The sequence below is a fragment of the Nocardia testacea NBRC 100365 genome (assembly GCF_000308775.1).
GTDB lineage: Bacteria > Actinomycetota > Actinomycetes > Mycobacteriales > Mycobacteriaceae > Nocardia > Nocardia testacea.
Map to the genome: position 1 here is coordinate 1 of NZ_BAGJ01000059.1, position 48025 is coordinate 48025.

Here is a 48025-nt window from a genome sequence, read left to right on the forward strand (position 1 = left end):
CGCCCGGTCGGGAAGTCGCGGGTCGGGCGGGGTGCGCAGCAGTGTGAGCTGGTGGTAGACCGGCGCGGTGGCCGCGATCAGGACGGCCCGGGCGTCGACGCCGGGGGCGAGTTCGCCGCGGCGCACGGCTCGCTCGACCACGATCTCGGACTGGGCGTATCGGTTCTCCCACAACTGCCGGAGGGCGCGGGCGGCCTCCTCGGAACGGAACGACACCGCGATCAGCGCGGCCGCGATCGAGGGTTCCTCGGTGAGCGAGTCCTGGATCTCGCGATTGAGTGCGGCCAGATCTTCCTGGAGGGAGCCGGTGTCGCGGGGGTGCCAGTCGATATCGGCCGCCGCGGCGAAGACATCGGTGAGCAGGCCGCCGACATCGCGCCAGCGCCGGTAGACGGTGGTGCGGTGGACGCCGGCGCGGGCGGCGACGGTGTCCACGGTGAGTGCGTCGTAACCGTGCTCGGTCAGTTCCGCGTGCACGGCGTCCAGGACTTGGGCGCGGATACGGGCGGTCCGTCCGCCCGGGCGTACTGCCGGGCGAGGGGTCTCGTCGGCCGGGGGTGGAGAAGTCATGGGGATCATCCGGTTGCTCATGGGGAAGGGCTGTGGCACCATGCTAATGCAACAGTCGTCGCACTAGTGAGGTAGCCGATGCTCATTCGAAGCATTCCCCCCGTCCTGCGGTCCCCGGGGACCGCGTCGTACTCGAATGCTTCGGAGAGTGTCCATGCCCACCCAGATCACCGCGCTCGCGGTCACCAAGTCCTTCCACGGCCGGCGCGTTCTCGATGAGGTGACGTGCTCGCTCACCGCGGGCGAGCGCACCGGCATCATCGGCGAGAACGGATCCGGTAAATCCACCCTGCTGCGCCTGTTCGCCGGGCGGGAGCGGCCCGACGCCGGGGAGATCGTCGTCCGGGCCGACGGCGGTGTCGGCTATCTCGCCCAGGACGAGCAACTGCCACCGGAGACGACCGTCCAGCAGGTCATCGACCGGGCGCTGCGCGAGCTCCGCGCCCTCGAGGTGCGCATGCGTGCCCTGGAGGCCGCCATGGCATCCGGCGACGAGTCCGGATTGGCCGAATACGGCGAACTGACCACCGTTTTCGAACTACGCGGCGGCTACGACGCCGACGCACGGGTGGAGCGTGCCCTGCACGGTCTCGGCCTGGGACTGGTCGCCCGCGACCGCCGGGTCGGCGGGCTCTCGGGCGGAGAACAGGTCCGGCTGCGCCTGGCGGCGGTGCTGGCGGCCGGGTCGGAGGTGCTGCTGCTGGACGAGCCCACCAATCACCTCGACGACGACGCCCTGACCTGGTTGGAGGACCATCTGCGTACCCGCCGGGGCACCACGGTGACCGTCTCCCACGATCGGGTCTTCCTGGAGCGGGTCGCGACCACTCTGCTCGAGGTCGACGCGGATCGCCGCCGGGTGGTCCGATACGGCAACGGCTACGCGGGCTTCCGTGCCGAGAAGGCCGCGGCGCGGCAGCGGTGGGTCCAGGCCCACGAGCAGTGGCAGGCCGATATCGATCGGCTCCGGGAAACCGCCGCCACCACGGCGCGCCGGGTCGCTCCGGGCCGGGCGATGAAGGACAACAACAAGATGGCCTACGACCGCGCGGGCGGCCGGGTGCAGCAGTCGCTCGCCGGGCGGGTCCGCAATGCCGAGGAACGACTGCGCCGCCTGCTAGCCGACCCGGTGCCGCCGCCACCGCGGCCGTTGCGCTTCACCCCCGCCTTGCGGTCCGGCGGCGCGCCCGGCACCGTGATCGACGCCACCGGAATCGCGGTCACCGGCCGGCTGCTACCGACGAGCCTTACTCTCGCCGCCGGAGACCGCCTGCTGATCACCGGCCCGAACGGGGCGGGCAAGTCCACGCTGTTGCGGGTGCTGGCCGGGGGCCTCGCCCTGGACGCGGGCACCGTCGTCCGCCGCGGCCGCATCGGGTTTCTGGCACAGGAACCGCCGCCGGCCGAACCCGGGGAGACCCTGCTGGCGGCCTTCGCCCGCGGCCGCGCCGGGGACGCCGAAGAGCACGCCGAACGGCTCCTGGCGCTGGGCCTGTTCGACCGGACCCAGCTCACCGCCCGCGTCGCGGAGATGTCCACCGGGCAGCGGCAGCGGCTGGCCCTGGCGCGACTGGTGGTGGAACCATGCGATGCGCTGCTGCTCGACGAGCCCACCAACCACCTCTCGCCGGGTCTGGTCGACGAACTGGACACCGCGCTGGCCGAATACCGGGGCGCGCTGGTGATCGTCAGCCACGATCGCCGGCTGCGCGCGCGCTGGCACGGTGACCGGCTCCCCTTGCGGGCGACAGTGTCTGTCTGACCCTCGCCGAAATCCGAACACTCACGTCCCGAAGGAGTTCCGCCGTGCCCGCCGACCCCTTACCCACCGACCCCACCGTGCTGCACCCGATGCCCGGACAGCCGCGCGTGGTCCTGCTGAAACCGCTGATCACCTCACCGCTGATCGAGGCCGGGGAGTTCTCCTACTACGACGACCCCCACGATCCGACCGGGTTCGAAACCCGCAATGTGCTCTACCACTACGGGCCGGAGAAGCTGATCATCGGGAAGTTCTGCGCGCTGGCCACGGGCGTGCGGTTCATCATGAACGGCGCCAACCATCGAATGGACGGTCCGTCGACCTTCCCCTTTCCCACCATGGGTGGTTCGTGGGCGTCCCATATCGATCTGCTGACCGATCTGCCGAACCGGGGCGACACCGTCGTCGGCAACGACGTCTGGATCGGCAACGGCGCGACGATCCTGCCCGGCGTGCGGATCGGCCACGGCGCGATCGTCGGCGCCGGTGCAGTGGTCACCGGCGATGTACCCGACTACGGCATTGTCGGCGGTAACCCGGCCCGCCTCATCCGCAGCCGCTACGAGAAACCCGATATCGCCCGGCTGCTGGCGGTGGCCTGGTGGGACTGGCCGATCGAACACATCACCCGGCACGTGCGGACGATCATGTCGGGCAGTATCGCCGACCTCGAAGCCGCCGCCCGGCATCGACCCGGACCTGATATCCGGTGACGCCACCACCCGCCGACCGGCCCGCGCCGCCGCGTACTTCCGCTGACACGGCGGCGGTGCGGACCGCCTCGGGCGGGTGGATGTCGAGGGCGCGCGAATGCGCCTCCGCCAGGACGGAACCGAGCTCGGTCCGGCCGAGTCGCGCGCGGTCATCGAGGCGGACGCCCGTGACCGGGATCGAGCCGGCCGAGACGCCGCGGAACTGAACGCGGTGCGGCGCGTCAGCCGATCACGGCGTTCATGATGGTGCCCGCGCTGGTGGCGATGACACCGCCGATCATGGCCCCGGCCACCATCTTCGGCGACTCCAGGCCACCGCCGGACCATTTCTCCCAGGCGAACTTGCCGCCGGCGTAGATGATCGCGCAGATCCCGGCGAGCAGCACGAACCAGGTCAGATACCTGACGAGTTGCAGGAATTTGTCCGAGATGGGGGGTGCTTCGGGTGTGGGGTTACCGATTTGCGCCAGCGTATCGGTCACGGCGGCCAGTATCATCTCGCAGCTCACTCTGGTTTCGGGGTGGGCGGGAACGCTAACGCATCGTAACCGCTCGCCGGGTGGTACGCAGTAATCCCAGGTCCGGGTAGGTGTTCGGGTCACCAGCGGTTATAGCGTGAAAGCCGCTGCGCGGCAAGAACTTGCGCCGCACCGGTATCGGTCTGGATGATGGAGGAGGGGCCGTGCGCCCCGGACGGTATCGGCGAGGGAGCAGACGGTGAGCAGCATCGCGGCGTCGGTTGTGGACGCAGTATCGGTATACGCACAGGTCAGCGATCCCACTCCGGAACCGCCGCCGCTGGCGGACAAGATCGATCAGTTCGTCCGCTACGGCACCTGGCTGGCCATTCTGTCGGGCACCGTCAGCATCATCTTCGCGGGTGCCAAGTTCGCCTGGGAGAAATGGTCGGGTAGCGGTATGGAGTCGCCGAAGATGGTGGCCGGAGCCATGATCGGCGGGGTCGTCGCCACCAGCGCGGGCACCATCATGAATACGGTTCTCGCCATCTGAGAGCGGCCGCGCCGAGCGCATCCGCTACGTTCCAGTTATCTCCGCGTATCCTGCTCGCAGTCCGTCGACAGCGATGAGCAGGGAGAGTGCGAATGCGCGAAGTGCCCGCCGCGGCAGCCGGAGGCATGACGCAGCCGGCGGCAGACCGGTTCCGGATGACCCGGCGGTCGATGCTGGGCCTCGTCGCGGTCACCGGCCTGGCGGCCTGCGGCGGTGAGGACTCCGGCACTCCGATCGAGCCGTCGGGTACCCCCGCCACCCGGCGGGAGGTGGCGGCCGACGCCTATATCTTCGGCTACCCCATGATCCTGATCGACACATTACGCAGACGGGCACTGGACTACGTATCCACCAATCGGTTCCAGCACACCTCCTCCCTGCCACCCGCGAGCCAGCGCACGGTGGTCCGGATCGACCTGGACAACCTGTATTCGGTGGCATGGCTGGATCTACGCAAGGAACCGGTGCTCTTCGAGGTACCGGAGATCCGGGATCGGTACTGGGTGATGCAGGTTCTCGACGCCTGGTCCAATACGGTGTCCACGCCGAGCAGCGTGCGACCGGAGGTCGAACCGGGCACGTCCCCGCCCTATACCTACGCGGTCACGGGGCCGGGCTGGGACGGGAAGCTGCCGGCCGGTGTCGTGCACCTTCCGGTGCCGACCGCGGATGCCTGGCTCTACGGGCGGGTCGAGGTGCGCGGCAGCGCCGATGTGCCCGCCGTTCGCGCCGTCCAGGCCCAGCTCCGGCTGGCGCCGCTCAGCGCGTGGAATACGCGGGCGGCCACCGAATCGGAGTCGATACCGGGTAATCAGGACTGGTCGGAACCGGTGGGCCGCGATTCGGTCGAGGCGATGTCGACGCGCGAATACTTCGACCGCCTGTGCGAGTTGATGGAGGACAATCCACCGGCGCCGGAGGACGAACCGGCGATGCGGCGGTTCGCCACCATCGGAATCCGCCCGGGCGGATCCCCGGAAGGGGTGAGCACCGGCGAACTCGACGCGGGCGTCGACGCGGCGCAGCAGAAGATCAAGGCCTACGTCGACCCGGCCTCCCGGATGCGCGACGGCTGGCTGGTGGCCTTGAACGTCGGTCGGTACGGCACCAATTATCTGCTGCGTGCCACCACAGCCAGAAGGGGTGTCGGCGCCAATATCGCCGAGGCCGCTCTCTATCCGGCGTTGTTCGACGAGGCCGACGAGGACGGCGACCCGCGGGAGTTCACCCTGCGGTTCGAACCCGGTCAAGCACCCCCGGCGGCCGCGTTCTGGTCGATCACCGCCTACGGGGCCGACGGCTACCTGGTGCCGAACGCGGCGGACCTGCACACCATCGGGCATCCGGTGGCACCGCATGTAGCGCCCGACGGTGCGCTGGAATTCGCGGTGCAGGCCGCCGATCCCGGGCCCGGGGTGCCGCGGTCCAACTGGTTGCCGATCCCCGAGCAGGGCCAGTTCTCCCTCATCATGCGGTTGTACGAGCCCGAACAGCGGGTGCTGGAGGGCAACTGGTCGCCGCCGCCGCTGGTGTCCTGACCCGCGGCCGTACCGCGATCAGATATTGGCCCCTTTGGTGCGATTGCAGCCGCGGCACAGGATCTGCAGATTGGCCGCGCTGGTGGCGCCACCGCGGCTGAGCGGGATCACGTGATCGAACTCCAGATAGTGGCTCTCGCCGCATTCCACGCAGCGTCCGCCGTCGCGCTGCCACACCTCCGCTTTCACCTCTTGTGGAATACTGCGCGAATCCCGTTGTCCCGGGGCCAGGACCAGTCGTTTCGCAATGCGCAGCGCCCCCTCCAGCGCGGCCGCGAGATATTCCGGATCGGTGACGGCGAAGGTGGCGCCGCCGCGCGCCGATGTGGCCGCGACCACCACGGTGTCGTATTCGGCGGCCACCGAGACGATCCGCGACCACGGCAGTTCCACGCCCGCGCCCGTGCCCACGAAGCGCAGCTTCTTGGTGCTCACGATCAACCGGCCCTCGGTGTGCTTGGGGCCGCGGGCCAGCTCCCGGATATGGGTCGCATCGATATCGAGGTACACCAGTTCCTCGGCGTCCAGATGCAGGTCCGGTGTGGCGATCGCGGGCAGATCACCCTCCCGTAGTCGCGACAGCGCGCGGCCCCGGGCCAGCCGCGACCGCAGTTCATCGATCAGGGGACCGCTCAGACCGAGTTCGGTGACGGCGGATTCGACATCGTCGTATTCCTCGGCGGTGATCTGCCCGTCGGCGAACGCGAAGGCGACCCGCCGTTCCACGTAATGCAGCGCCGCCGGTTGCAGTGCGGCGCGCGCCGCGGCCGCATCGATGCGCTGATAGCGCAGGGAAGCCCACAGCGCCTCCCACTCCGGCCCGCGCGGCCCGGTGGCGGCGAGCGACCGGGCCGCGCGGGTGTGCCAGTGGATGAGGAAATCCTCGGTCTCCGCGGCGCAGGACGCACACGGGTGATGGCCGCCGAAGACCCGGCGCCGCCGCCGCGCGCCGCAGCGCTCGCAGTCGTGGGCGTGCGGTCGCACCGCCGGGCGCCGGTCGGTGGTCCAGCGTTCCCCGTCCCACCAGCGCAGCCGGGCCGGATCCTCGGGGTCGCGGTACCAGTCGGCGCGGGCGGGTTCGGGGGGCGGGGGCAGGCGCACCGGCTCGGTGGCGAGCCGGCGCAGCGTCACTGTTCCGGGGAGTTGCCGGGTGGGCTGCGGTTCGGCGAAACGGTCCCAGGGCGGGGCGGGAGCCGCGGTGGGCGGGGACTCGTCGAGGCGGTAGTGGGCGTTGCCCGGATGCGCTCCGCGGGAGGCGCCGCGGGCGCCGTTCGCGGCGGTGGTCGTCGGTTCGGGACCGCGGTGGGGATTCGCCCGATCACCGGCGCGGGGCGGCTCCTCGGCGGCGATTCCGGTGCGGCGGCGGCCGGGATCGGCGGGGCGGTCGAGGACCGCGGTACTGCGGTCCCCGGCCGGGGACGCGGCCGGTCGCAGATGTTCCGTGGGCTCCTCGGAGGCCGTCCGGGCCGGCGCCTCGGCGCGGGGCGGCGGCGGGGCGGACTGCCGTGCCGCGGGCTCCTCGTCGACCTGGATACCGAACTCGGTGATCAGACCCGCCATCCCGGCGGCCCAGCCCTGTCCGACGGCGCGGAACCGCCAGCCGCCGTCGCGGCGGTAGAACTCGCCGAACATCATGGCCGACACCGATTCCGCGTCGTCGACGGTGAACACCGCCACCGGTCCGTCGACCGCGAACACCGTGAGCGTCACCTCGCCGAGGTCGGTGAAGGTCGCCTCCTCCAGTGAGCCCGACACCACGATGCGATCGACCTCGGCCTCGGTGCGCGGTAGCGAAACACTGAGCCGCGCCGTGCCCGGATCGGGGTCCTGATCGAGGGTGACGGCCTGGGAGATGTGGCGGGGCGCGTTGTAGAAGACCAGATCCCGGTCGCCGCGCACCGTCCCGTCGCTGCCCAGCAGCAGGGCGTGCGCGTCCATCGTATGGTCCGACCGCCAGGAAATCACCACGGCCAGAAGCGATGTCGGTATCGGCGTATTGGCGCCCTTGCTCAGTTCCATCGTCGTCGAACTATGCCATGCGATGCCGACACGCCCGCAGGTGTGCAGGTCGTAGCGGTTTTCGGGATCCATGCGGCAGAGTTGTGGCATGACCGATCCGGGGCAGCCGGGGGACAAGAGACCGGGCGCCCGGCGGGTCCCCACACCCGCCGATGTGCTCGCCGCCGCCCAGACCGCGGTGGATGCCGCGCAGTCCGCGGCCGGTCAAGCACTGGAGGCCGCCCAGCTGACCGCCGGCCAGGCATTCGACGCCGCGGTACGGCTGCCGCCGGCGTCGGCGCAGCTGGCGGCGCAACTGCCCGATGTGCTGGAGAACCTGTCCAGTGCCATCGACCGGCTCAATGCCACGATCGACCGGCTCGACCGCACCCTGGCGCTCGCCGACCCCGCGTTCGCGGCCTACGACCGGCTGCTGCCGCGGCTGGAGGCGATGATCGCGCTGGGTGAGGATCTGTTCGGCGCGCTGGCCCGATTGCCCGGGGTGGGCCGGCTCGGCCGGATGGCCGGCTTCACCGCGGGCGAACCCGCGGAACCGGAACCCGAACCGAAGAAGCGTCCTCGGCGTCGTTCCTGAGCGCCTCAGGCCGAGTCGAGCGTCCGGCCGTTGTAGGGGGTGTCGTGGGCGGTGCGATCGTGTACGGGACGTACCTGCACCTCTTCGTCGTCAAAGGTGATCTGCGCGTTCTTGTTCGCACTGAGCAGGATCAGCACCAGCTGGTCGGCGATCCGGTCGGCGGTCTCCCCGCTGGGGTAGCGGCCCAGTATCCGGACACTCGGCTCGACGGTGCCGCTGCCCCGGTCGTAGTCCCATTGCCCGCTGCCGGTCGCCACCGCCAGCCGGGCCACGACTTCGACGGCGCCCGGACCATCGTGTGGGCCGCGTTCACGTACCGGTTCCGTGCCGATCTCGATGATCTGGTCGGCGCGAAGCCAGTCCCCACCATGTGTTCTCACCCAGAGCTGTGCCATCGCTCCATTGTCGCGCTGTTCGCGGGATCGGGCCGCTCGTTTGCGATGGCCCGCAATACTTCTCGCCGGCGCCGCGGTGCTCACCCGGCCGCGGTCACCTCGCCGGCCGGTGCGACGGCGCCGGCCGTGGCCCGGTACACCGCCGCGGCCTTGAGCAGCATCTCCTCGTATTCCGCCTCGGCCACCGAGTCCAGCACGATGGCGCCACCGGCCCCGATCTGCCAGGTCCCGGCGTAGCGCACCGCGGTGCGGATGACGATATTGAGGTCGGCCGTACCGCCCAGCCCCAGAAACCCGATCGTCCCCGAATACACTCCACGCGCCCGGGTTTCGAGGGTGTCGATGATCTGCAGCGTGCGGAGCTTGGGCGCCCCGGTCATGGAGCCGCCGGGGAAACAGGCGCGCAGGCAGTCGACGACCCCGGTATCGGCACGCAGGGTGCCGCGGACGGTGGAAACCAGCTGGTGCAGCGTCGAGTAGGTCTCGGTGGCCAGCAGGTCGCGCACCCGCACACTGCCGATCTCGCAGACCCGTCCCAGATCGTTGCGCAGCAGGTCCACGATCATCACGTTCTCCGCCCGGGTCTTCGGGTCCTCGACGAGCGCACGACGCAGCTGTTCGTCCACCACCGGGTCGGGGTCGCGGCGGGCGGTGCCCTTGATCGGTTTCGTCTCGACGACCCGGTCGCGGTCGATCTTCAGGAAGCGTTCGGGGGAGGAACAGGCGATTTCCAGGTCGCCGAACCGCAGGTAGGCCGAATAGGGCGCCGGATTGGCCCGGCGCAGCGTGCGATAGGCATCGAGTCCGCCGGAGGTGGCGGGAAAGACGAGCTGATCGGTCAACGTGATCTCGTAGGATTCACCGGCCCGCAGCGCGGCCCGGCAGTCGGCGATATCGCGCAGGTAGCGCGCCCGGCCGCGGACCAGGTGGGCCTCGAGGCCGGTGGTGTCGCCTCCGGTGTCGATCGGCGGTGGATTCGACCAGGTCGGCAGCGTGTCCAGTATCGCCGCCGTGGTGCGCAGCCAGGCCCGTGCCGCGGCGCCGCCGGAATCGTCGGCCAGTGCCAGCAGATATGTGCGCCCGGCGAGATGGTCGACGACGACCACCCGGTCGGCGAAGATCCACTGGGCGTCGGGTGCCGGGGCGCGGTGCGCCGCCGACCCGCCGCAATCGGCCTTGACCTCATAGCCGAGGTACCCGACGTAACCTCCCGCGAAATCGAACGGGAAGTCCGCCGGCAGCGGGACCGGCCGTGCCCGCAGTGCTTCGGCCAGATGGTCGAGAACGGTGCCCGGCTCCTCGCGGACGGCGCCGTCGGCGGTGCGGACGGTGACCCTGCCGCTGCCCACCCGGTAGCCGATCACCTCGGCCAGCGGGCCGGTGGCGTCGCCGAGGAACGAGAAGCGGGCCGATCCCCGTTCCACGTGCTCGCTGTCGAGCCAGAACGCGGTCGTCGAAGTGCCGTACAACCGCAGGAAGACCGCCTCGGTATCGACGGCCCGCTCGAGTACACGGTGCTGGAGGGTCACGGAGAAAGACATCGTGGACCGAACCCTACGCCGCGAGCGGGTAGCGAACTGTTGTCGGTTGCCCGCAGTTTGTCCGAGCGGTTGGGGCACAATGTCAGGCATGTCTGTTGCGCAGCCGGAAGGCGTGGATCCCCAGCACGTCGACTTCACCGTGGTCGGGAACTGGATGGACGAGCGGGGGCTCGCCGGCGGTGAGTTCCAGGAGGTGAAGGCGCTCGGCGGCGGCACGCAGAACATCATGCTTCGTTTCACCCGGGGCGGGCGCGAGTACGTGCTGCGCCGCGGTCCGGCGCATCTGCGCCCGAAGAGCAACGAGGTCATCCGCCGGGAGGCGCGGCTGCTGGGCGCGCTGGCCGATACCGATGTCCGCGCGCCGCGGGTGATCGCCGCCGAACCCGATGAGTCGGTGCTGGGCGCGGTCTTCTATCTGATGGAACCGATCGAGGGTTTCAACCCACAGACCGAGCTGCCCGCCCGCTTCGCCGAGGACGCGGAGGCCCGCCGGCAGATGGGCCTGTCGGCGGTGGAGGCCATCGCCCGGCTGGGTGCGCTGGACTACCGGGCGCTGGGCCTGGACGATTACGGCAAACCCGAGGGGTTCCTGGAGCGGCAGGTCGGCCGCTGGACCCACGAGCTGGAGTCGTACTCGGCGCACGAGGGGTACCCGGGCCCACGGATTCCGGGCCTGGAGGCGGTGGCCGACTGGCTGGAACGTCACCGCCCGGCCGAATGGACCCCGGGCATCCTGCACGGTGACTGCCATCTGGCCAACATCATGTTCTCCTACGAGCGGCCCGAGGTCGCGGCCCTGGTCGACTGGGAGATGTCGACCATCGGCGATCCGCTGCTGGACCTCGGCTGGCAGATCGCGACCCGGCCCGAGCCGGGGACCTCGGGGGCGGCGCTGATCGGCAAGCTCGGCGAGGCCGGTTCACTGCCGACGAGCGCGGAGATGATCGAACACTACGGCAAGTTCTCCGAGCGTGATCTGGGCGCGGTCACCTGGTACACGGTGCTGGCCTGCTTCAAACTCGGCATCGTGCTCGAAGGCACCTACGCGCGGTCCTTCGCCGGTAAGGCGCCCAAGCGGGTCGGTGAGTTCCTGCACGCGAATACCCTCGAACTCTTCGCGCGGGCGCGCGGACTCATGGAGTGAGAACAGGTTTCATTAATCCGGCGCGTCCGGTGTGTGCGGGCGCTTCTCCCCGCCCGGGCCGGGCGGAATGGCGGCATACCTGTCCGTAGGTGCCGCCGCCGGGGTATAGGTGGTGGAAGCGGCCGATTCGGAAGTTGTCCGGCAGGCGGCCGGCGGTGGGTGCCCACCGCCGGCCGCGGTGCAATGGTCGGCCGACCAGTTCTCTCCGGAAAATCTTCGCCAAACCACTAGAACGTGTTCCAGTTCGTATCGTAGTGTGGAGGCCGTCACATGAAAGCCCGCGCATGCGAGAGGTCGGACACGAATGAAGACGAAGGGCGCGATCCTGTGGGGGATCGACGAACCGTGGTCGGTCGAGGAAATCGAACTCGGTGACCCCCGCGCCGGTGAGGTGCAGATCCAGCTGGAAACCGCCGGAATGTGCCATTCGGACCACCATATGGTCACCGGAGCCACCCCGATGCCGTCGTTCCCGGCCATGGGTGGCCACGAAGGCGCGGGCGTCATCACCAAACTGGGCCCCGGCACCCCGCCCGACCTCGCCGTCGGCGATCACGTGGTGCTGTCGTTCATCCCGGCCTGCGGCCGCTGTCCGGCGTGCGTATCGGGCAATATGGCCCTGTGCGATCTCGGCATGGGTCTGCTCTCCGGGCAGTCCATCAGCGACGGCAGCTACCGCATCCAGGCGCGCGGTAAGGACGTCATTCCGATGTGCCTGCTCGGCACCTTCTCGCCGTATATGACGGTGCACTACAGCTCGGTGGTCAAGATCGACCCGGAGATCCCGTTCGAGGTCGCGTGCCTGGTCGGCTGCGGTGTGCCCACCGGATTCGGCTCCTCCACCCACGTCGCCAACGTGATGCCCGGCGATACCGCGGCCATCGTCGGCATCGGCGGTGTCGGGATGAGCGCGCTGCAGGGCGCGGTGCTCTCCGGGGCGCAGAAGGTCGTCGCCATCGACCCGAACCCGTGGAAGCTGGAGCAGGCCAAGAAGTTCGGCGCCACCCACACCTACGCCAGCATGGCCGAGGCGATCATGCCGCTGATGGAGGCCACCGAGGGCCGGATGGCCGACAAGGTCATCCTCACCATGGGTGAGATGCAGGGCGAATACATCGAAGAGGGTCTGATCCTCACCGCGAAGGCGGGCACCCTGGTCGTCACCTCCATGGGCCGGATGGACGCCGCCGACGTGAAGATGAACAACTTCCTGCTCTGCATGCTCCAGAAGACGGTCAAGGGCTGCATCTTCGGTGGCGGAAACGCCCGCCAGGACATTCCGCGCCTGCTGTCCATGTACAAGGCCGGGCAGCTGAACCTGGACGATATGGTCACCCGCAGCTACTCACTGGAGGACGTGAACCAGGGTTACAAGGACATGCTGGACGGCAAGAACATCCGCGGCATCATCAAGTACACCGACGCCGACCGCTGAGCGGCGGGCATCCGGGTGGGCCGACCCCTCACCGGCCCACCCGATGCCGGTAGCGGTCCGGGGCCGATATCGCCGGCTCGGATTTCCGGCAGCCGGGCGTCCACCTGCGCCGGGTGGCCCGAGTCGCCCGCCGCGGCGGGCGTAGCGTTCCGCGGGTCGGCCCCTGGGTGAGCCGGTCGCGGTACGGGTGGGGAAATGACGTCTCCACCGGCGTGACCGCGCCGGCCGGCGCCGCGGCCGACCGCTCCACCTGGGCTACCGCCCGGTGGATCCACTCTGCGGCATAGTGTTTGCGAGCATGGGCCCGTCATCGGCGTGACGGCGGCATTCCAACGCTCTGCGGTAACTGCTCGGCCGGGTTCCGCGGCCCCGGTTCCGTCTCGTAACCTCGGGGTGTGCGCGCACTCGAGCAGATCCAGGAATGGCCGGTCCGGCATGCCGCGGCGGGTGTGATCACCCGGGAAGGCCGCTGGTCGGCCGGTGAACCGGACCGGGTCTACCGCTTGGCGTCGGTCACCAAACCCCTGGCCGCCTACGCGGTGCTGGTCGCCGTGGAGGAGGGGGCGATCGAACTCGATCAGCCCGCCGGGCCGCCCGGCGCGACCGTCCGTCATCTGCTGGCCCACACCTCCGGCGTGGCCTTCGACACCACCGATATCCTGGCCCGGCCCGGTGCCAAACGCATCTATTCGAGTGCCGGTTTCGAACTGCTGGCCGACGCGGTCACCGAACACACCGGTATCCCTTTCCCGGAGTACCTGCGGCAGGGCGTCTTCGAGCCGCTGGGTATGGTCGATTCGGAATTGACGGGCTCGGCCGGGCACGGCGCGAGTTCCACCCTCGCCGACCTGTTGCGTTTCGCGGCCGAACTTCTCGAACCGCGCCTGATCTCGGCGCACACTCTGGCGGAGGCCACCAGCGTGCAGTTCCCGGGTAGCGACGGTGTCCTGCCGGGTTTCGGCTCGCAACGGCCCAATGATTGGGGCCTGGGCTTCGAGATCAAGGACGGTAAGTCACCGCACTGGACGGGGTCCGCCAATTCGGCCGAAACCTTCGGTCATTTCGGGCAGTCCGGGACGTTCCTGTGGGTCGATCCGCGCCCGGGCGTGGCGTGTGTGGCCTTGAGCGACGAGAATTTCGGTGATTGGTCGCGCGAAGTATGGCCTCCGTTCAGTGATTCGGTCATTGCGGAGGCAACACTCGCGCGCAACACGGCAGTGAAGTAACACGTGTAACACCGGGCACTCGAGTACACTCGGGCAACGCCTTGTCGACGGACCGTTGGGGAAGACGAGCATCGTCGAAACCGGAGGTGTACGTGGTGCGCGGATCGTCCCGATATGCGGAGGCAACGGCGGGTGTGGTGTACATCCACTCGTCGCCCGCCGCGCTGTGCCCGCATATCGAATGGGCGCTGGCGGCCGCTCTCGGTGTCCCCGCCTCGCTGCGCTGGACTGCGCAGCCCGCCGCCCCCGGGCAACTCCGCGCCACGACCGAATGGGTGGGCCCGGCCGGTACCGCGTCCCGTATCGCGCAGTCACTGCGCTCCTGGCCGGTCCTGCGTTTCGAGGTGACCGAGGATCCCAGCGACGGCGTCGACGGGGAGCGCTACAGTTTCGTGCCGTCGCTGGGTCTGTGGCATGGCTCGACCAGTGCCAACGGGGACGTGATGGTGGGCGAGATGCGGCTGCGTGTCCTGTTGCAGGCCGACCGTGAGCTGGGCCGGCACACCGGATTCGATCTGCCCACGGAACTGGATCGGGCGCTGGGGACGGCCTGGGACGAGGATCTGGAGGTCTACCGGACCGGCAGCGAGGGCGCCGAGGTGACCTGGCTGCGCCGCGACGTCGGCTGAGTACCGAATCCGGACGGGAGCGGTCGGCTCGGTTCGTGGCGGTGGCCGTCCTCCGGCTCGGTTCGCGGCAGGGGCTGTCGCGGACGGGATTATGGACAGTGCGTTACAAAACAAGCTAGGGTAACCGCATGGCACGTCCGCGCAGTTTCGATCACGAGCGGGTCATCGATGCCGCCACCCGGCAGTTCGGCCGGGCCGGCCTGCATGCCACCAGTGCCGAGGATCTCTGCCGGGAAACGGGTCTGGGTCGTAGCAGCCTGTACAACACCTTCGGGAGCAAGGACGAGCTGTTCGCGCAGTGCCTCGAGGCCTATCTGGGGCGGACCCTGGCACGTACCGAGAAGATCATCGGTGATCCCACGCGCCCGACGGTGGAACGTATCGGGGAATTGCTCCGCGCGGTCGCGGCCGAGGAGGCCGAGCGGGCGGCCTCCGGGGCGCCCCGGGGATGCCTGGCGGTGAACACGGTGACCGAACTGGCAGACGATCCCGAGCACGAGGCGAGTATCGAGCGGATCGGCCGGGATACGGCCGCGCGGCTGACCATGCTGACCGCGGTGCTGCGGGCGGGGCAGGCGGCGGGGGAGGTGACGACGAGTGTTTCTGCCGAAGGGCTCGCCGCGTTCGTGAATTCCGCGGTCGCGGGGCTGCGGGTGTCATCCCAGGGCCGGGTGGCCGCGCCCTGGTGTGACGAGATCGTCGAGGCGGCGCTACGGGCGCTACGGCCGGACCGACTGGACGGCTGAACGGGATGAACCGACGGGCTCGTCCGCACGGCCGAATTTTGGACTATTCGATACAAAACGACGGAGTCGCGCCCAGGGGAAATGCCCTGGCCGGCTGTGGCGGCGGCCGCCGTGCGGCGCGGAGTGGCCCGCGCGATTCCGGGTTCGCTTCCGCTCCGGTCCGGGCCGGTGCATTCGCCGATTCCGCGGAGGTGCGCGGACCTCCGGTCGCTGCCCGCGGAATCGCCTGATCCGAACCGCCCGATCCGAAAAGTCCGTTGTCGCGGCATTCGCTGCTCGATAGCGGGCCCGGCCGCGTCGCCGGAATTTTAGAATAATCATTACAAAACTGGGAGCTCCTGTGACACCGACCTCGCCGCCCGCCCGCGCCACCACGGTGCCGGCCGCGGTCTATATCCTCGCCGTGGGTATTTTCGCCATGGTCACCAGCGAATTCGCTGTCGCCGGTCTCATGCCCCAACTGGCCGAGAGTCTGCACACCGGAATAGCGCAGATCGGGTATCTCGTCACCGTCTTCGCCGCCGCCATGGCACTGGGCGGGCCGCTGCTGATCCTGGCTCTGTTGCGGGTACCGCCGAAGCCCGCGATCATGCTCGTCTTCGCGCTCTTCTTCGCCGGGAATCTGCTGGCCGCACTGGCTACGTCGTATCCGGTGATGGTCGTCGCCCGCGTTGTGACCGGTATCGCCGCCCAGGCGTTCTTCGGTCTGGCCGTCTCCCTGGCCCTGCGGCTGGTGGACGAACGGATCCGTGGCCGTGCCGTGTCTGTCGCGATGAGCGGGCTCATGCTCGGGACACTGCTGGGCCTGCCGCTGGCCACCTTCGTCGGCGGCCGGCTGGGCTGGCAGGCCGCGTTCTGGACCGTGGCCGTCCTGACCGCGCTCGCGGCGGCGCTCACGCTGGCCTTCGTCCAAGAGCCCGCCCGGCCCACCGGCGACGAGCATGCCGCGGGCCCCTCCGCGGCCGGCGAACTGCGGGCCCTTCGTCGCCCGCAGCTGCTGCTCGCATTGGTCTCCAGCACCCTGATCATCGGCGCGACCTTCTCCGTCTTCAGCTTTCTCGCCCCGGTCCTCACCCGAGTCACCGGATTCGGCGAGGGGGAGGTACCGCTGCTGCTGCTCGGCTACGGCGCCGCGACCGTGGTGGGCAATATGGTGGTGGGCCGCCTCGCGGATCGGCACACCGTCCCCACGCTCCTGATCGGCACCTTGCTCAATATCGTGTTCCTCACCGGCTTCGCCGTGTGCACCGGCTCCCGGCCGCTGGCGGTGCTGTTCATGCTCGGTATCGGTTTGGTGGGGGTGACGATGAATCCGGCCATGGCGGTACGGGTTCAGCGGTCGGGCGGTACCGGTGTGGTGGTGAACACGGTGCACACCTCCTTCATCACGCTGGGAGTCATCGTCGGCTCGGCCGTCGGCTCGAGTCTCGTACCCGCTTTCGGGCTGCGGGCGCCGCTGGTACTCGGTGTCGTGCTGGCCGTTCTGGCGGTGGCCGCCATCGCGCCGGCGCTGAAAGCGCGGACTCCGCGGCCCGGCGGCGAGCACGTCCCCGGCGGCGAGCGGCCCGAGCCGAGCTACCTGGGCGCGTAGCGGCGCGTCGGTGAACCGGCCCGATGCTCTCCCGGGCGGTCGGTTCACCACTCGGTCGTATCGGTGGGAAAGATATTGCGCGCGGTCGGTTCTCGGGCCGGGATGCGATACTGAGCCTCGCTGCGGTGGGGCGGGGCCCGCGCTCCCGCGGGCGGTGGCGACCGGCCGAGCCCGCGTGGTACGGGTCCGGCGGCGATGTAGTGCGGGCAGTGTCGGTCTCGGCGGCGTAGGGCGGCCGAGCGGGGGAAGGGCCGTGATGACGACCTCGGAATCTGTTGTCACCGAACTCGGTGTGGTGGGCGGAACACGGTTCTCGTCCGCGTTGACCGATCGTCCGTGGGAGCTGGATATCGATACCATCGCGGTGTCGGTCGGCTCCGGCGTCGGTTCGCTGGGAGCGGCACTGCGCAGGGCGTATCCGGACGCGGCGTGGAATCTGATCGAGTACGAACTGATCGATGCCCGCCACCCCCGCTTCTTCGCCCTAGGACCCGACCGGCCGGAACAGGCGCTACTGGTCCGGCCCCGCGATACCGCCGACGACGGGGGCGCGCTGTCGGACAACACCCTCCGGCTCGCCACCGCGGAAGCTCTCCGGGCCGCTGCCGAGGGTGGTACGCGGATCCTCGGTCTGCCACTGTTCACCTCCGGAGACCTGAACCGGCCCGCGGCGGCGGTGGCGGCGGTGATGGTCGCCGCGGCAGTGGATCTCGCGAGGGAGCCGGACGGCCTCCGGCTGGACGGTCTCGTCTTCTTCTGCCGGGAGGAGGACGACGCGGCCGCGGTCACGGCGGAATTCGCCCGGGCGGTACCCGATCTGTCGGGTGGACTGGCCGGGAACCTGTCCGCCGATCTGGTCGACCCGAATATCGGCATCCCGCTCGACCGGGACCAGCTCGGCGTCGCGCCCTATGTCTCCATGCTGGCCACCGTCATCGCCGATCGCGAAACACCGCTGCCGTTGTCGATCGGGGTCTTCGGGGCATGGGGTTCGGGCAAGAGCTACTTCATGGCGATGCTGCGCGACCGTATCGAGGGACTCGCCGGGACCGAGGAACAGTACTGCACCGAGATCGTGCAGATCGGTTTCAACGCCTGGCATTACACCGACAGCAACCTGTGGGCCAGTCTCGGCGACGAGATCTTCCGCCAGCTCGCCGGTTCCGAACCGGACACCCGGGAACGGGCCGAGCAGATCCGCCGGGAACTCGCCCAGCGAGTCGACCAGCGCAGGCAACTGGAACTCGCCACCCGTGACGCCGGCGAAACGGCTGCGGCGCTGCGCGCGGAGATCGAAGCGGCCACGGCGGCCCGCGAAACGACCGCCGGCGATCTCCTCGTCGCCTTGCGCGGCTCCGCGGAGTTCCGGCGGCGCGTCGACGGTTTGTGGCACCGGCTGGGGGTCGCGGACGAAGCCGCCCGGGCCCGATTGCTGGCCGAGGAGATGCACGGCACGCTCACCGAGGCCGAGGCGCTGCGGCGGGTGCCGGCCGACCGGCGCGGCCGGATCGCGCTGGCGGCAGCCGTCGTCGTCCTGCTCACCGGACTCCTGGGCGCGGTCCTGGCACCGGCGCTGCGGGACTGGCTGTCCGCGACCATCGTGCTCTTCGGTGCGTGCGCCGGCACCGGGGTCACGCTGCTGGTCCGTGCGCGGACCGGGCTGCAGACGCTGCGGGAGATGGCCGCCGAACTGCACACCGGTATGCGCGGAGCCGCCGATGCGGCGGTGGCGGAGCAGATGTCGGAAACCCTGGACCGGCTGCGGGACGCCGAAGCGCGGCAGAGTGTGGCGCAGGCGCAATTGGACGAAGTCGTCACCCATGTGGGCGAACTCGGCCGCCGGCTGGCCCAGCTGGCGCCGGGACGCCGCCTGCACGACTTCATCGCCGACCGGGCGGGCAGCGCGGACTACTCGGGCAACCTCGGGCTGGTGTCCACCGTCCGCAAGGATTTCGAGCAGCTCGTCGCACTGATGGTGGAATGGCGGACGAGTGACCAGGAGTGGGACCGCTCCCGGCGCCCGGTCGACCGTATCGTTCTCTATATCGACGATCTGGACCGCTGCCGCCCGGCGCAGGTGGTCGAGGTGTTGCAGGCCGTGCATCTGTTGCTGGCCTTCGAACTGTTCGTGGTGGTGGTCGGGGTGGACCCGCGGTGGCTGCTGCGTTCGCTGCGCACCGGCTACGCCGATCTGCTGTCGATGGGTACCGACGACGATCCGGACGCGTTCGGGCGCACCCCGGAGGACTATCTGGAGAAGATCCTCAATATCCCGCTGGTACTGCCGGCGATGTCGTCGGACGGTCTGGGCCGGCTGCTTCGGTCGATGACCGGATCCCATTCCGTATCGGGCCCGCCGGCCGCATCGCCACCGCGACCGCTCACATCACTGCCACCGGCAGCGGACCCAGGGCCGCTCTTCTCGGCGCGAGGCGAGCGGGGAGAGGGTCCGGTTGCGCTCGAATCGGAGCCGCCGGCGCTCGCGCCCGTAGCCGGCGGCGTGATCACGGTCGAGCCCGGTTCCGAAGTCGACCGGCAGCAGCGGGAAGGCCCCCGGACACCGCCGCCACGACCGATGACCGAGGCCGAGATCGCCGCCCTCGCGGCCCTGGACACGTTGATCGAGACGCCGCGCGAGGCGAAACGTCTGGTGAACCTCTACCGGATGGTCCGAGCCACCCGTGACCTCTCCGAAGCGTCCCGTTTCCTCGGGTTCGACGGCCGGCCGGGTGAGTACCAGGCCGTGGTCGTTCTGCTGGGCCTGCTCACCGCCGGTACGCATCTGCTCGGGGTCGTGCTGGACGGGCCGCCGATGGCGGCGGAGCAGATCGACGGCGGTCTGGCGCACCGTGCACCCGGTACCGCGCTGGAACGATTCGTCGCCGATCTGGAACCGCGTCCGAGCGAGAACGGGTGGCGGAACCGTGTGGCCGGGCCGCTGCCGCCGGACCGGATCGACCAGTGGCGCCGCCTGCACCGCGGCCTGGCCCGGGTGGCCGGCAGCACCGATCTGACCGGCCTCACCGAGTTGCAGCTGTGGCTACCGCGGGTCCGGCGGTTCTCCTATGTGCTTCCCGCCGCGGACGCCCGGGGAGCGCCGATGTAGCGAGGACCGCTGGTCCGACCGGCGGCGTCTCGGGCACCGGCGGAACGATGCGGTGGGCGCGGTCCTGCCCGCGCGCACCGCGGTGCCCGCGCTGACGGTCGGCTATCTCTTCGGCTCCGGCGTGATCACCATCGCCGCGCTCGACCGTCTCCAGCAGGGCGAGACCGGCCTGGGGTTGCTCGACTTCGCGATCGCCGGAATATATCCGGCCGTGGCCTTCCTGCTGATAACGCGGAGCGCGCGTACTCACGCCGGGCCGCGCCTGAACCGGTTCGTCCGAGGACGCTCTTGCGCGTAATCGGCGGGGATACGGAACCGTCCAGGCCCCGCCGCCGTGCGGGTCCTGACCCGCTGGGGTCGACCCTCGAAAGCCCACACAAATCCACGTGGGCAGCACTTTCTCGCATCAGGCGAAACCACCTGGCCGTTCTCGGTGGGCGCAGAGGGGTTCGAACCCCCGACCGCTGGTGTGTAAAACCAGAGCTCTACCGCTGAGCTATACGCCCGGGTCCCCCGGAGCGTGTCCGGGGGAACGGTCTATGAATCTAGCGCGGCGAGCGCTTTCTCCCAAGCCGCCTGGTCACGGGGCTCTCCGGGACCGTTCATCTCCGCGAAACGGATGGTTCCCTCGCGGTCCACCACGAAGGTGCCGCGGTTGGCGAAACCTGTCACGTCGTTGAAGACGCCGTACTGCTGGGCCACCGCGCCGTGCGGCCAGAAGTCCGACAGCAGCGGGAAGGTGTAGCCCTGTTCGGCCGCCCAGATCTTGTGGGTGGGCGGGGGGCCCACCGAGATCGCGAGGATCTCGGTGTTGTCGTTCTGGAATCGCGGCAGTTCGTCGCGAACCTTGCACAGCTCGCCCTGGCAGATGCCGGTGAAGGCGAGCGGGTAGAACACGATCAGGACGTTCTTCTCGCCGCGGTAGTCCGACAGCGAGACTTCCTGATTGTTCTGGTCCTTGAGGGTGAACTCCGGCGCCTGGGTGCCGACCTCGAGGGGCATGAGGATCCTCCAAATCTCGGGTGCGCGCACCCCGGCCCGTGGGGTGCGCGAAACTGGGTGGCTCAGCGCTGCTTGGTGGGGGCCTTGGGCTGCACCAGCCGGCTGGCCGACCATTCACCGAGTTTGATGGCCGAGGTCTGGGTGAGACCGGCGGTGGGGGCGGCCTCGGCGATCTCACTGGGATCGACATGGCCCTGGTTACCGGTCTTGGGGGTGAGCACCCAGATGAAGCCGTCGTCGGCGAGTGGGCCGATCGCCTCCATCAATTCGTCGACCAGGTCCCCGTCACCGTCCCGCCACCAGAGCAGGACGACATCGATGACCTCGTCGGAGTCCTCGTCCAGCAGTTCACTGCCGGAGGTCTCCTCGACGTCGGCCCGGAGGTCGTCGTTGGTGTCCTCGTCCCAACCCAGCTCCTGGACAACCATGCCGTGGGTGATGCCAAGCTTCTGAGCGAAATTCTGATCGTCCGCCGCGGCGACCACGGTGGCGTCCTCCTCAACTCCCGACTACAGATATCTGCAAGCGAACATGGTTATCGGCCCTAACGCAAGCCGATCGGGTGGATCGAATTTTATATGTCGTCCGAAACCGCTGGTGACGGGCGATCCGGGTTACTTGGGGCAGGCATCGCGTACCGCGTTGCGCGCGTCGTTGACGCGCTTGCTGGCGTCGTTGAGCGGTCCGACGGGGGAGGCGTAGGTCATCTCCCGGGTGGCCTGGGCGAGGGCCCGGGCCGAGTCGACATAGGCGACGAACTTGATCCGCAACTCCTCGGGCAGCTGTGCGCCCGCGGTGTTCACTCCGCCCTCGACCTGTTTGGCGGCGTCTTCGAGCGCCGTGACGGCACCGTCGCGTTTGGCGTCGTAGTCGGGGGCGTTGTTGTCGTGCGCGTCGACGAACTCGTTGTACTTGCTCACCCCGACGCCGGTGGTGCCGGGGAAGAGAGTGCAGTTGTCGGAGATGGCCTTGTCCCGGGCGGCGGCGATCTGGGACGAGGTGGCGGCGGCGGACGAGGACGAGGCGTATTCGCGATAGGAGGTCGCCTCGGCGGCGTTGGGCGTCGCGATACCTTCGACCTGCTGCGCGCAACCGGCCACGGCGGCGCCTGCGACCAGGGCCGTCGCGGCGCACACCAGTCCGAACCGGCGCGGGTCCAGCCCTTCCATCGTCCTCCCGACTCCTCGGTAACCGCAGTGAGACGTGCCTGTCGAACGGTACTGGATGGGCGGCTGACATGATGATGTGGGACGTGCCACGCCAGTGCGCGGGTACGCCCGGAAAAGTCGTCACGAGTGATCCGCACACCAGCGGGCCATTCGGGGTCACCGCAGCCATCAGCTCGACCACCCCCTGTACGAGGAGCAGTTTTGACCGATCTGATCCACTCTGGCGTCCCGGCGGAATCCGCTGTGCCGGGTTCCGCTCCCACCCCTCGCGACGCCAACGGTGCGCCCGCCGGTGGCCGAGTCCGCGTGATTCGTGAAGGAGTGGCGTCTTACCTACCGGATATAGATCCGGAGGAAACCAGCGAATGGCTCGAGTCGTTCGACGAGATGCTCGAGCGCGAAGGTCCCGGCCGGGCCCGCTACCTGATGCTCCGGATGCTCGAACGCGCCGGTGAGCGGCGGGTCTCCATTCCTTCGCTGACGTCCACCGATTACGTCAACACCATCCCGACCGAGAACGAGCCCTGGTTCCCCGGCGACGAGGAGACCGAGCGGCGCTTCCGGGCCTGGATCCGCTGGAACGCGGCGATCATGGTGCATCGTGCGCAGCGCCCGGGTATCGGCGTCGGCGGGCACATCTCGACCTACGCGTCCTCGGCGGCGCTCTACGAGGTCGGGTTCAACCATTTCTTCCGCGGCAAGGACCATCCCGGCGGCGGCGATTCGATCTTCATCCAGGGTCACGCCTCGCCCGGTATCTATGCTCGCGCCTTCCTCGAGGGCCGGCTGAGCACCGATCAGCTCGACGGTTTCCGCCAGGAGTACAGCCACGGCGGCCTGGGCAAGGGTCTGCCGTCGTATCCGCATCCGCGGCTGCTGAGCGATTTCTGGGAATTCCCGACGGTGTCGATGGGCTTGGGCCCGATGAACGCCATCTACCAGGCGCGGTTCAACCACTACCTGCACGATCGCGGGATCAAGGACACCTCCGAGCAGCACGTGTGGGCGTTCCTCGGCGACGGCGAGATGGACGAACCCGAATCGCGCGGCCTCGCCCACGTGGCGGCCATGGAGGGTCTGGACAACCTGACCTTCGTGGTGAACTGCAACCTGCAGCGCCTCGACGGCCCGGTGCGCGGTAACGGCAAGATCATCCAGGAACTGGAGTCGTTCTTCCGCGGCGCCGGCTGGAACGTCATCAAGGTGATCTGGGGTCGTGAGTGGGACGCCCTGCTGGGCGCCGACCGCGACGGTGCGCTGGTGAACCTGATGAACTCCACGCCCGACGGCGATTACCAGACCTACAAGGCCAACGACGGCGCCTATGTCCGCGACCACTTCTTCGGCCGTGACCCGCGCACCAAAGCGCTGGTGCAGGATCTGTCCGATCAGGAGATCTGGAACCTCAAGCGCGGCGGGCACGACTACCGCAAGGTGTACGCGGCCTACGCGGCGGCGCTGGCGCACAAGGGTCAGCCGACGGTGATCCTGGCCAAGACCATCAAGGGCTACACGCTCGGCAAGCACTTCGAGGGCCGCAACGCGACCCACCAGATGAAGAAGCTGACCCTGCAGGACCTCAAGGACTTCCGCGATCTGCAGCGGATCCCGATCAGCGATGCCGAGCTGGAGAAGGATCCGTACCTGCCCCCGTACTACCACCCCGGCCCGGAGACCAAGGAGATCCAGTACATGCTGGATCGTCGCAAAGCCCTGGGCGGATTCCTGCCGGAGCGGCGTACGAATATCGCACCGCTGAAACTGCCCGGCGACGAGGCGTACAAGTCGGTGCGCAAGGGTTCGGGCAAGCAGAACGTGGCGACCACGATGGCGCTGGTGCGGCTCATGAAGGAACTGCTGCGCGACCCCGAGATCGGTAAGCGCATCGTGCCGATCATCCCGGACGAGGCCCGCACCTTCGGTATGGACTCGTGGTTCCCCTCGCTGAAGATCTACAACCGCAACGGCCAGCTCTACACCTCGGTCGACGCGGAACTGATGCTCGCCTACAAGGAGAGCACGGTCGGGCAGATCCTGCACGAGGGCATCAACGAGGCCGGTTCCACCGCGTCGTTCACCGCGGTCGGCACCTCCTACGCCACCCACGGCGAGCCGATGATCCCGCTCTACATCTTCTATTCGATGTTCGGGTTCCAGCGCACCGGTGACGGGCTGTGGGCCGCGGCCGATCAGCTCGCGCGCGGTTTCGTCCTCGGCGCGACGGCCGGCCGGACCACGCTGACCGGTGAGGGCCTGCAGCACAACGACGGCCATTCGCTGCTGTTGGCGGCCACGAACCCCGCGGTCGTGTCCTACGATCCGGCGTTCTCCTTCGAGATCGCCCATATCGTGCGCGACGGCCTGCGCCGGATGTACGGCGGTACGCCGGGTGTGGACGGGTTCGGTGGGGAGAACATCTTCTACTACCTCACCCTGTACAACGAGCCCTACCAGCAGCCGGCCGAGCCCGAGGACCTCGACGTGGACGGTCTGCTGAAGGGGATCTACCTGTACAAGAAGGGTGGCGCCGGTGATGTCCGGGCCCAGATCATGGTCTCCGGTGTCACCGTGCCCGACGGTCTGCGGGCCCAGCAGTTGCTGGCCGACCACTGGGGTGTGGCCGCCGACGTGTGGTCGGTGACCTCCTGGGGTCAGCTGCGCCGGGAGGCCCTCGAACTCGAGATCGAGGCGCTGCACCATCCGGGCGAGGATCCGGGACAGCCCTACGTGGCCCGGGCGCTGGCCGGTGCCGAGGGACCGTTCGTGGCCGCCACCGACTGGATGCGTGCGGTGCCGGACCAGATCCGCAAGTGGGTGCCGGGCGATTTCACCACCCTGGGCACCGACGGGTTCGGGTTCTCCGACACCCGGCCCGCCGCGCGCCGGGTCTTCAATGTCGACGCGGAATCCATCGTGGTCGCCGCGCTGGCGGGACTGGGCCGGATCGGCAAACTGGACCCCGCGAAGGCCGCCGAGGCCGCCGCCCGGTACCGCATCGACGATGTATCGGCCGCGCCGGAGTTCACCGCCGGCGGCGCCGGAGACGCGGAGTGACGGCGGTTCGATGATCGAACGCAGACCACCGCGGCCGCGCCGGGTCTCCGAGGGCTCCAGCGAGCACGAGGTGTACCTGCCGACCGGCGCGCTGTCGCCGAATCGGCAGACCCGCGACCCGCTACCGGACACGCTGCTCAAACGCGTCAAGCAGTTCTCCGGGCGGCTGTCCACCGAAGCCGTGGGGTCGATGCAGGACCGGTTGCCGTTCTTCGCCGACCTGGACGCCGCGCAGCGCGCCGGCGTGCAGATGCTGGTGCAGACCGCGGTGGTCAACTTCCTGGAATGGCTCCAGGACCCGGATAGCGATATCCGGTTCAGCCTGGACGCCTTCCAGGTCATTCCGCAGGATCTGGCGCGGCGGCTGACGCTGCGCCAGACCGTGGACATGGTGCGGGTGGCCATGGAGTTCTTCGAACAGTGGCTGCCCGCACTGGCGCGTAACGACCGGCAACTGGTCGCGCTCACCGAGGCGGTGCTGCGATACGGGCGCGAGCTCGGTTTCGCGGCCGCCTCGGTGTACGCCAGCGCGGCCGAATCCCGGGGTGCCTGGGATACCCGGCTCGAAGCATTGGTGGTGGACGCGGTGGTGCGCGGCGACACCGGCCCCGACATGCTCTCCCGGGCGGCCACCCTGAACTGGGACGCGACCGCCCCGGCGACGGTCCTGGTGGGCACGCCGCCGCGGGATCAGGGCGTGTCGGTGGTCGGCGCGGTGCACACCATCGCGGCGCGGCACGGCCGGGCGGCGCTGGCGGTGGTGCAGGGCGCCCGTCTGGTGATGGTGGTGAGCGGCCCCCTGGGGGATGCGCTGCACAGCTCGCCGTTCATGGCCGATCTGCTCACCGAGGCGTTCTCGGACGGTCCGGTGGTGATCGGGCCGACCACGCGCACGCTGGGAGCCGCGCACAGCAGCGCCCTGGAGGCGCTGGCCGGGATGGAGGCGGTGATCGGCTGGCGGGAGGCTCCGCGCCCGGTCCACGCCATGGAACTCCTGCCCGAACGAGCGCTGCTCGGTGATCGAGCTGCGGTCGACGCACTTGTCGAGTACCTTGTCCTTCCGTTGGCTTCTGCCGGTTCCGCCCTGGCGGACACCCTGGATGCCTACCTGGAATGCGGCGGTGCGGTCGAGATGTGCGCGCGTCAACTGTACGTTCATCCAAATACTGTCCGGTATCGCCTGAAGCGGATCGGGGAAGTAACCGGTCGTGATCCGCTCAATCCGCGGGATGCGTATGTGTTACGAATCGCCGCCACAGTGGGTCGTTTGACACGAACTCGTAACGAATCGTCATCACAAACCTCAGATGACTCTTTTGTCCCATTGGACAAAGACGGGCTGTAACGCGGACCCCGATTCGGTCGATCCGGACACACCACGCGGGCTTTTGTGGGGACCATACAAAAGCCGTCCGCAAGCTTCATTCACGTCGACATCTCGCAAATGCGGTCTCACAGTGTTTTCTTAGGTACGTGATCGCGTTGTTCGCCCCTGGACAGGGCTCTCAGACACCCGGCATGCTCGCGCCCTGGCTCGACCTGCCAGGCGCTCGTGACCGCCTCGCACTGTGGTCGAAGGAATCCGGTCTGGATCTGATCCGGCTCGGAACCGAAGCGACCGCCGAAGAGATCACCGACACCGCCGTGACCCAGCCGCTCGTGGTCGCGGCCGCGCTGCTCGCCTTCGCCGAGATCGGCGATCGGCGGGTGCCGGCCGACACCATCGTGGCCGGCCACTCGGTGGGCGAACTCGCCGCCGCGGCGGTCGCCGGCGTGATCTCCGCCGACCAAGCGGTTACGCTGGCAGCCATCCGCGGTGCCGAAATGGCGAAGGCGTGCGCGCTGGAGCCGACCGGTATGTCCGCGGTGCTCGGCGGCGACGAGGCCGCTGTGCTGGCACGGCTCGAAGAACTGGAACTGGTCCCGGCCAACCGCAACGCCACCGGTCAGATCGTGGCGGCGGGACGTCTGGACGCACTGGCCGAACTGGCCGCGAATCCGCCGGAGAAGGCCCGGGTGCGGGCGCTTCCCGTGGCGGGCGCGTTCCACACCGAGTTCATGGCTCCCGCCCAACAGGCGGTAGCGGCGGCGATCGCCGAGATCACCCCGCACGAGCCGACTCGTCCCTTGCTGTCGAACGCCGACGGCAAGCCGGTCGAGTCCGGCGCGGACGCGGTGGCTAAGCTCGCCGCGCAGGTCACCCGGCCCGTCCGGTGGGACCTGTGCACCGAAACCGTCCGGAAGGCCGGTGTTTCGGCGGTGGCGGAGTTGCCACCGGCGGGAACCCTCGTCGGCATTGCCAAACGGGAGCTCAAAGGCACGCCGAATCTGGCACTGAAGACCCCGGAGGACATCCCCGCTCTGGCCGAGCTCACGAGCTCCGGCTAGCTTGCCTACGGCCGTGTTTCCGACGAACCCTCGACGGGAGCACGGCACCGAGCGACGTAACCGTGCGTCGTCTCGGCCCGAAGAAATATGTAGAGCCCTACCGAGAAAATTAGAAGGGAGCCACGAAGTGGCCGCTCTGACCCAGGAACAAATCGTCGAGGAACTCGGCAAGATCATCGAAGAGGTTACGGGTATCGAACCCTCCGAGGTGACCGTCGAGAAGTCCTTCGTCGATGACCTGGACATCGACTCGCTGTCCATGGTCGAGATCGCGGTTCAGACCGAGGACAAGTACGGGGTCAAGATCCCGGACGAGGATCTGGCCAGCCTGAAGACCGTCGGCGACGCCGTCGCCTACATCCAGAAGCTCGAGGCGGAGAACGCGGACACCGCCGCCGAGCTCAAGGCCAAGTTCGACAACGCCGAGTAGGGCCGACACCGTGACCACTCCTTCCACCTTGAACGGGAACTTCCCGAACGTCGTCGTCACGAGCCTGGCGGCGTCCACGTCGATCGCGGGTGACGTCGATGCGACGTGGAAGGGTCTCCTCAACGGCGAGAGCGGCATCGACGTTCTCGACGATGACTTCATCGAGGAATACGACCTACCGGTCCGCATCGGCGGCCACCTGAAGGTTCGTCCCGACAGCCTGCTGAGCCGGGTCGAAATCCGCCGGATGGCCTATGTCGAGCAGCTCGCGACCGTGCTCGGCCGCGAGGTCTGGCGCAATGCGGGCAGCCCGGAAGTCGATCCGGATCGGCTGGGTGTGGCCATCGGCACTGGGCTGGGTGGCGGTGACGCGCTCATCGATTCGGTCGACAAGCTGAAGAACGGCGGATATCGCAAGATCTCGCCGCTCGCTGTTCAGATGGTCATGCCGAACGGGCCGTCCGCCGTCGTCGGTCTCGAACTGAAGGCCCGGGCAGGAGTGGTCACTCCGGTCTCGGCGTGCTCGTCGGGCTCGGAAGGTATCGCCAACGCGTGGCGCATGATCGTCATGGGCGATGCCGATATGGTCGTCACCGGTGGCGTCGAAGGTTTCATCGACGCCGTGCCGATCGCCGCGTTCACCATGATGCGTGCGATGAGCACCCGTAACGACGACCCGAAGGGCGCTTCGCGTCCCTTCGACAAGGACCGCGACGGCTTCGTCTTCGGCGAGGCCGGCGCGCTCATGGTCCTCGAAACCGAGGAGCACGCCAAGGCGCGCGGTGCCACCATCCACGCCCGGCTGCTGGGCGCCGGTATCACCTCCGACGGTTTCCACCTGGTCGCGCCGGACCCCGAGGGCACGGGCGCCGCCCGCGCCATGACCCGGGCCATGCAGACCGCGGGTCTGTCCAAGCAGGACATCACCCATATCAACGCCCACGCCACCGCCACCCCCATCGGTGACACCGCCGAGGCGAAGGCGATCAACAAGGCCGTCGGCAATCACGCCTCGGTCTACGCGCCCAAATCGGCGCTCGGTCATTCCATCGGCGCCGTCGGCGCGCTGGAATCCGTGCTCACCGTGCTGGCCATCCGGGACGGTATCGTGCCGCCCACCCTGAACCTGGAGAACCAGGATCCTGAGATCGACCTCGATGTGGTGAAGGGCGAAGCCCGGCGCCAGGAGATCGAGTACGCGATCAACAATTCGTTCGGTTTCGGTGGGCACAATGTCGCGCTCGCCTTCGGCCGGGCCTGACGGTCCGACCGAACTGTTCGACGACCCATAGACGGGGCCGCCGGGTTTCTTCCGGGCGGCCCCGTCCGGGCTTCGACACCCAGTGGCCCGCGTTTCGGGCGCACATTCTCGAGGAGACAACGCGATGACGACTATCGCTCCGGCCCGCCATCAGGAAACTGCGACCGATCCGCGTGATCCCCTCGGGCGGCTCCAACGCTTCTTCGACCCCGGCACGGTCCTGCCGCTGCATGCGCGCGACAAGTCGGGTGTGCTGGCGGCCGTCGGTGAGGTCGACGGCGTCCGCACCGTCGCCTACTGCTCCGATGCCACCGTCATGGGCGGTGCCATGGGTGTGGAGGGCTGCCGCCATATCGTCGACGCCATCGACACCGCGATCGATTCCGGCGCGCCGGTGGTCGGTCTGTGGCATTCCGGTGGCGCCCGGCTCGCCGAAGGTGTGGAAGCCCTGCACGCGGTCGGCCTGGTCTTCGAGGCCATGGTCCGCGCCTCCGGCCGGGTTCCCCAGATCTCGGTGGTCCTCGGCTTCGCGGCCGGCGGCGCCGCCTACGGCCCCGCGCTCACCGATATCGTGATCATGGCCCCCGAAGGTCGCGTCTTCGTCACCGGCCCCGATGTGGTGCGCAGCGTCACCGGCGAACAGGTCGATATGGCCACCCTCGGCGGCCCGGAAACCCACGGTAAAAAGTCCGGCGTCACCCATATCGTCGCCGACGACGAAGCCGACGCCGTGCACCGTGCCCGCCGCCTGGTCTCGATGTTCGCCGAACAGGGCGAATTCGACCTCGTCGCCGCCGAGCACGGCAATGTCGACCTGCAGGCCATGCTGCCGGACTCGGCCAAACGCGCCTACGATGTCAAACCGCTGGTCCACGAACTGCTCGACAATGTCGACGGCGAATCCAGCTTCGAAGAACTGCAGGGCGGCTACGCCCGCTCCATGGTGACCGGCCTCGGCCGTCTGGCCGGCCGCACCGTCGGCGTCCTGGCCAACAACCCGCTGCGCCTGGGCGGCTGCCTGGACTCCAAGAGTGCCGAGAAGGCCGCCCGCTTCGTCCGCCTCTGTGACGCCTTCGGTATCCCCCTCGTCGTCATCACCGACGTCCCCGGCTATCTGCCCGGCGTCGGTCAGGAATGGGACGGCGTGGTGCGTCGCGGAGCCAAACTGCTGCACGCCTTCGCCGAAGCCCGCGTCCCGCGGGTCACGCTGGTCACCCGCAAGATCTACGGCGGCGCATACATCGCCATGAACGCCCGCTCCCTGGGCGCCACCGCGGTCTACGCCTGGCCGGGGTCGGAGGTCGCGGTCATGGGCGCCAAGGCCGCGGTCGGCATCCTGCACAAGAAAGCCCTGGCCGCCGCACCGGAGGCAGAGCGCGAAGCGCTGCACGAACGGCTCACCGCCGAACACGAAGCCATCGCCGGCGGGGTGGAGCGGGCGGTGTCGATCGGGGTGGTCGACGAGGTCATCGACCCGGCGCACACGCGTAGCAAGATCGCCGCGGCGCTGGCGGCAGCGCCGTGCCGGGCCAGCCACCACAAGAACATCCCGCTGTGATTTTGGCGGCGCCTGCGGCGCCGCGGGGTTGAGGCCGTGTTTTTGGCGCGCTGGCGCGCGCGGGGTTGAGGCCCCCTTGTGTCTCGCCGTTTCGGCCTCGAGACTTGCGCCTTCGGCGCGGGCGCTTTCGAGGCCGAAACGGCGAGACGGGCCTCAACCCTTTGAGGTGTCTCGCAGAACTCGACGCATGCTGGTTACGTCGGCGTTCGACGTCTAGTGGGAACCCTTTCGGGGCGGGCCGGGACTCTGCAAGTTACCCTCCGCCCACAGGGCACACTTCCTCCGAAAGTGTCTGGTCGGGGGGCTCGGTCGACGACAATGCGCAGATGGGACGCGATGGAGCGGGGGCTCGCGAGCGCAAACGTCATGGTCGGCACTACACGCCCGCGGCGCTTGCGGGGTTCCTGGCGGGGCGGGTGGCCGCGCGGATCGACTCGACCGGGCCGGTGCGGGTGCTGGATCCGGCCTGTGGGTCCGGGGAGCTGTTGTTCGCGATCAGGGACGCGCTGGCCGGGCGGCTGCCCGGGGCGCCGGTCGAGCTGGTGGGGTACGACCTGGATCCGGCGGGGTTGGCGTTGGCGCGGCGACGGGCGGTGGGGGTTGGGGTGGATGTGGAATGGCGGCAAACCGATTTCCTGGCCGACTGTGCGGGGTTGCCGGCCGAATCGTTCGACGCGGTGATCGCCAATCCGCCGTACGTCCGGACCCAGCAGCTGGGTGGGGCGGCGGCGCGGGCGCTGCGGGGGCAGTTCGGGTTGCGGGGGCGGATCGATCTGACACATCCCTTCGTCGCCGCGCTGCCGCGGTTGATGGTTCCGGGTGGGGTCCTGGGCCTGCTGTGCGCGAATCGGTTCCTGACCACTAAGGCGGGGGCGAATCTGCGGGCGTTGCTGCTGGCGGATCTGACGCCGGTGGAGTTGTACGACCTGGGCGATACCAAGCTGTTCGAGGCAGCGGTCCTGCCGGCGGTGACGATCGCCGTGCGCGGCGCGGCGCGCGGGGAGTGCCGGTACGTCTCGGTGTACGAGGAGGAGGCCGGGGCGGCGCCGATTCCGGTATCCGGGGGCGAGGCAATGGCGGACCCAAGCGGTCCCGCCCGTCCGGATGCGCAGCAACGGGGAGCGGGAGAGAGCCCGGCCGGCAGCGGGGAAGCTGTGGGGGAGGGCATGCGTGCCCGTGGCCCGGACTTCTGCGCGGGGACCGTGAACGAGGAGCGGGAACTGTTCGCGGCCCTGGGCGGAACCGGTGATGCGACGGTGTGGCGGCAGGGGCGCCGGTTCGCGGTGACGGTGGGGGAGCTGGCCACCGAGTCCGGTGCGGCGGCGGCATCGGTGGGGTGGCGGATGTCCCGAGTGGAGCACGACGACTGGTTGCGAGGGGTCGCCGCGCGGATGTGGCGCACGTTCGGGGACCTGGGGCGGATCAGGGTGGGGATCAAGACCAATGCGGACAAGGTCTTCATCGCGGCGCACTGGGGCGATCCGGCGGCCGAACCGGAGCTGTTGCGCGATCTCATCACCCATCACGATCTGCGGCCGTGGCGGATCGATCGGTCCCGCCGGACCCGGGTGCTGTATCCGTACGACCTCACTCGTACGCACCGGGTTCCGGTGGATCTGGCGCGGTATCCGCGGACCGCGGCCTACCTGGAGCAGCACCGGGAGGTGCTGACGGCGCGGAGCTATCTCACCGGGGCGGGCCGGGAATGGTTCGAGCACTGGGTGCCGCAGCGGCCGCATCTGTGGCAGACCCCCAAGGTGGTGTTCCCGGATATCAGCGACCGGCCGCGCTTCGCGCTGGACCGGTCCGGTGCGGTGGTCAACGGTGACTGTTACTGGATTTCGCTGGCGGATCTGGGCGGAGACGCCGGGGCCGAGGATATGGCCTGTCTGATGATGGGTGTCGCGAACTCGGCGCTGGGATTGCGCTACTACGACGCGGTCTGCGGTAACCGGCTCTATTCGGGCCGGCGGCGCTGGATCACCCAGTACGTCTCCCGATTGCCGTTACCCGATCCGGGGACTCCGGCCGCGGGCGCGATCGTGCGCCGGGTGCGGGAGCTGGCCGCGCAACCGGAGGCCGGGCCGGTGGAACAGGCGGAACTGGACGAGATGGTGGACCGGGCGTTCGCGTGGTGACCCGGTCAGCCCGGGCTGTGCCAGGCGACCATGGGCAGCAGCGTGCGGCGGGCGAATTCGCGGCCGGCGGCTTCGTCCTGGATGGGGATCAGACCGTCGGGGGTGAGTGCCAGCGACAGCGCCAGGCGGGCCATGATCTCGGCGACCAGGTCCGGATCGAAATCGTTGCCGCTGTCGTGCAGTTCCCGTAGTTTCGCGGCCAGGTAGGTGCGGCCGACGGCCAGGATCGGGCCCGCTTCGGTGGTGAGCCGGGGCAGCACGAGATCGGGTTCGGTGCGCAACAGCCGGATCAGCAGCGGGTTGCCGGCAATGGCGGAGATGAAAGCGACGAAAATCTCCACCAGCTGGTCTTCGGAGCCGGCCACCGTGCGCACCCGGTTGTCGATCTTGGTGACGAAACGCTGCGCCTCCCGGATGGTGACCGCTTCGACCAGGTCGTTCTTGGATTCGAAGCGGCGGTAGAGGGTCGCGGGACTGATACCGGCGCGGCGAGCGATCTCGCCCATGCTGGTGCGTTTGATCCCGAAGTCCAGGAAGGCCGATAGCGCGCTGTCGAGTATTTTCCCGCTGTCGGCGGGTGGCTCGGCCAGGATGCGTTGCAGGATCGGCGGTACGGGCGACATGGTCCTCACACCTTATCCGACACCGGATGCCCCGGGTGACCTGCGGGTTGGTTTCGTGCCGGGTATCACTCGCGCGGCAGATCCAGCTCCGCCATCTCGTGTTCGATCGCGTTGGCCGCGAAATCGACTCCTCTGGAACGTAATTCGTGGACTCTTCGCCGCAGGGCCTCGATACCTCCTGGTTGCGCGGCGATATCGGCCACGCTCACCCGCCCGGTCGACCGGCGCGTTTCGGACTGCTCACACGCCACCCGTCATACCTCCTGCCGGGCACGTCGCCGTGCCCACCTGTACGGGTCGCCCGAAACGCCGAGGCCATGCAGGACAGCGGGTTTCGGGTCGACCCGTCTCCCCGGATACGTTTTTCCATGGTATCAGCCACCTACTGGACGCTTGTCCAATTACGTGTCCGGGTGGGTGTGCTCAGAGCTCCTTCGCCGACCGGTGCTCGGACATATGGTGCAGATAGACCATGGCATTGAGCTCGACTCCGCGCTGCTGCTCCGCGGTGAGCTCGCGACGGACCTTGCCCGGCACCCCGGCCACCAGCGAACCCGGCGGAATCCGGGCGCCCTCGGGAATCAGCGCATTGGCCGCGATGAGGCTGCCCCGGCCGATCACGGCACCGTTCAGCACGGTCGCGCCCATTCCGATCAGGCAGTCGTCCTCGACCGTGCATCCGTGCAGGATCGCATTGTGCCCGACCGACACCCCGGCGCCCACGGTGGCCGGGAAACCCGGGTCGGCGTGCAGTACGCAGCCGTCCTGGATATTGCTGCGCTCGCCGACGGTGATCAGTTCGGTGTCACCACGCAGGACGGCGTTGTACCAGATGCTGACCTGGGCCCCGAGCTTCACCCGGCCGATCACGTTCGCAGTGGGGGCGATCCACGCGGTCTCGTCTATCTCGGGCCGGTGGCCACTGACTTCGATCCTCATATACGCAACCTAACCCGCCCGTTATATACGCAACCTAACCCGCCCGTTCCGGCGACCGGCGAGGCGGTGGAGACCGTGGGGTGCCGGCAGGGCGGACTCAGCTCTCGCCGGAGTCACGCAGGAGCCATTCGGGTCCGGCGTCGGCGGGCAGGTCACGCAATTTGTCCGGATTGCGGACGACGTGGATCGCGGTGATCCGGCCGTCGTCGACGGTGAAGGAGAACACCCCGTGGTGGTGACCGTCGAACACCAGCAGCCCGGGCAGGCCGTTGACCTCGATGGTGCGGCCCCAGCCGCCCGAGGCGGCGGGGACGTTGTACCAGCCGAGCAGCATCTTGGCGATGATCTCGGCGCCCGTGACCGGCTTGCGGATGGCGGGCACCTTGCCGCCGCCGTCGGCGGTGAGGGTCACCCGGTCGTCGAGTACGCCGAGCAGCGCGCTCATATCGCCGGACCGCCAGGCCACCGCGAATGCCGAGACGACCTTCTCCTGTTCGTCCGGGGACGCCGGAAACCGCGGGGTCCCGTCCTCGACCCGTTTGCGGGCGCGCGAAGCGAGCTGCCGGACCGCGGCGGGAGTGCGGCCCACCACCTCGGCGACCTCCGGGCCCGACATCCCGAACACGTCCTGCAGGACAAACGCGGTGCGTTCGGCCGGTGACAGCGATTCCAGGACCACCAGCAGCGCCATGGTGACCCGTTCGTCCTGGGAGATCCGGTCCGCCGGATCCTCCCAGTCGGTCACGGTGGGTTCGGGTAGCCATTCGCCCACGTACTGTTCGCGCCGCATCCGCGCCGAACCGAGCTGATCGAGGGCCAGGCGCCCGGTGACCGTGGTCAGCCACGCCTGCAGATTCTCGATGGGCGCTCCGCCCGCCTCCTGCTGCCGCTGCAGCCGCAGCCACGCCTCCTGCACCACATCGTCGGCGTCGCTGAGACTGCCGAGAGTGCTGTAGGCGAGGCGGCGCAGATACGGGCGCAGCTCCTCGAATCGGCGGGCCAGCTCGGCGGAATCTGCTCGGTCGGTCACTGCGGTTCCCCGTTCGGTCGATGCCCGGCGGGCGGGCAATGGTCTCGCCGAGTCGACGACGGGCGCGCCCGATATGTGACATCGGGGCGGCGGCCCGTCGCGACGACGATGTGGTGACGACGGTATCCGGCCCGGCCGGCGCCGTCGGGCCGGTGCGGACACCGGTCGTGGGAAACGCGGCCCCGGTCGTCCCCGGCACAGCCGGCCGGGCGCTGCTGGATACGCTCACCCGGTGCGCACAGGAGTTTCGACCGCGGCGGGCCTGCTGATCGGGTTCGCCATCGATCGGGCGGCGGGGGACCCCCGGCGCGGGCATCCGGTGGCGGGGTTCGGCATGGTGGCCGCGTCGCTGGAGACGGTGACCTACGCCGACCGTCGCCGGGCGGGGGTGGTGCACGAACTGCTGCTGGTGGGGTCAGTGGTCGGTCTGGGTGCGGCGCTGCCCCGGGGCGGGGTGATACCGGTGGCGGCAGCGACCTGGACGGTGCTCGGGGGTCGTAGTCTGGCGCGGACCGGACAGCTGATGGCCGACCGGCTCGAAACCGGGGACCTCGCCGCCGCCCGTGAACTGCTGCCCGCCCTGTGCGGGCGCGATCCGGCGGCCCTGGACGCGGACGGCCTGGCGCGGGCGGCCCTGGAATCGATCGCCGAGAACACCTCCGACGCCGCCGTCGCGCCCCTGCTGTGGGGCGCGGTGGCCGGTGTGCCCGGACTACTCGGCTATCGGGCGGTGAACACCCTCGACGCCATGATCGGCTACCGCAACCAGCGCTACCGGCGGTTCGGGTGGGCGGCCGCCCGCGTCGACGATCTGGCCAATCTGCTTCCCGCCCGGGCGACCGGGCTGCTCACCGCGCTGGTGGCGCCGCTGGTCGGCGGCCGGCCCGGCACGGTACTGCGGACCTGGCGCCGAGATGCCGGGCAGCATCCCAGTCCGAATGCCGGGGTGGTGGAAGCGGCGGCGGCCGGGGCGCTCGGGGTGCGCCTCGGTGGGCGCACCGAATACCGGCACGGGGTCGAGCAGCGGCCGGAACTGGGTGCGGGGCCGGCGCCCACGGTCGGTGACCTACGGCGTGCGGTGCGGTTGTCCGAACTGGTGCAGTACGCGGCGATGGTCTCGGCGGCGGCGGTCGCGGTGGCGAGCGCGGGGCGGCGGGAGCGGATGCGCGCTCGTCGCACCCGAGCTCGGATCGGGTAGCCCGCGAGTTCGAACAGCGAGGGAACTGCCGCGAGCGGGACGAGGCGCGGGGGCCCGACCGCGGCTGCCGAGGCCGCCACGGCCGGACAGCAGCGCGCGACCGGTGGAGTCGGATCGGTGTGGCGGTGCGGTTCTGATCGCGCAGTGGTGCAGTCGGCCGGGGCCCCGGACACCCTCGATACACGCCGCTCGAGACATTCGGCCCCGGCGGGTTGCTCAGAACGCATCGCGGCGCGGACCCGGCGAGTAGTCGTACGTCCGCCTGCGACCGGCGCGTGCAGGGGGCCGCCCGCGCCGTGCGAGTCAGGGGCGGGTGCGGCCGTAACGGTCGGCCAGGCGGGCCTCGGTGGTGACCGGTTCGGGTTCGTCGCTCCGCGACTCGTCGGGCTCGGGCGCGGTCTTCGCCGGGCGCTGTTTACGGCGTTCGCGGATCTCGGCCCAGGCGAAATACCCCAGACCCAGCGGTGCCATGATGCCGAATGCCAGCCACTGCAGTCCATAGGAGAGGTAGGGCCCGGCATCGAGCTGGGGCAGCGGTACCGGGGTGAACGCGCCCGGCTGGTCCTGCGACAGCTGGAGGTAGGAGCCGCGCTCACCGACCGGGAGCGGGGTGAGCGGTAGTCCCAGGACCGTGGTTTCCTGCGGAACGTCGATCGAATAGACGTGCGGGACGCCGTCCTGGACGGTGGGGGCGCGCTGCGGGTCGACGTTCTCCGAGACCCGGATCCGGCCCTCTACACGCTGTAGGCCGGACGGCGGTGGGTCGATCGGCTTTGGCTGCGAGCCGTCGACCGCCGCCACCAGGCCCCGGTCCACGAGCAGGGTGCGGCCGTCGGTGAGGGTGAACGCGGACAGCACCCCGAAACCGGGCGCGCCGTCGAGATGCCGCAGCCGGACCAGCACGGTCGAATCGGGCACGTAGGTGCCCTCGGCGAAAACCTTCCGCCATTCCGTGGCCGCGCCCGCCGCCCCGCCGTCGAGAACTTCGGTGACGGCCACCGGATCGGCGTGCACCGAATCGGCGATCAGCTGATTGCGTTCGGAGGTGGACTCGTTCTTGCCGAGCTGCCAGGGGGCCAGCACGGTGAAACACAGGTACGCGAACGCGACCACCACCGCGGCCAGGATCAGCCAGCCGGGGCGCAGCAGGAAGGTGAGGCGGCGCATCAGGCCGCACCGCCGGTGACGGGCGCTCTGGCGGCGAGTGCGGCGTGGACCCAGGCGAGCAGGCCCGGGATCGCGGCCTCGATCTGCTCGCGGACGAGTTCGAATCCGGCGGTGTCGCCGTAATACGGATCGGGTACATCGGTGCCGTCGGCGTGCGGGTCGAAACTGCGCAGCAGGCGGCGGCGTTCGAGTGGGATACCGCGAACGGCCAGGGCGCGGTCGTGCTCGGTGGTCATCGTGACGACGAGGTCGGCGTCGGCGTGCTCGGCGCCGAAACCGGCGGCCCGGTGCCCGGTGGGGTAGCCGTGGCGGCGCAGGGTCTCGGTGGTGCGCGGGTCGGCGTCGGACCCGGTGTGCCAGTCGTGGGTGCCCGCACTGCTGACCCGTACCCGGTCGTCGAGCCCGGCCCGGGACAGATGCGCCAGCGCGATCTTCTCCGCCATCGGCGATCGGCAGATGTTGCCGGTACAGACGAACGATATGTGCAGCTCACCCACGACAGCCATTCTGGCGGGTCGATCCACCCGCGCGCCACGTAGGGTGCGTCTCATGCTCACCGAACATGTCGATTTCGCCGGGCTGCGTCATCACGGTGACGTGGAAGCCCAGCCGGGTCTGCTCGATTTCGCGGTGAACGTCCAGGGCACCGCGCCCCCACGCTGGCTACGCGACCGGCTGGTCGCCGCCCTGGACTCGCTGGGCCGGTACCCGGCCGCCGCCGACGAGCGGCACGCCCGGGAAGCCGTGGCGGCCCGGCACGGGCTCACGGCCGATCAGGTGTTGCCCCTGGCCGGCGGAGCCGAGGGGTTCGCGCTGCTGCCGCGCCTGTCGCCGCGGCTGGCGGCGGTGGTGCATCCGTCGTTCACCGAGCCGGAGCTGGCGCTGCGTGAGGCCGGGGTCCCGGTGCACCGGGTGCTGCTGGAACCGCCCTACGCCCTGGACCCCGGCCTGATCCCGGAAGAGGCGGACCTGGTGGTGCTCGGCAACCCCACCAACCCGACCTCCGTCCTGCACCCCGCCGAGGTCGTGCGCGCGTTGCTGCGGCCCGGGCGGGTCGTGGTGGTGGACGAGGCCTTCATGGACGCGGTGCCCGGAGAGATGGAGTCGGTGGCCGGGGAGGCGGGGGAGGGGCTGCTGGTCCTGCGCAGCCTCACCAAGACCTGGGCGCTGGCCGGGTTGCGGTGCGGCTACCTGCTCGGGGGGTCCGAGGTGCTGCGGCAGCTGGTCCGGGGCCGGGCGCACTGGCCGGTGGGCACCCTGCAGCTCGCCGCGATCGCCGCCACCGCGTCGCCGCGTGCCCTCGCGGAGAGCGCGGCGCGGGCGCTGGAAATCGGCGGTGACCGCGCGGCGATGATCGAGCGCCTGCTGGGCGCCGGGGTCGCGGTGCAGACACCGGCGGACGCGCCGTTCCTGCTGCTCGAGGTGGAACACGGGGAGATCCTGCGCGAATACCTGCGCCGGCACGGGATCGCGGTACGGCGCGGCGATACCTTCCCGGGGCTGGGTCCGCAGCATGTGCGGGTGGCCGTGCGGCCGCCGGCCGATGTCGATCGGCTGGTGGCGGCGCTGGGCAACGCGGGCCGGCTGGTCTAGCTTCCCGCGACGGGCGGCTGGTCTGGCGTCCGGCGACGGGCGGCTGGTCTGGCGTCCGGCGACGGGCAGTTGGGGTCTGGCGTCCGGCGACGGACGGCGGGCCCACCGCGCCGAATCCCGCTGTCCGCGACATGATTGTCGCCGACTCGTCCGAGAGAGACCCGAGAGAAAGGTGTGCCGTGGCCACCCTTGCCCAACTCGTCACGACGCTGGAGACGGCCTATCCGCCGCAGCTGGCCGAACCGTGGGATTCGGTGGGTCTGGTCTGCGGCGATCCCGCGGAGGTGGTGGAGCGGGTGCTGTTCGCCGTCGACGTCACTACCGAGGTGGTGGACGAGGCGGTGCGGTGGGGCGCCCAGGCCGTGGTGGCCCACCATCCGCTGCTGCTGCGCGGGGTGGACAGCGTCTCGGCCGACCGGCCCAAGGGCGCGCTGGTGCATCGGCTGATCCGCTCGGGCTGTGCGCTGTTCACCGCGCATACCAACGCCGATTCCGCCGACCCCGGCGTCTCCGACGCGCTCGCCGCGGTCCTCGGCCTGACGGTGACGGGTCCGCTGGACCCCAAACCGGTCGCGGCGGTGGACAAATGGAGCGTCCAGGTACCGCCGGAGCATGCCGACGCGGTGCTGGCGGCATTGTTCGCGGCGGGCGCGGGCACCTCCGGTGACTATCGCGAGGCGGCCTGGCGGGTCACCGGGACCGGTCAGTTCCGGCCGCTGGACGGCGCGAACCCGGCGGTCGGCGCGGTCGGCGAACTGGCCCGGGTGGCCGAGGACCGGCTCGAGGTGGTCGCCCCCGCCGGAACCCGGGCCGCCGTGCTGGCGGCACTGCGGGCGGCGCATCCCTACGAGGAGCCCGCCTACCACGTGACCGAACGGGCCGTGCTCACCGGACACCAGGGCCTGGGCCGGATCGGCACGCTCGCCGAACCGCTGACCCTGCGCGAATTCGCCGCCCGCGCCGCCGCTGCTCTCCCGGCGACGGCCTGGGGTGTCCGGGCCGCCGGCGACCCGGACCGGGTGCTGCGCACAGTGGCCGTCTGCGGTGGCGCGGGTGACTCACTGCTCGACACCGCCGCCCGTCGCGGCGTCGACGCCTACCTCACCGCCGACCTGCGCCACCACCCCGCCGACGAGCATCTACGCCGGTCCGGCCCCGCGTTGATCGACGCGGCCCACTGGGCGACCGAGTTCCCCTGGTGCGCACAGGCCGAATCGGTGGTCCGGGACGGTCTGCCGGACCTGGAGACCCGTGTTTCCACCGTGCGCACCGATCCTTGGACGGTCGGTTGCGGCGGCTGACCGCGCATTTCGAGGCCGCGTTCGACGAGGCTACGAGAAACGTTCGACGAGGCCACGAGAAATCAGAACGCGTGACAGTCACGGCTCGACCGAGCAGGGCAGGGACCATATCCACACCGTGATGCCGGTCCGATCCCGAACTCACCGAAGGAGTCGTGACCGCCGCGCTCGCTCGGCGTCCCGGCGACCACGCTCAGCCCCTTGGGCGGTGGGGGGAGGTCAGCCTTCCGGGTGTCCGTCGTAGACGTGGATTTTGTATTCGGTGGTCTCCAGCGCCAAGCCGAGCTCTCGGATCTTCCGTGCGATTCGGTCTCGCTGGGCGAGCATGATGCGGCGGCGTTCCGGGATCGTGCTCGGGCCCTGCTCGACGAGCAGGATGTAGCGCTTGAGGTCGGTCATGGTCATGCCGGACAGGCGCATCCGGGTGAGGAAGACGAGGCGGCGAAGGTCGAACGCGGAGTACTCGCGGTACCCGGAGGCGTTGCGGGTGGGCCGCACGAGTCCCTCCTGCTCGTAGTACCGGAGGGTGTGTGTCGACAGCCCGACGAGCCGGGCGGCCTCGGCGACACTCTTGGGCATCGCCGAGTCCTCGATCGTGGCCTCGTCGAGCAGCTCGTGCAGCGCATCGATCCCCGACGTGGACGGCCCGTCGCTGGCAGCGAGGATACGTTCGATCAGCGCTTCGGTGGCCATGGCCCACAGCGTACGGCGATCAGAACGCGCGTACCGCGGGCGGCATGCCCGGGAAGTCTGCCGACTCGCTCACAGACGCCCACTTCTCGACGTCGTCGAGCGCATCCCGGTAGACGCGGGTGAGATTGCGAACCGCCTCGGCGCCGAGCGGGAGCCGGAGCGGTGCATCGGGGTTGTCGAGCATGTCGCGGATCACCCGGGCGGCGCGTGCGGGGTCGCCCTCCTGGATGCCGTCGGCCTCGGCCATGTTCGCGCGCACGGCACCGATGGCCTTGTCGTAGATCGCGCTCTGCTGCGCTGTGTTGAGCACGTCGGCGGCGTTGAACGCGGTGCGGAAGCGACTGGGCTCGACGATGAGGACGCGGATGCCGAACGGTGAGACTTCGCCCGCGAGCGCTTCCGACCAGCCCTCGAGCGCGAACTTGCCTGCGGAGTAGCTGCCGACGGCGGGAAACGACATCCGCCCGCCCTGGCTGCTCATCTGCACGATCGCACCCGAGTGACGCTTTCGCAGGTGGGGCAGCACCGCACGGACATAGGCGGCCGGGCCGAACAGGTGCTGCTCGAGCATGGCCCGCAGCGCGACATCCGTGATCTCCTCGGCGGCACCGACCTGTCCGGCACCGGCATTGTTCACGAGCACGTCGACGTGTCCGAACACCTCCAGCGCCCGCTGCACGACCGCGGCCGCTCCCACCGTATCGCGCACATCGTGCTCGATGGCGAGGAGCCGATCCCCGTACCGCGCCGCGAGGCCGTCGAACCGGTCGGCCCGTCGCGCGGTCCCGATCACCTGCTCGCCGGCCTCGAGTGCCGCCTCGGCGAGCGCCAGGCCGAGGCCCGAACTCGCGCCCGTGATGATCCATGTCTTTGTTTCGTTCGTCGTGGTCATGGTCCCGACGCTAAAGCTTCGAGCGTGCTCGAAGGCAAGCCGCGCTCGGGCCGGGGAGGCGACGAGCGGTCCGGTCCGCTCGGTCCACTGCGCGACGATCGCGGTCTCGGTGCGCTTCGCGTGAGGTCGGATTTCGTCGGTGGCGGCGCAGTCACGCACAATGGTGCCGACCATCCGCTTCGGCAAGCCCGGCTGCAGTGTCGTGATCCTGGAGCACCTCCGCGCACAGTCCGGCAGCTGAGCGGTGTCGTCGGGACTGCCGACTTGGGTCGAGCAGACCCGGACGGGCCGGCGAGCGGCCGACACTCGGCCGACACGCGAGCAACGCCGAACATCCGCGCTACGCGCCAACGAACGAGAACATTCCCTTCACGAAAGGGGCATCGATGTCGAATCGGTCCTGGGACCCGGCCGCTCCGGGAGTACTGCGCCTGCCATCCGGGCGGCTGGTGCGCGGCAGAGGGCTCCGTAACCCTCTTCCACCAGGGGACTTACCTCAATTCGGGGTGTACCTGCAATCCAGCGAACCCGCGCCGGTCGAGTGGGAGAGCCGATGGATACGATGGCCGGACTTCTGGCTGCCGTCCGATCGCAGAGCGCTCCCCCCGATACTGCGTGAGCTGCTCGAGCGCTCCGAGAACGAGCGCGTCGAAATCGCCTGCGGTGGCGGCTTCGGGCGTACGGGCACCGCCATGTCCTGTCTCGCGGTGCTCGACGGGATACCGGCCACCGAAGCCGTCGACTACATCCGCGAGAACTACTCGCGGAGAGCCGTCGAGACTCCGTGGCAGAAGCGATTCGTCACCCGCTTCGAATGATGTCGGCCCCCCTCCGGCCAGGGCGCCCATGACCCGCTCCGAGCGCTGGTATAGAGCAGGTTCATTACCGGCGACGACCCTCACTGTGGCCGCACCCTCCAGCGGCGCGCGCGGGCGCGACAGCGGCTCGGGGCCGGTCGGCGACATCGCGGCCGCCGCGCGGAGTACGGTGGACCTTCTTATCCGTCCACAGCGTGCAGGGAGTTCGTTCGCGTTGAATGTCGAACCATCGATTCAGGCCCAACTGCTGCGTCTCGCCGAGGTCGACACCGAACTGACCCGGATCGGGCACCGGCGCCGCGTCCTCCCCGAACAGCAGGAAGTCGACCGGTTCGAGGCCGAGCGCAACGAGCACAAGGACGCGGCCGTGGCCGTGGAGATCGTGCTGGACGATCTCGACCGCGATATCCGCAAGCTCGAGGGTGAGATCGAGGCGGTCCGCAAGCGCGAGGACCGCGACCGCGGCGTCCTGGAGGCGGGGTCGGTCGGGGCGAAACAGCTGTCCGAACTGCAGCACGAGCTGACCAGCCTGGAACGGCGCCGATCGGTGCTCGAGGACGATCTGCTCGAGGTGATGGAACGCCGCGAGGCCTCCGCCGCCGATCATGAACACGCCGGTGCCCGGCTGGACCGCACCGAGGCCGAACTCGCGGCCGCGCGCGGCCGCCGCGACGAGGCACTCGCCGATCTCGACGTCGCCCAGCAGCGCTGCGAAACCGATCGCGCGAATCTGGTCGGCGCGTTCCCGGATGAGTTGCTGGCGATCTACGACCGGCAGCGCGCCGCGCACGGTATCGGCGCGGCGCTGCTGCAGGCCCGGCGCTGCGGAGCCTGCCGGATCGAACTGGACCGCGGCGAGATCGCCCGGATCGCGAAGACCGCGCCCGAGCAGGTTGTGCGCTGTCCGGAATGCGGTGCGGTGCTGGTGCGGACCAAAGAATCCGGATTGTGAGACCGCGTCGGACAGTGGGGTCCGAGTAGCGGGAGCGGGAGGCCGAAATGAGCGTGCGTGAGGTCATCGTCGAGGCCGACGGGGGTTCCCGGGGTAACCCGGGTCCGGCCGGTTACGGTGCGGTGGTGTTCGACGCGGACCGGGTGGGCGTGCTCGCCGAGCGCCGGGGAGCCCTCGGTGTCACGACCAACAATGTCGCGGAGTACCGCGGGCTCATCGCCGGACTGGAAGCGGCCGCCGAACTCGGTGCCCGGGTGGTCGCGGTGCGGATGGACTCCAAACTCGTGGTCGAACAGATGTCGGGTCGCTGGAAGGTCAAGCACGCGGCGCTGATTCCGCTCGCCGATCGCGCGCGCCGGCTGGCGGCGGACTTCGATCAGGTGAGCTACCGCTGGATCCCGCGCGCGGAGAACTCCCATGCCGACCGGCTGGCCAACGAGGCCATGGACGACGGCAAGCTGGTCGAGCAGGTGCACGCGGCCGACCCGGCTACCGCGCCGCCCGCCGAGGTCGCCGATCCGGCCGCGGATTCACAGAGTGCGTCGGCGCGCCTGTCCGGACCCGGCCCCGGCTGGACCGGTGCGGCCGGTCGCCCGGCCAGGCTGCTGCTCCTGCGCCACGGTCAGACCGAGTTGTCGGTGCAGCGGCGTTATTCCGGGCGCGGCAATCCGCCGCTGACCGCCGTGGGCCGGGAGCAGGCCGCCCGGGCGGCGAAAATGCTGGCCGCCAAGGGCGATATCGCCGCGATCGTGACCTCCCCGCTGGGGCGGGCCCGGGAAACCGCCGAGGCGGCCGGCGCGGCGCTCGGTATCGAGGTGCGCGTCGTCGACGGACTCACCGAAACCGACTTCGGCGAATGGGAAGGGCTGACCTTCCGGGAAGCCGCCGAACGCGATCCGGAGTTGCATGCCCGCTGGCTGGGCGACCCCTCGCTACCGGCCCCCGGCGGCGAAAGTTTCGACGCGGTCCGGGAACGGGTGGAAGCGGTGCGCCGCGACCTCGTCGCGCGGTATCCCGGCGCGAATGTCGTGGTGGTCAGCCATGTGACGCCGATCAAGACGCTGCTGCAGCTGGCGCTGGGCGTCGGCCCGTCACTGCTCTACCGGCTGCACCTGGACCTGGCTTCGCTCTCGCTCGCGGAGTTCTATCCGGACGGCGGTTCGTCGGTGCGGCTGGTCAACGATACGAGCTATCTCTGATCGCGGCCGGCGGAGTGGCTCGCGTAGGCCGAAAGCGCAACCCTCGTGCGCGCATTCGGCGCCTGGACGTCCGAAGTAACACGACCCGGATCGGCCTGCGAGGTCGGCGGGCCGGTCTCCTCGCCTCCTATTTGTTGCCGTAGTGGTAGCGCGCCTGCATCACGACCATCGTGGTCTCGTCTTCGTCGGTGACGATTGCGTAGACGAGCCGATGTTCCGCGTCGATACGGCGGGACCAGACATTGGCGGCGAAGTACTTCAACCGCTCGGGTTTGCCGATTCCCCCATGTGGTACCGAATGCTGTACCACTTATGTACTGATTCTGGGGCCATGATCGTGGAACTGCGAGTATGGCGAGTCCGGCGGTCTTGGCGTTGGGGCGGTACCGGGTGCGACATACTTTTGGCGGCGAGCGATTACGACAGGCCTGGGAGTGGCAGGGTGCTACGGACTCTGCTCGGGGCGCGCTTTCAGTCGTGGGTGTCGGCCGTGAGCGCTCCGGCCCGGTCCCGGAGGAACCGGGCGGTGAACTCGTCGAGCGGGTAGAAGAATTCGATCGCCAGCTCCGACAGCGTCACATCCGCGGGAGCGCCGAAGGTGGCCATGGTGCCGAACAGGGAGAGCTCACCGTGCGGGGTGCGCACCCGGAGCGGGACCTGGAACGGTCCGGAATCGGTACCGCCGGTCTCCTCGAGGTCGGAGTAGACCGGCGGATAGCCGCTGACCTCGTCGTAGAGATCGCGCAACCGGGGGTCGCCGGTGGTACCGGCCTGCCGGGCCAGCCTTTCCAGCAACTGTTCACGCACCTGGCGCGGATTGGCGAGCCGGGCGGCGAGGCCTTCGGGATGCAGGACCAGCCGGTAGACATTCGGCCGGTCGGCCGGCGGGAGCAGGGGTACGCCGTCGGTGAGTACCGTCAGGGCCGAATTGGCGGCGACCACATCCCACCAGCGGTCCACCGCCACCGCCGGAAAGGGCTCGTGGGCGGCGAGCATATGCTCCAGGGCCGCCCGCGCCGAGGCGAGGTGGGCGTCGTCGAGGCTGCTCACCTGGTAGGCGGGTGCGTATCCGGCGGCGACCAGCAGCGTATTGCGTTCCCGTAACGGGACTTCCAGCGTCTGCGACAGGCGCAGCACCATCTCCCGGCTGGGCGCCGAGCGCCCGGTCTCCACACACGACAGATGCCGGGCCGAGGTACCCGCCGCCAGGGCCAGGTCCAACTGGCTCAGCCGCCGCCGTTGCCGCCATTCCCGTACCAGGGCACCGACTCGCGACGGGTTCCCGTCCGCACGCACCTCCATATCGTGAGCGTATCGGGGGCAGGTGCGCGGTGACCATGACCTCGGAGGTCATTGAACCGCTGACCGCGCGGCGGCACAGTCGGGACCGGAACCAGCCGTGCCGATCCGAGAGGCAGCCGATCATGACCACCGCGACCCTGTCCGCACCCACGACATCCGACGACCTGATGCGCCGGACCCTGCGCCTGGACGGCTGGGGCACCGGCGTCTTCGGTGTCCTCATGCTCGCCGGCGCCGTACCGCTGCAGGACCCGCTGGGTTTGCCGACCTCGTGGTCGATCCCCTTCGGCGTCGCCATGCTCGGTGGCGCGACGGCGCTGCTGCTCATCGCCGGCTACCCGGTCATCTCGCCGCGACATGGGACAGGGGTGGTCGTGTTCAACTCGGTCTGCGTGCTGGGGTTGCTCGCCCTGCCGTTCTCCGGGCTACTCGAGCTCACCGGTGCCGGGGTGGCCTTCGTCTCGAGCGGCGCGCTCGTCGTCGCGGTGTTCGCGGCGCTGGAGTACACCGGTCTGCGGCGGATCACCGGGTGACCGCGCGGGCGGGTGTTCTTCGTCCCGGCCGGTCAGGCAGGGTAGCAGTGGATCTCGGTCGCTTTCAGCGCCGCCCACAACTCCGATCCCGGCCGGATGCGCAGGTCCGCCACGGTGGCGGGGGTGATATCGGCCAGCGCCGGAATCACCCCGTCGAGCCGGACCCGCACCGTATGGGCGTGCTGTTCCAGACCGGTCACCGTCACCGGCCAGGTGTTACGCGGGCTGCCCTCGGGTCGCCGCGGGTGCAGGCCGACCGCGGACGGCGCGAAGGTCAGATGTACCGGGCCGGTGGCCGGTTCGGCGACGGTGAGCTCACCGCCACCGTCGAGCCGGACCCGGGTGCCGGCCCCGGTCCCCCGGAACATGTTGAGCCCCACCAGTTCCGCGACATAGTCGGAGCGCGGCCGCCGGGCCACCTCGCCGGGTGGACCTTGCTGGACCACCACCCCGCCCTCCACGATGACGAGCCGATCGGCGAGCACCATGGCATCGAGCGGGTCGTGGGTGACCAGCAGGGTATGGCCGGGGTAGTCGCCGAGATGGTGGGCGAGTTCGGAGCGGACCCGCACCCGGGTCGCCGCGTCCAGTGCCGCCAGCGGTTCGTCCAGCAGCAGCAGTTCCGGCTCGACCGCCAGCGCCCGGGCCAGGGCGACCCGCTGGGCCTGGCCACCGGACAGGGCCCGCGGCCGGGCGCGCCGGTGCTCGCCCAGCCCGATCCGGTCCAGCCACTGCGCGGCCCGTTCGCGGGCTTCGGCACGCCGCACGCCGCGCGCCCGCAGGCC

General features: G+C 69.6%; 46 protein-coding genes and 1 tRNA gene. 27 read left to right on the top strand and 20 right to left on the bottom strand.

Annotated features, from left to right (window positions below):
• A partial coding sequence (locus ON38_RS07490) for a TetR/AcrR family transcriptional regulator (RefSeq protein ID WP_039823542.1) occupies positions 1-570 on the bottom strand: 570 nt, incomplete at its 3' end.
• Between the two features lie 154 nt (positions 571-724).
• On the opposite strand from ON38_RS07490, the gene abc-f reads away from it, so the two are divergent.
• Both abc-f and ON38_RS07500 read left to right on the top strand, forming a co-directional pair.
• Positions 725-2332, top strand: a complete 1608-nt coding sequence (abc-f, locus tag ON38_RS07495) for a ribosomal protection-like ABC-F family protein (RefSeq protein ID WP_174372402.1) — start codon at positions 725-727, stop codon at positions 2330-2332.
• Positions 2333-2421: 89 nt separating this feature from the next.
• Positions 2422-3045, top strand: coding sequence for a CatB-related O-acetyltransferase (locus ON38_RS07500; protein WP_051164478.1), 624 nt, complete (start codon positions 2422-2424; stop codon positions 3043-3045).
• Between the two features lie 221 nt (positions 3046-3266).
• Here ON38_RS07500 and ON38_RS07505 read toward each other — a convergent pair whose 3' ends face one another.
• Positions 3267-3542: a hypothetical protein gene (locus tag ON38_RS07505; RefSeq protein ID WP_030524066.1), complete on the bottom strand. Its 276-nt coding sequence runs from the start codon at positions 3540-3542 to the stop codon at positions 3267-3269.
• A gap of 220 nt (positions 3543-3762) precedes the next feature.
• On the opposite strand from ON38_RS07505, the gene ON38_RS07510 reads away from it, so the two are divergent.
• Both ON38_RS07510 and ON38_RS07515 read left to right on the top strand, forming a co-directional pair.
• Positions 3763-4056, top strand: a complete 294-nt coding sequence (locus tag ON38_RS07510; protein ID WP_039823503.1) for a hypothetical protein — start codon at positions 3763-3765, stop codon at positions 4054-4056.
• A 92-nt stretch (positions 4057-4148) separates the two neighbouring features.
• Positions 4149-5594 carry a DUF1254 domain-containing protein gene (locus ON38_RS07515; protein ID WP_245563949.1) on the top strand — a complete coding sequence of 482 codons (1446 nt, stop codon included), beginning with the start codon at positions 4149-4151 and terminating at the stop codon, positions 5592-5594.
• An 18-nt stretch (positions 5595-5612) separates the two neighbouring features.
• Here the strand turns inward: ON38_RS07515 and ON38_RS07520 are convergent, their stop codons facing one another.
• On the bottom strand, positions 5613-7685 hold the full coding sequence (locus ON38_RS07520) for a TerD family protein (protein ID WP_245563950.1): 2073 nt from the start codon (positions 7683-7685) through the stop codon (positions 5613-5615).
• A gap of 16 nt (positions 7686-7701) precedes the next feature.
• Here ON38_RS07520 and ON38_RS07525 point away from each other — a divergent pair, with 16 nt between their 5' ends.
• Positions 7702-8187, top strand: a complete 486-nt coding sequence (locus ON38_RS07525; RefSeq protein ID WP_051164475.1) for a hypothetical protein — start codon at positions 7702-7704, stop codon at positions 8185-8187.
• A gap of 5 nt (positions 8188-8192) precedes the next feature.
• Here the strand turns inward: ON38_RS07525 and ON38_RS07530 are convergent, their stop codons facing one another.
• On the bottom strand, positions 8193-8582 hold the full coding sequence (locus ON38_RS07530) for a hypothetical protein (RefSeq protein WP_039823504.1): 390 nt from the start codon (positions 8580-8582) through the stop codon (positions 8193-8195).
• Positions 8583-8662: 80 nt separating this feature from the next.
• The gene (gene pabB, locus ON38_RS07535; RefSeq protein ID WP_245563951.1) at positions 8663-10123 is read right to left on the bottom strand and encodes an aminodeoxychorismate synthase component I; all 1461 of its coding nucleotides are present in this window, start codon (positions 10121-10123) and stop codon (positions 8663-8665) included.
• A gap of 79 nt (positions 10124-10202) precedes the next feature.
• On the opposite strand from pabB, the gene ON38_RS07540 reads away from it, so the two are divergent.
• The 8 genes from ON38_RS07540 (at position 10203) to ON38_RS07575 (ending at position 20298) form a co-directional block, all read left to right on the top strand.
• Positions 10203-11267, top strand: coding sequence for a phosphotransferase family protein (locus ON38_RS07540; protein ID WP_085995363.1), 1065 nt, complete (start codon positions 10203-10205; stop codon positions 11265-11267).
• 304 nt (positions 11268-11571) lie between these two features.
• On the top strand, positions 11572-12702 hold the full coding sequence (locus ON38_RS07545; RefSeq protein WP_039823507.1) for an NDMA-dependent alcohol dehydrogenase: 1131 nt from the start codon (positions 11572-11574) through the stop codon (positions 12700-12702).
• A gap of 395 nt (positions 12703-13097) precedes the next feature.
• Positions 13098-13928: a serine hydrolase domain-containing protein gene (locus ON38_RS07550; RefSeq protein ID WP_039823508.1), complete on the top strand. Its 831-nt coding sequence runs from the start codon at positions 13098-13100 to the stop codon at positions 13926-13928.
• Positions 13929-14023: 95 nt separating this feature from the next.
• Positions 14024-14557: a DUF3145 domain-containing protein gene (locus ON38_RS07555; RefSeq protein WP_039823549.1), complete on the top strand. Its 534-nt coding sequence runs from the start codon at positions 14024-14026 to the stop codon at positions 14555-14557.
• A gap of 128 nt (positions 14558-14685) precedes the next feature.
• Positions 14686-15303, top strand: a complete 618-nt coding sequence (locus ON38_RS07560; RefSeq protein ID WP_039823509.1) for a TetR/AcrR family transcriptional regulator — start codon at positions 14686-14688, stop codon at positions 15301-15303.
• A 340-nt stretch (positions 15304-15643) separates the two neighbouring features.
• The gene (locus tag ON38_RS07565) at positions 15644-16894 is read left to right on the top strand and encodes an MFS transporter (protein WP_245563952.1); all 1251 of its coding nucleotides are present in this window, start codon (positions 15644-15646) and stop codon (positions 16892-16894) included.
• 256 nt (positions 16895-17150) lie between these two features.
• A complete protein-coding gene (locus ON38_RS07570; RefSeq protein ID WP_039823511.1) occupies positions 17151-20000 on the top strand; it encodes a P-loop NTPase fold protein in 2850 nt (949 codons plus the stop codon).
• A gap of 52 nt (positions 20001-20052) precedes the next feature.
• Complete coding sequence (locus tag ON38_RS07575) at positions 20053-20298, top strand: hypothetical protein (protein WP_039823512.1); 246 nt, start codon at positions 20053-20055, stop codon at positions 20296-20298.
• Positions 20299-20434: 136 nt separating this feature from the next.
• Here the strand turns inward: ON38_RS07575 and ON38_RS07580 are convergent.
• From ON38_RS07580 to ON38_RS07595, 4 genes are all read right to left on the bottom strand, one after another.
• Positions 20435-20506: transfer RNA gene (locus ON38_RS07580), tRNA-Val, on the bottom strand.
• 31 nt (positions 20507-20537) lie between these two features.
• Entirely contained in the window at positions 20538-21002 is a 465-nt protein-coding gene (locus tag ON38_RS07585; protein WP_039823514.1) for a peroxiredoxin, read from the bottom strand.
• Positions 21003-21064: 62 nt separating this feature from the next.
• Positions 21065-21487 carry a DUF3052 domain-containing protein gene (locus ON38_RS07590; RefSeq protein WP_039823515.1) on the bottom strand — a complete coding sequence of 141 codons (423 nt, stop codon included), beginning with the start codon at positions 21485-21487 and terminating at the stop codon, positions 21065-21067.
• 129 nt (positions 21488-21616) lie between these two features.
• Positions 21617-22171, bottom strand: coding sequence for an Rv2240c family protein (locus ON38_RS07595; protein WP_039823516.1), 555 nt, complete (start codon positions 22169-22171; stop codon positions 21617-21619).
• Positions 22172-22414: 243 nt separating this feature from the next.
• On the opposite strand from ON38_RS07595, the gene aceE reads away from it, so the two are divergent.
• The 7 genes from aceE to ON38_RS07630 all read left to right on the top strand — a co-directional run bounded on the left by aceE (position 22415) and on the right by ON38_RS07630 (position 33000).
• Positions 22415-25225 carry a pyruvate dehydrogenase (acetyl-transferring), homodimeric type gene (gene aceE, locus ON38_RS07600; RefSeq protein ID WP_245563954.1) on the top strand — a complete coding sequence of 937 codons (2811 nt, stop codon included), beginning with the start codon at positions 22415-22417 and terminating at the stop codon, positions 25223-25225.
• A gap of 10 nt (positions 25226-25235) precedes the next feature.
• The gene (locus ON38_RS07605; RefSeq protein ID WP_245563953.1) at positions 25236-26570 is read left to right on the top strand and encodes a PucR family transcriptional regulator; all 1335 of its coding nucleotides are present in this window, start codon (positions 25236-25238) and stop codon (positions 26568-26570) included.
• Positions 26571-26698: 128 nt separating this feature from the next.
• Positions 26699-27613, top strand: a complete 915-nt coding sequence (locus ON38_RS07610; protein ID WP_039823518.1) for an ACP S-malonyltransferase — start codon at positions 26699-26701, stop codon at positions 27611-27613.
• Positions 27614-27740: 127 nt separating this feature from the next.
• A complete protein-coding gene (acpM, locus tag ON38_RS07615) occupies positions 27741-28043 on the top strand; it encodes a meromycolate extension acyl carrier protein AcpM (RefSeq protein ID WP_030524039.1) in 303 nt (100 codons plus the stop codon).
• A 10-nt stretch (positions 28044-28053) separates the two neighbouring features.
• Complete coding sequence (locus ON38_RS07620; RefSeq protein WP_039823519.1) at positions 28054-29304, top strand: KasA/KasB family beta-ketoacyl-ACP synthase; 1251 nt, start codon at positions 28054-28056, stop codon at positions 29302-29304.
• A gap of 124 nt (positions 29305-29428) precedes the next feature.
• Positions 29429-30862, top strand: coding sequence for an acyl-CoA carboxylase subunit beta (locus tag ON38_RS07625; protein ID WP_039823520.1), 1434 nt, complete (start codon positions 29429-29431; stop codon positions 30860-30862).
• Between the two features lie 326 nt (positions 30863-31188).
• Entirely contained in the window at positions 31189-33000 is a 1812-nt protein-coding gene (locus ON38_RS07630; protein ID WP_039823521.1) for an Eco57I restriction-modification methylase domain-containing protein, read from the top strand.
• Between the two features lie 5 nt (positions 33001-33005).
• Here the strand turns inward: ON38_RS07630 and ON38_RS07635 are convergent, their stop codons facing one another.
• The 4 genes from ON38_RS07635 to sigJ all read right to left on the bottom strand — a co-directional run bounded on the left by ON38_RS07635 (position 33006) and on the right by sigJ (position 35592).
• Positions 33006-33623, bottom strand: coding sequence for a TetR/AcrR family transcriptional regulator (locus ON38_RS07635; RefSeq protein ID WP_039823522.1), 618 nt, complete (start codon positions 33621-33623; stop codon positions 33006-33008).
• A 65-nt stretch (positions 33624-33688) separates the two neighbouring features.
• Positions 33689-33874 carry a hypothetical protein gene (locus ON38_RS07640; RefSeq protein ID WP_039823523.1) on the bottom strand — a complete coding sequence of 62 codons (186 nt, stop codon included), beginning with the start codon at positions 33872-33874 and terminating at the stop codon, positions 33689-33691.
• 172 nt (positions 33875-34046) lie between these two features.
• Entirely contained in the window at positions 34047-34562 is a 516-nt protein-coding gene (locus tag ON38_RS07645) for a gamma carbonic anhydrase family protein (RefSeq protein WP_039823524.1), read from the bottom strand.
• A gap of 97 nt (positions 34563-34659) precedes the next feature.
• Positions 34660-35592 carry an RNA polymerase sigma factor SigJ gene (sigJ, locus tag ON38_RS07650; RefSeq protein ID WP_039823525.1) on the bottom strand — a complete coding sequence of 311 codons (933 nt, stop codon included), beginning with the start codon at positions 35590-35592 and terminating at the stop codon, positions 34660-34662.
• 232 nt (positions 35593-35824) lie between these two features.
• On the opposite strand from sigJ, the gene ON38_RS07655 reads away from it, so the two are divergent.
• Positions 35825-36790, top strand: a complete 966-nt coding sequence (locus tag ON38_RS07655; protein ID WP_039823526.1) for a cobalamin biosynthesis protein — start codon at positions 35825-35827, stop codon at positions 36788-36790.
• A gap of 303 nt (positions 36791-37093) precedes the next feature.
• Here the strand turns inward: ON38_RS07655 and ON38_RS07660 are convergent, their stop codons facing one another.
• Both ON38_RS07660 and ON38_RS07665 read right to left on the bottom strand, forming a co-directional pair.
• Positions 37094-37957: an SURF1 family cytochrome oxidase biogenesis protein gene (locus tag ON38_RS07660; RefSeq protein ID WP_039823527.1), complete on the bottom strand. Its 864-nt coding sequence runs from the start codon at positions 37955-37957 to the stop codon at positions 37094-37096.
• A complete protein-coding gene (locus ON38_RS07665) occupies positions 37957-38463 on the bottom strand; it encodes a low molecular weight protein-tyrosine-phosphatase (RefSeq protein ID WP_039823528.1) in 507 nt (168 codons plus the stop codon). Before ON38_RS07665 ends, ON38_RS07660 begins: the two co-directional genes overlap by 1 nt.
• A gap of 43 nt (positions 38464-38506) precedes the next feature.
• Here ON38_RS07665 and cobC point away from each other — a divergent pair, with 43 nt between their 5' ends.
• Together cobC and ON38_RS07675 are read left to right on the top strand one after the other, a co-directional pair.
• Positions 38507-39550: an Rv2231c family histidinol phosphate aminotransferase CobC gene (gene cobC, locus ON38_RS07670; protein ID WP_039823530.1), complete on the top strand. Its 1044-nt coding sequence runs from the start codon at positions 38507-38509 to the stop codon at positions 39548-39550.
• A 131-nt stretch (positions 39551-39681) separates the two neighbouring features.
• The gene (locus tag ON38_RS07675) at positions 39682-40851 is read left to right on the top strand and encodes a Nif3-like dinuclear metal center hexameric protein (protein ID WP_051164477.1); all 1170 of its coding nucleotides are present in this window, start codon (positions 39682-39684) and stop codon (positions 40849-40851) included.
• Positions 40852-41070: 219 nt separating this feature from the next.
• Here ON38_RS07675 and ON38_RS07680 read toward each other — a convergent pair whose 3' ends face one another.
• Together ON38_RS07680 and ON38_RS07685 are read right to left on the bottom strand one after the other, a co-directional pair.
• Positions 41071-41544, bottom strand: coding sequence for a MerR family transcriptional regulator (locus tag ON38_RS07680; protein ID WP_039823534.1), 474 nt, complete (start codon positions 41542-41544; stop codon positions 41071-41073).
• Positions 41545-41563: 19 nt separating this feature from the next.
• The gene (locus tag ON38_RS07685) at positions 41564-42610 is read right to left on the bottom strand and encodes an SDR family NAD(P)-dependent oxidoreductase (RefSeq protein WP_306306659.1); all 1047 of its coding nucleotides are present in this window, start codon (positions 42608-42610) and stop codon (positions 41564-41566) included.
• A gap of 212 nt (positions 42611-42822) precedes the next feature.
• On the opposite strand from ON38_RS07685, the gene ON38_RS07690 reads away from it, so the two are divergent.
• The 3 genes from ON38_RS07690 (at position 42823) to ON38_RS07700 (ending at position 45405) form a co-directional block, all read left to right on the top strand.
• The gene (locus ON38_RS07690; protein ID WP_039823535.1) at positions 42823-43254 is read left to right on the top strand and encodes a protein-tyrosine phosphatase family protein; all 432 of its coding nucleotides are present in this window, start codon (positions 42823-42825) and stop codon (positions 43252-43254) included.
• 214 nt (positions 43255-43468) lie between these two features.
• Positions 43469-44206 (top strand): zinc ribbon domain-containing protein, encoded by a 738-nt coding sequence (locus tag ON38_RS07695; RefSeq protein ID WP_039823536.1) that lies wholly within the window; start codon positions 43469-43471, stop codon positions 44204-44206.
• Between the two features lie 47 nt (positions 44207-44253).
• The gene (locus tag ON38_RS07700) at positions 44254-45405 is read left to right on the top strand and encodes a bifunctional RNase H/acid phosphatase (protein WP_039823537.1); all 1152 of its coding nucleotides are present in this window, start codon (positions 44254-44256) and stop codon (positions 45403-45405) included.
• Between the two features lie 127 nt (positions 45406-45532).
• Here the strand turns inward: ON38_RS07700 and ON38_RS34730 are convergent, their stop codons facing one another.
• Both ON38_RS34730 and ON38_RS07710 read right to left on the bottom strand, forming a co-directional pair.
• On the bottom strand, positions 45533-45715 hold the full coding sequence (locus ON38_RS34730) for a Txe/YoeB family addiction module toxin (protein ID WP_039823539.1): 183 nt from the start codon (positions 45713-45715) through the stop codon (positions 45533-45535).
• A 161-nt stretch (positions 45716-45876) separates the two neighbouring features.
• On the bottom strand, positions 45877-46707 hold the full coding sequence (locus ON38_RS07710; protein ID WP_039823540.1) for a helix-turn-helix domain-containing protein: 831 nt from the start codon (positions 46705-46707) through the stop codon (positions 45877-45879).
• A 122-nt stretch (positions 46708-46829) separates the two neighbouring features.
• Here ON38_RS07710 and ON38_RS07715 point away from each other — a divergent pair, with 122 nt between their 5' ends.
• The gene (locus ON38_RS07715) at positions 46830-47240 is read left to right on the top strand and encodes a hypothetical protein (RefSeq protein WP_039823556.1); all 411 of its coding nucleotides are present in this window, start codon (positions 46830-46832) and stop codon (positions 47238-47240) included.
• 32 nt (positions 47241-47272) lie between these two features.
• Here ON38_RS07715 and ON38_RS07720 read toward each other — a convergent pair.
• On the bottom strand, positions 47273-48025 hold a 753-nt coding region (locus ON38_RS07720), incomplete at its 5' end, for an ATP-binding cassette domain-containing protein (RefSeq protein WP_039823557.1).

Excerpts from the sequence above, each read along its gene's own strand:
- abc-f (WP_174372402.1), top strand. The coding sequence starts at position 725 with ATGCCCACCCAGATCACCGCGCTCGCGGTCACCAAGTCCTTCCACGGC.
- ON38_RS07500 (WP_051164478.1), top strand. The coding sequence starts at position 2,422 with ATGCCCGGACAGCCGCGCGTGGTCCTGCTGAAACCGCTGATCACCTCA.
- ON38_RS07505 (WP_030524066.1), bottom strand. The coding sequence starts at position 3,542 with ATGATACTGGCCGCCGTGACCGATACGCTGGCGCAAATCGGTAACCCC.
- ON38_RS07515 (WP_245563949.1), top strand. The coding sequence starts at position 4,149 with ATGCGCGAAGTGCCCGCCGCGGCAGCCGGAGGCATGACGCAGCCGGCG.
- ON38_RS07520 (WP_245563950.1), bottom strand. The coding sequence starts at position 7,685 with ATGGATCCCGAAAACCGCTACGACCTGCACACCTGCGGGCGTGTCGGC.
- ON38_RS07525 (WP_051164475.1), top strand. The coding sequence starts at position 7,702 with ATGACCGATCCGGGGCAGCCGGGGGACAAGAGACCGGGCGCCCGGCGG.
- ON38_RS07530 (WP_039823504.1), bottom strand. The coding sequence starts at position 8,582 with ATGGCACAGCTCTGGGTGAGAACACATGGTGGGGACTGGCTTCGCGCC.
- pabB (WP_245563951.1), bottom strand. The coding sequence starts at position 10,123 with ATGTCTTTCTCCGTGACCCTCCAGCACCGTGTACTCGAGCGGGCCGTC.
- ON38_RS07540 (WP_085995363.1), top strand. The coding sequence starts at position 10,203 with ATGTCAGGCATGTCTGTTGCGCAGCCGGAAGGCGTGGATCCCCAGCAC.
- ON38_RS07545 (WP_039823507.1), top strand. The coding sequence starts at position 11,572 with ATGAAGACGAAGGGCGCGATCCTGTGGGGGATCGACGAACCGTGGTCG.
- ON38_RS07560 (WP_039823509.1), top strand. The coding sequence starts at position 14,686 with ATGGCACGTCCGCGCAGTTTCGATCACGAGCGGGTCATCGATGCCGCC.
- ON38_RS07570 (WP_039823511.1), top strand. The coding sequence starts at position 17,151 with ATGACGACCTCGGAATCTGTTGTCACCGAACTCGGTGTGGTGGGCGGA.
- ON38_RS07585 (WP_039823514.1), bottom strand. The coding sequence starts at position 21,002 with ATGCCCCTCGAGGTCGGCACCCAGGCGCCGGAGTTCACCCTCAAGGAC.
- ON38_RS07595 (WP_039823516.1), bottom strand. The coding sequence starts at position 22,171 with ATGGAAGGGCTGGACCCGCGCCGGTTCGGACTGGTGTGCGCCGCGACG.
- ON38_RS07605 (WP_245563953.1), top strand. The coding sequence starts at position 25,236 with ATGATCGAACGCAGACCACCGCGGCCGCGCCGGGTCTCCGAGGGCTCC.
- ON38_RS07625 (WP_039823520.1), top strand. The coding sequence starts at position 29,429 with ATGACGACTATCGCTCCGGCCCGCCATCAGGAAACTGCGACCGATCCG.
- ON38_RS07630 (WP_039823521.1), top strand. The coding sequence starts at position 31,189 with ATGGGACGCGATGGAGCGGGGGCTCGCGAGCGCAAACGTCATGGTCGG.
- ON38_RS07635 (WP_039823522.1), bottom strand. The coding sequence starts at position 33,623 with ATGTCGCCCGTACCGCCGATCCTGCAACGCATCCTGGCCGAGCCACCC.
- ON38_RS07645 (WP_039823524.1), bottom strand. The coding sequence starts at position 34,562 with ATGAGGATCGAAGTCAGTGGCCACCGGCCCGAGATAGACGAGACCGCG.
- ON38_RS07660 (WP_039823527.1), bottom strand. The coding sequence starts at position 37,957 with ATGCGCCGCCTCACCTTCCTGCTGCGCCCCGGCTGGCTGATCCTGGCC.
- ON38_RS07665 (WP_039823528.1), bottom strand. The coding sequence starts at position 38,463 with ATGGCTGTCGTGGGTGAGCTGCACATATCGTTCGTCTGTACCGGCAAC.
- cobC (WP_039823530.1), top strand. The coding sequence starts at position 38,507 with ATGCTCACCGAACATGTCGATTTCGCCGGGCTGCGTCATCACGGTGAC.
- ON38_RS07675 (WP_051164477.1), top strand. The coding sequence starts at position 39,682 with ATGATTGTCGCCGACTCGTCCGAGAGAGACCCGAGAGAAAGGTGTGCC.
- ON38_RS07680 (WP_039823534.1), bottom strand. The coding sequence starts at position 41,544 with ATGGCCACCGAAGCGCTGATCGAACGTATCCTCGCTGCCAGCGACGGG.
- ON38_RS07685 (WP_306306659.1), bottom strand. The coding sequence starts at position 42,610 with ATGGTCGGCACCATTGTGCGTGACTGCGCCGCCACCGACGAAATCCGA.
- ON38_RS07690 (WP_039823535.1), top strand. The coding sequence starts at position 42,823 with ATGTCGAATCGGTCCTGGGACCCGGCCGCTCCGGGAGTACTGCGCCTG.
- ON38_RS07700 (WP_039823537.1), top strand. The coding sequence starts at position 44,254 with ATGAGCGTGCGTGAGGTCATCGTCGAGGCCGACGGGGGTTCCCGGGGT.
- ON38_RS07710 (WP_039823540.1), bottom strand. The coding sequence starts at position 46,707 with ATGGAGGTGCGTGCGGACGGGAACCCGTCGCGAGTCGGTGCCCTGGTA.
- ON38_RS07715 (WP_039823556.1), top strand. The coding sequence starts at position 46,830 with ATGACCACCGCGACCCTGTCCGCACCCACGACATCCGACGACCTGATG.